This window comes from Paenibacillus sp. J22P277 (assembly GCF_059383675.1).
Genome location: NZ_JBXENS010000006.1, coordinates 692,059 through 749,729, shown reverse-complemented (window position 1 = coordinate 749,729; position 57,671 = coordinate 692,059). Strand labels below are relative to the sequence as shown.

41 protein-coding genes and 2 pseudogenes (2 of these 43 only partly in view) are annotated in these 57,671 nt (G+C 56.6%); 31 read left to right on the top strand and 12 right to left on the bottom strand.

Annotation, left to right across the window (positions count from 1 at the left end; all coding sequences use genetic code 11):
* From AC50YL_RS23935 to AC50YL_RS23915, 5 genes are all read left to right on the top strand, one after another.
* A protein-coding gene (locus tag AC50YL_RS23935) for a fumarate hydratase (protein ID WP_494835234.1) crosses the window boundary here: on the top strand, nt 1-461 show its 3' portion. 1,084 nt of this gene lie to the left of the window's left edge; 461 of the gene's 1,545 nt are visible here — the last part of the coding sequence; the start codon falls outside the window, past its left edge; it ends in the stop codon at nt 459-461.
* A gap of 128 nt (nt 462-589) precedes the next feature.
* On the top strand, nt 590-1,507 hold the full coding sequence (locus AC50YL_RS23930) for a bile acid:sodium symporter family protein (RefSeq protein ID WP_494835233.1): 918 nt from the start codon (nt 590-592) through the stop codon (nt 1,505-1,507).
* 52 nt (nt 1,508-1,559) lie between these two features.
* Entirely contained in the window at nt 1,560-3,371 is a 1,812-nt protein-coding gene (gene pnpS / locus AC50YL_RS23925; RefSeq protein WP_494835232.1) for a two-component system histidine kinase PnpS, read from the top strand.
* A 112-nt stretch (nt 3,372-3,483) separates the two neighbouring features.
* On the top strand, nt 3,484-4,203 hold the full coding sequence (locus tag AC50YL_RS23920) for a response regulator transcription factor (RefSeq protein WP_161745885.1): 720 nt from the start codon (nt 3,484-3,486) through the stop codon (nt 4,201-4,203).
* Nucleotides 4,204-4,328: 125 nt separating this feature from the next.
* Entirely contained in the window at nt 4,329-5,093 is a 765-nt protein-coding gene (locus tag AC50YL_RS23915; RefSeq protein ID WP_494835231.1) for a sugar phosphate isomerase/epimerase family protein, read from the top strand.
* A gap of 32 nt (nt 5,094-5,125) precedes the next feature.
* On the opposite strand, the gene AC50YL_RS23910 is transcribed toward AC50YL_RS23915, so the two are convergent.
* Nucleotides 5,126-5,995 (bottom strand): helix-turn-helix domain-containing protein, encoded by an 870-nt coding sequence (locus AC50YL_RS23910; protein WP_494835229.1) that lies wholly within the window; start codon nt 5,993-5,995, stop codon nt 5,126-5,128.
* Between the two features lie 176 nt (nt 5,996-6,171).
* Between AC50YL_RS23910 and AC50YL_RS23905 the strand changes: the two genes are divergently transcribed.
* Nucleotides 6,172-7,251, top strand: a complete 1,080-nt coding sequence (locus AC50YL_RS23905) for a Gfo/Idh/MocA family protein (RefSeq protein WP_494835227.1) — start codon at nt 6,172-6,174, stop codon at nt 7,249-7,251.
* Nucleotides 7,252-7,474: 223 nt separating this feature from the next.
* Here AC50YL_RS23905 and AC50YL_RS23900 read toward each other — a convergent pair whose 3' ends face one another.
* On the bottom strand, nt 7,475-8,014 hold the full coding sequence (locus AC50YL_RS23900; protein ID WP_494835225.1) for an NAD(P)H-dependent oxidoreductase: 540 nt from the start codon (nt 8,012-8,014) through the stop codon (nt 7,475-7,477).
* Between the two features lie 253 nt (nt 8,015-8,267).
* On the opposite strand from AC50YL_RS23900, the gene AC50YL_RS23895 reads away from it, so the two are divergent.
* Nucleotides 8,268-8,615 (top strand): winged helix-turn-helix transcriptional regulator, encoded by a 348-nt coding sequence (locus AC50YL_RS23895; protein ID WP_494835223.1) that lies wholly within the window; start codon nt 8,268-8,270, stop codon nt 8,613-8,615.
* A 155-nt stretch (nt 8,616-8,770) separates the two neighbouring features.
* Here AC50YL_RS23895 and AC50YL_RS23890 read toward each other — a convergent pair whose 3' ends face one another.
* From AC50YL_RS23890 to AC50YL_RS23865, 6 genes are all read right to left on the bottom strand, one after another.
* Entirely contained in the window at nt 8,771-8,923 is a 153-nt protein-coding gene (locus AC50YL_RS23890; RefSeq protein WP_494835221.1) for a DUF6254 family protein, read from the bottom strand.
* 146 nt (nt 8,924-9,069) lie between these two features.
* On the bottom strand, nt 9,070-9,177 hold the full coding sequence (cydS, locus tag AC50YL_RS23885) for a cytochrome bd oxidase small subunit CydS family protein (RefSeq protein ID WP_494835304.1): 108 nt from the start codon (nt 9,175-9,177) through the stop codon (nt 9,070-9,072).
* A gap of 23 nt (nt 9,178-9,200) precedes the next feature.
* Nucleotides 9,201-10,226 carry a cytochrome d ubiquinol oxidase subunit II gene (locus AC50YL_RS23880; protein WP_494835219.1) on the bottom strand — a complete coding sequence of 342 codons (1,026 nt, stop codon included), beginning with the start codon at nt 10,224-10,226 and terminating at the stop codon, nt 9,201-9,203.
* Nucleotides 10,223-11,578, bottom strand: coding sequence for a cytochrome ubiquinol oxidase subunit I (locus AC50YL_RS23875; RefSeq protein ID WP_494835217.1), 1,356 nt, complete (start codon nt 11,576-11,578; stop codon nt 10,223-10,225). The genes AC50YL_RS23880 and AC50YL_RS23875 overlap by 4 nt, the downstream gene beginning before the upstream one ends.
* Nucleotides 11,579-11,633: 55 nt before the next feature.
* Entirely contained in the window at nt 11,634-11,762 is a 129-nt protein-coding gene (locus AC50YL_RS23870) for a hypothetical protein (protein WP_494835215.1), read from the bottom strand.
* Between the two features lie 515 nt (nt 11,763-12,277).
* Nucleotides 12,278-12,766 carry a MerR family transcriptional regulator gene (locus AC50YL_RS23865; protein WP_494835213.1) on the bottom strand — a complete coding sequence of 163 codons (489 nt, stop codon included), beginning with the start codon at nt 12,764-12,766 and terminating at the stop codon, nt 12,278-12,280.
* An 18-nt stretch (nt 12,767-12,784) separates the two neighbouring features.
* Between AC50YL_RS23865 and AC50YL_RS23860 the strand changes: the two genes are divergently transcribed.
* Nucleotides 12,785-13,669, top strand: a complete 885-nt coding sequence (locus tag AC50YL_RS23860; RefSeq protein WP_494835303.1) for an SDR family oxidoreductase — start codon at nt 12,785-12,787, stop codon at nt 13,667-13,669.
* A gap of 281 nt (nt 13,670-13,950) precedes the next feature.
* Here the strand turns inward: AC50YL_RS23860 and AC50YL_RS23855 are convergent, their stop codons facing one another.
* The 3 genes and pseudogenes from AC50YL_RS23855 to AC50YL_RS23845 all read right to left on the bottom strand — a co-directional run.
* Nucleotides 13,951-14,988, bottom strand: coding sequence for an NADH:flavin oxidoreductase/NADH oxidase (locus AC50YL_RS23855; protein ID WP_494835211.1), 1,038 nt, complete (start codon nt 14,986-14,988; stop codon nt 13,951-13,953).
* A gap of 461 nt (nt 14,989-15,449) precedes the next feature.
* The gene (locus tag AC50YL_RS23850) at nt 15,450-16,190 is read right to left on the bottom strand and encodes an SDR family oxidoreductase (protein WP_494835209.1); all 741 of its coding nucleotides are present in this window, start codon (nt 16,188-16,190) and stop codon (nt 15,450-15,452) included.
* A 79-nt stretch (nt 16,191-16,269) separates the two neighbouring features.
* Nucleotides 16,270-16,629 (bottom strand): annotated as a pseudogene (locus AC50YL_RS23845) (DinB family protein); the annotation flags it as partial.
* A gap of 617 nt (nt 16,630-17,246) precedes the next feature.
* Here AC50YL_RS23845 and AC50YL_RS23840 point away from each other — a divergent pair.
* The 18 genes from AC50YL_RS23840 to AC50YL_RS23755 all read left to right on the top strand — a co-directional run bounded on the left by AC50YL_RS23840 (nt 17,247) and on the right by AC50YL_RS23755 (nt 51,648).
* Nucleotides 17,247-20,612, top strand: coding sequence for a S8 family serine peptidase (locus tag AC50YL_RS23840; protein ID WP_494835207.1), 3,366 nt, complete (start codon nt 17,247-17,249; stop codon nt 20,610-20,612).
* A gap of 43 nt (nt 20,613-20,655) precedes the next feature.
* Nucleotides 20,656-22,902, top strand: coding sequence for a S8 family serine peptidase (locus tag AC50YL_RS23835; RefSeq protein WP_494835205.1), 2,247 nt, complete (start codon nt 20,656-20,658; stop codon nt 22,900-22,902).
* The gene (locus AC50YL_RS23830) at nt 22,784-24,814 is read left to right on the top strand and encodes an S-layer homology domain-containing protein (protein WP_494835302.1); all 2,031 of its coding nucleotides are present in this window, start codon (nt 22,784-22,786) and stop codon (nt 24,812-24,814) included. Before AC50YL_RS23835 ends, AC50YL_RS23830 begins: the two co-directional genes overlap by 119 nt.
* Before the next feature lie 253 nt (nt 24,815-25,067).
* Nucleotides 25,068-25,607 carry a TetR/AcrR family transcriptional regulator gene (locus AC50YL_RS23825; protein WP_494835203.1) on the top strand — a complete coding sequence of 180 codons (540 nt, stop codon included), beginning with the start codon at nt 25,068-25,070 and terminating at the stop codon, nt 25,605-25,607.
* A gap of 304 nt (nt 25,608-25,911) precedes the next feature.
* Nucleotides 25,912-26,787 (top strand): LysR family transcriptional regulator, encoded by an 876-nt coding sequence (locus AC50YL_RS23820; RefSeq protein ID WP_494835202.1) that lies wholly within the window; start codon nt 25,912-25,914, stop codon nt 26,785-26,787.
* Between the two features lie 320 nt (nt 26,788-27,107).
* The gene (locus AC50YL_RS23815; RefSeq protein ID WP_494835200.1) at nt 27,108-33,335 is read left to right on the top strand and encodes an InlB B-repeat-containing protein; all 6,228 of its coding nucleotides are present in this window, start codon (nt 27,108-27,110) and stop codon (nt 33,333-33,335) included.
* Nucleotides 33,336-33,357: 22 nt separating this feature from the next.
* Nucleotides 33,358-34,548 (top strand): glycoside hydrolase family 88 protein, encoded by a 1,191-nt coding sequence (locus AC50YL_RS23810; protein ID WP_494835199.1) that lies wholly within the window; start codon nt 33,358-33,360, stop codon nt 34,546-34,548.
* 49 nt (nt 34,549-34,597) lie between these two features.
* A complete protein-coding gene (locus tag AC50YL_RS23805; RefSeq protein ID WP_494835198.1) occupies nt 34,598-35,764 on the top strand; it encodes a right-handed parallel beta-helix repeat-containing protein in 1,167 nt (388 codons plus the stop codon).
* A 33-nt stretch (nt 35,765-35,797) separates the two neighbouring features.
* Entirely contained in the window at nt 35,798-38,272 is a 2,475-nt protein-coding gene (locus AC50YL_RS23800) for a glycoside hydrolase family 2 TIM barrel-domain containing protein (protein WP_494835197.1), read from the top strand.
* Between the two features lie 466 nt (nt 38,273-38,738).
* Complete coding sequence (locus tag AC50YL_RS23795; protein ID WP_494835195.1) at nt 38,739-40,541, top strand: alpha-galactosidase; 1,803 nt, start codon at nt 38,739-38,741, stop codon at nt 40,539-40,541.
* Between the two features lie 256 nt (nt 40,542-40,797).
* On the top strand, nt 40,798-42,621 hold the full coding sequence (locus AC50YL_RS23790) for a sensor histidine kinase (RefSeq protein ID WP_494835194.1): 1,824 nt from the start codon (nt 40,798-40,800) through the stop codon (nt 42,619-42,621).
* Nucleotides 42,606-44,282 (top strand): response regulator, encoded by a 1,677-nt coding sequence (locus AC50YL_RS23785; protein ID WP_494835193.1) that lies wholly within the window; start codon nt 42,606-42,608, stop codon nt 44,280-44,282. Before AC50YL_RS23790 ends, AC50YL_RS23785 begins: the two co-directional genes overlap by 16 nt.
* A gap of 107 nt (nt 44,283-44,389) precedes the next feature.
* Entirely contained in the window at nt 44,390-46,132 is a 1,743-nt protein-coding gene (locus AC50YL_RS23780) for a type 2 periplasmic-binding domain-containing protein (RefSeq protein ID WP_494835192.1), read from the top strand.
* Nucleotides 46,133-46,246: 114 nt separating this feature from the next.
* Nucleotides 46,247-47,104 (top strand): ABC transporter permease, encoded by an 858-nt coding sequence (locus tag AC50YL_RS23775; RefSeq protein WP_494835301.1) that lies wholly within the window; start codon nt 46,247-46,249, stop codon nt 47,102-47,104.
* 21 nt (nt 47,105-47,125) lie between these two features.
* Entirely contained in the window at nt 47,126-48,013 is an 888-nt protein-coding gene (locus tag AC50YL_RS23770) for a carbohydrate ABC transporter permease (protein WP_494835191.1), read from the top strand.
* Between the two features lie 26 nt (nt 48,014-48,039).
* On the top strand, nt 48,040-49,932 hold the full coding sequence (locus AC50YL_RS23765; RefSeq protein WP_494835189.1) for a heparinase II/III domain-containing protein: 1,893 nt from the start codon (nt 48,040-48,042) through the stop codon (nt 49,930-49,932).
* 313 nt (nt 49,933-50,245) lie between these two features.
* Complete coding sequence (locus tag AC50YL_RS23760) at nt 50,246-51,076, top strand: hypothetical protein (RefSeq protein ID WP_494835188.1); 831 nt, start codon at nt 50,246-50,248, stop codon at nt 51,074-51,076.
* Nucleotides 51,077-51,162: 86 nt separating this feature from the next.
* Nucleotides 51,163-51,648, top strand: a complete 486-nt coding sequence (locus AC50YL_RS23755; RefSeq protein WP_494835186.1) for a hypothetical protein — start codon at nt 51,163-51,165, stop codon at nt 51,646-51,648.
* A 114-nt stretch (nt 51,649-51,762) separates the two neighbouring features.
* Here the strand turns inward: AC50YL_RS23755 and AC50YL_RS23750 are convergent, their stop codons facing one another.
* Nucleotides 51,763-52,623, bottom strand: coding sequence for a helix-turn-helix transcriptional regulator (locus AC50YL_RS23750; protein WP_494835184.1), 861 nt, complete (start codon nt 52,621-52,623; stop codon nt 51,763-51,765).
* Between the two features lie 140 nt (nt 52,624-52,763).
* Between AC50YL_RS23750 and AC50YL_RS23745 the strand changes: the two genes are divergently transcribed.
* The 5 genes and pseudogenes from AC50YL_RS23745 to AC50YL_RS23725 all read left to right on the top strand — a co-directional run.
* On the top strand, nt 52,764-53,717 hold the full coding sequence (locus tag AC50YL_RS23745; RefSeq protein ID WP_494835182.1) for an aldo/keto reductase: 954 nt from the start codon (nt 52,764-52,766) through the stop codon (nt 53,715-53,717).
* Entirely contained in the window at nt 53,714-54,730 is a 1,017-nt protein-coding gene (locus AC50YL_RS23740) for a zinc-binding alcohol dehydrogenase family protein (protein ID WP_494835181.1), read from the top strand. The genes AC50YL_RS23745 and AC50YL_RS23740 overlap by 4 nt, the downstream gene beginning before the upstream one ends.
* Before the next feature lie 21 nt (nt 54,731-54,751).
* On the top strand, nt 54,752-56,350 hold the full coding sequence (locus AC50YL_RS23735) for a glycoside hydrolase family 43 protein (RefSeq protein ID WP_494835179.1): 1,599 nt from the start codon (nt 54,752-54,754) through the stop codon (nt 56,348-56,350).
* Between the two features lie 202 nt (nt 56,351-56,552).
* Nucleotides 56,553-57,517 (top strand): annotated as a pseudogene (locus AC50YL_RS23730) (helveticin J family class III bacteriocin).
* Nucleotides 57,518-57,529: 12 nt separating this feature from the next.
* Nucleotides 57,530-57,671, top strand: partial view of an endonuclease/exonuclease/phosphatase family protein gene (locus tag AC50YL_RS23725; protein ID WP_494835177.1) — the 5' end (the start) only. 710 nt of this gene lie beyond the right edge of the window; the window shows 142 of its 852 coding nt (coding positions 1-142); the start codon lies at nt 57,530-57,532; its stop codon lies beyond the right edge, outside the window.

The following is a 57,671-nucleotide window of genomic DNA, read 5'->3' as shown; positions in this document are numbered from 1 at the left end:
TGATGGATCATGACGCGCCGATCGATCTGAACGGCTCCGTCCTCTACCACTGCGGCCCGGTCATGCTGAAGGACGAAGCGGGCTGGCACGTGAAAGCGGCCGGACCGACGACGAGCATCCGCGAGGAGCCTTACCAAGGCGACATCATCAAGAAGTTCGGCATTCGCGCCGTTATCGGCAAAGGCGGCATGGGACCGAAGACGCTGGCCGCGCTGCAGGACCATGGCGCCGTTTACCTCAATGCCATCGGCGGAGCCGCGCAGTACTACGCGGAATGCTTCAAGAACGTCAACGGCGTGGACTTCATGGAATTCGGCATTCCGGAAGCGATGTGGCATCTCAAGACGGAGGGCTTCGCGGCCGTCGTCACGATGGATGCCCACGGCAACAGCCTGCATGCGGAAGTGGACAAGGATTCCTTCGCGAAGCTGGAGCAATTCAAAGCGCCCGTGTTCAAATAAACCGGCCGGGATCGGCAGCAGCCAAGCCAGCGGCTGCAATCCGCGCCGGTTAGAATAGAGAAGAAGGGATGTCTCACGCTCTTATGCGCAGCTTCGGACTCGCCTTTAACGCAAGGTTTGAACGATGGATGTTCCTTATTATCCCCGGATCCCTTGTCCTGGGATTCTTTTTTTCTCCATGGCTGGAACGCTTCGTGCCCGCCGTGCCGTACCTATTCGCCTATGTCACGCTGACGATGGCGATCGGCTGCGGGTTCGGGCAGCTGCGCGCGGTCGTTCGCCGGCCCGGCGTCCTGGTGCTGACGTTTCTGATCGCGCACGTGGTGTCGCCGTTGATCGCATACGGCATCGGAACGCTGTTCTTCGGGGCGGATTCGCCGTACGTCGTGGGATTCGTCCTGTTCACGATCATCCCGCTCGGCGTGTCCACCGTGCTCTGGGTCGGGATGTCCGGCGGCAGCATTCCGCTGATGCTGGCGATGGTCGTGATCGATTCGGCGCTTAGTCCGTTCGTCGTGCCGGGCGGCATTCATCTGCTCTTCCATCAGGCGGTCAAGACGGATACGTGGCAGATGATCCGCGATCTGCTGCTGATCATCGTGATCCCGACGACCATCGGGGTGACGCTGTACGCGCTCTCCAAAGGCCGGATCCAGGAGGCCGTGAAGCCGGTCGCGGCCCCGGTCTCGAAGCTGTGCTTCGTCCTCGTCGTCCTGCTGAACGCGGCCGCCATCGCGCCTTACGCGGAGAAGCTCGGCGGCGACCTGCTGCGCCTCGTGCCGCTTTCCCTGGCGATGGTCGGCATCTGCTATGCGGTCGGCTACTTCGGCACGATGTTCTACCGCAACCGCGAGGTGCAGGTGACGGTGTCGTACGCGACGGGAATGCGGAACATCTCGCTCGGCATCGTGCTGGCCATGGGTTATTTCAGCCCGCTGACGGCCGTCCCGGTCGTGCTCTCCATTCTGATTCAGCAGCCGCTGGCCACGCTGCATCATTATGTTTTACAAAAGCTTCATAAAACTTCGGCTGGCGTTGAAGGCTAAGTGGAAGTACGATGGGGGATGTAGGAGACAGCCTTGGGAGTTGAGACGGAAAATGAACAGTTTTCGCGTGCGGCTGACGCTGATTCTGATCGCCATGATCGGACTCGCGGTACTGGCCGCAGGATTATTTATGGGCAAGACTTATCGGGATAACCATCTGGAAGCCCTTCAGGACAACATGATCCGCGAGATGAGACTCATCCTCGACGACATGGACTTGAAGCAGGGCGATCCGGACGATTTGTACGCATACTATACGAGTGCAGCGAAGCATCTGAAGGTGATCACGGATTCGAGGGTAACGTTCATCCGCGCCGACGGTCTCGTGCTCGGCGATTCCGATCACGATCCGAAGACGATGGACAACCACTCGACGCGGAAGGAAGTCATCGAAGCGAAGAAGGACGGCGTGGGCCATACGACGCGCTACAGCGACACGATCAAGGAGAATCTGCTGTACGTGGCGATGCTCGATCATCCGGAAGATCCGAATTCGGATATTATCCGCCTGTCGCTGAGCTTGAAGAAGGCGGACGAGAGCGTCCAGCGGATCTGGACGGCGCTTCTGGCCGGGCTGCTCATCCTGTTCGTCCTAGCGGCGTTGATCAGCTACCGGGTCGCCCGCGGTTTGACCCGTCCGCTCGAGCAGATTACGCGGGTATCGAAGCGGATCAAGAATCTCGATTACAAGGCCCGGGTGGACGTGAAGAACCACGACGAAATCGGCGAGCTCGGCATGGCGATCAACGCGATGGCGGACAGCTTGCAGGTGCAGATGACGCGCATCCACCAGAATGAGCGGCAGCTCGGAAGCGTGCTCGACAATATGATCAACGGCGTCGTCATGATCGACGCCAGCGGCACGATCGTGCTCCTGAACCGGATGGCGGAGGAAGTGCTTGGCTTCTCCGCGCTTGACCTGGTCGGCCATCACTATGCGTCCGCGAAGCAGCAATACGAGCTGTCGCAGATTATTCAGGAAGCGTTGGATTGCCGCGAGCATCTGCGCGACGAGGTGACGTTTTATTTTCCGGAGGAGCGGCTGCTTGATCTCAACCTGGTGCCGATCTTCGAGGATAACGATGAATTCGGCGGCGTGCTGCTCGTGCTGCAGGACGTTACGGCGATCAGAAGGCTCGAGCGGATGCGGAGCGAATTCGTCGCGAACGTGTCGCACGAGCTGAAGACGCCGGTGACCGCCGTGAAGGGCTTCGCCGAGACTTTGCTCGGCGGCGCGGTCGACGATCCCGAGACGGCCCGGTCCTTCCTGCAAATCATCTACGACGAGAGCGACAGGCTGAACCGCCTCATCGGCGATATCCTGGAATTGTCCAAAATCGAATCGCGCCGGGTGCCGCTGCAATTCTCGCCCGTCGAGCTGTCTTCCTTCGTCAACAAGACGATCGAGCTAATGAGCGCGGAGGCGGTCCGCAAGCAGATCCGCGTCTCTGCAACGGTCGAGGAAGGCCTCTACGTGGAGGCGGACGAAGACAGATTGCGTCAAATCGTCATGAATCTGCTGGCGAACGGCATCGCCTATACGACGGATGGCGGCAACGTCTCGATCGTCGTCGAGCCGGTGCATGATCCGAACCTGTCGCTGGACGAACACGGCCAGGAGAACTACGAGCATATCCGCATTCACATTACCGATACCGGCATGGGCATTCCGAAGAAGGATTTGCCGCGCATCTTCGAGCGGTTCTACCGCGTCGACAAAGCCAGGTCCCGCAGCTCCGGCGGAACGGGGCTTGGCCTGTCCATCGTCAAACATTTGGTTGAATTGCATAAAGGCACGATTACCGTCGATAGCAGAGTCGGCGTGGGTTCCACCTTCACGATCGAGCTTCCCGTACTCCAGTAACGGGGAGCCCGGACGCCGAGGGACTTACCCTTTGCTTGAAACAATGATATGATAGTGTAAAAGAACGTGAAAACCGTGTTGGATTAAGCAACATGGCAGCCGGGGGGTCAACATGACACAAAAAGTGTTGGTCATTGAGGACGAGCCGACATTAGCAAGATTGCTTTCGTACAACCTGTCTCAAGAAGGCTACGATACAACCGTGATCGATCATGGTGCGGAAGGCTTGCAAGTCGCGTTGCAGCGCTCGTTCGATCTTATTATTTTGGATATCATGCTGCCCGGAATGAACGGGTTTGAAATTTTATCCCGCTTGCGTCAGAACGGAAATCGTACGCCCGTTATCGTGCTCACGGCGCGCAATGCCGAAGAGGAAGTCGTGCAGGGCTTGAAGCGCGGCGCGGACGATTACATGACAAAGCCGTTCGGCGTCGCGGAGCTGCTGGCCCGCGTCTCCGCGGTCCTTCGCAGGACCAATCAGGACGACAGCAAACTAACGGAGTCGACGGATAAAGTCATTACGGCCGGCGATCTCTCGATTTATCCGGAGCGTTACGAGGTGATCCTGAACGGCGAGACGGTACCGCTTCGCCCGAAGGAATTCGAAGTGCTGCTGTATCTCGTACAGCGCCCGGGAATGGTCATCACCCGCGACGATCTGATGAACGTCGTGTGGGGCTTCGATTACATCGGCGGCCAGCGTACGGTCGACGTGCACGTCAGCTCGCTGCGCAAGAAGCTGGAGCTCGGCCAGCAATCGGTCGAGATCGAATCCATTCGCGGCGTCGGCTACAAGCTCGTAATGCCCAAAAAACTCGGATCATCGAATTGATGATGCGGGTTTTTTTTTATGCTTATTTGCCGGTATATAATGGAAGGGACGATTAAGGTAAGTGTTCATTCCGGCGCCAAAAAGTGGTACAGTCGATATGTACATACTCATGGAGGTGTTTGGACATGATTTCCTATGGATGGTGCAGAGGGATCGAAGATGCCGGATTGTTGGCAGGATTGAATTACGACTATATCGAATGCGCGGTCGTATCGCTCCAATTGGAGAACGCCGCGGCACATCGGGAAGCGCTGCAGGCGTATTTGGAAAGTCCGCTTCCTGTAAGCGTGTTCAACGTGTTTTTCCCGGGCGAGCTGAAGCTTGTCGGACCCGAGAGCGATAGTGACCGCACGAGACGGTACGTGCATTCGGCGGCGGAAGCGTTGCACCGGATCGGAGCCAAGACGGTCGTGCTGGGGAGCGGACGATCCAGGAGCTTGCCGGATGGCTGGGAGCGGGCAAGGGGCGAGGAGCAGCTGCTTCGCGCGCTGGAGTGGATCGCGGAGGACTTCAAGGGCGCTGGATTGACGCTCGCCATCGAGCCGCTGAACGCGAAGGAAAGCAACATCATTACCAGCGTGGACGAGGCGGTCTCGTATGCCAAGCAGATCAACCATCCGGCGATCCGGGTACTGGCGGACTTCTATCACATGGACGAGGAGAACGAAGCGCTGGATACGCTCTTGCGCAACAAGGAGTGGCTGGCGCATATCCATGTGGCGGATACGGGCCGCCTGTCGCCCGGAACGGGGGCTTATCCGTACGAGGAATTCGCCGCCCGGCTGAAGGCTGCCGGGTACGAGGGAACGATCTCGGCGGAATGCACGGTGCATGAACCGGAGCGCGAGCTGGAAGCGAGTCTTGCCTTCATGAAGCGGATGTTCGGATAAGGCTTGCCGGTCGGACTGCCGGCGGGGAGCGTTCAAGCCCGGTTCCACTCCAGCATTTTCTTCTGAAACTGCTTGGGGGAGCAATCGTTGTACTTCTTGAACATCTTGTAGAAATGCGCCATGTTCGGCATGCCGATGCGGTCGCCGACTTCCGAGATGCTGAGGTCCTTCGTGAGCAGGATGCGCTCCGCCCACTTGATCTTGCGGTAATTGACGTATTCGGTGAAGGAAAGCCCGATCGCCTTCTTGAAAAATTTCACGAAATAATAGTAGCTCATGTTCGCCATCTTGGATACGTCTTCCACTTGAATGCGGTCGGTCAGATGCTCTTCGACGTAGTCGAGCACGCCTCGCAAGCGGGCGCGGTCGAAGTCTTCATGATCCGCGAGCACGCGCCGGGAATCGTTGCGGATGAGCAGCAGCAGCAGCTTCTTGATCAGCATGCTGACCGCGAGCTCGTAGCCGTTTTGCTTGGAGGTGACCTCCTTGAGGATTTCGGTGATGCACGCCGCGGCATCGATCCGGGCCTCTTCGTTCTCCTGGAAGATGTAATTGGCCCGGCTGAGCGGATTTTTCGTTTCGGAGAAGAAGCGCATATAGGGCATGGAGCTTTGGTCGATAAACTGCTCCAGATCGAACTGCAGGACGATGTAATCGACCGGATTGCTGACGCTGCGGTCCCGGTGGAGCTGTCTCGAGCCGATCAGGGCGACGTCGCCGATTCCGAGGCGGACGGCTTCTTCCTCCATATTTACGTCAAGCTCGCCGCTTAGGACAAGCAGGAGCTCGATCTCGCGATGATAGTGCCAATTGATGAACAAGTCGTTGTTGCGCTGGGATTGAAACACTTTGATTGACAATAGAGGGTTTTCATAAACGACCTTCTCATTGTAAAATTCCACGGTACCATCCCTTCGACAGCAAAATCACATAAAAGCAGGCCATTAAAGCGCCTATATTTTTGAATGGGCCATGCACTATACTGTATCTAGCATGCGTCACTATGCATCCATTGCGGTGCCATGAGCGCGCGTACTACAAATTATATCATTTCCCGACTTATGGAGGTAGAAATTTAATGGCAAAGGCTCGCGTAGGTATTATCGGCTGCGGCGGTATCGCCAACGGCAAACATCTTCCTAGCTTGGCGCAAGTGAAAGAAGCCGAAATCGTGGCATTCTGCGATATCATCGTCGAGAAAGCGGAAGAAGCGAAAGCGAAATACGGCAATGAAGAATCGAAAGTATACGCTGACTATAAAGAACTGCTGAAAGACGCTTCCATCGACGTCATTCACGTATGTACGCCAAACGACTCCCATGCCGTCATCTCGATCGACGCGCTGGAAGCCGGCAAACACGTGCTTTGCGAGAAGCCGATGGCTAAAACGGCCGCCGACGCCCGCAAAATGCTCGAAGTCGCTAAACGCACCGGCAAAAAGCTCAGCATCGGCTACAACAACCGTTACCGTGCTGACAGCCGTTACCTGAAACAAGCCGTCGAAGCCGGCGAGCTGGGCGAAGTTTACTTCGCGAAAGCGCACGCGATCCGTCGTCGCGCCGTTCCGACATGGGGCGTATTCCTGGACGAAGAAAAACAAGGCGGCGGCCCGTTGATCGATATCGGCACGCATGCGCTTGACCTCGTTCTGTGGACGATGGACAACTACAAGCCGAAAGTCGTGCTTGGCCGCACTTACCACAAGCTGTCGCAAACGGAAAACGCCGCGAACGCATGGGGCCCATGGGATCCGGCGAAATTCACGGTCGAAGATTCCGCGTTCGCGATGATCACGATGGAAAACGGCGCGACCGTTATCCTCGAGTCCAGCTGGGCGCTGAACTCCCTTGACATCGACGAGGCGAAAGTATCCCTGAGCGGCACGAAAGCCGGCGCCGACATGAAAAACGGCCTTCGCATCAACGGCGAAGAAAACAGCCGTCTGTACGTCAAGAACGTCGAGCTGAACAGCGGCGGCGTTGCTTTCTACGAAGGCGCAAGCGAAACGGCCGAAGTGCTGGAAGCCGCATGGTGGATCGATGCCGTGCTGAACGACAAAGAAACGTTCGTGAAACCGGAGCAAGCGCTCGTCGTTTCCGAAATTCTTGAAGCGATCTACGAGTCTTCCCGTACGGGCAAAGCGGTTTACTTCGAATAAGATCGGTTAATGAAAGTATCGAAAGCCCAAGGCGTTTTGCGCCTTGGGCTTTTTTTGCGTGTATACAGCCGCGAAAATTGCCGCTGGCCGACGTCACACGGGACGATATAGCCGATTCGTTCGGGGGCTGCAACGTACGCGGCAAGACGATTCTCCGGCTTCGCTCGACGGGCTTGTCTATCTGTTCGGGGTAATATGCGCCGGTGCTGCTGTCCGCGATCGGTCAGTGGGCGAGTGCCGCCATGGGAAGCTGGATATGGGCCGCGTAACGCTTCGCTTCGCTCGCAAGCTCATTCTCCGAGCTCGCGGTCGCATTGTAGACCACGAAGCCCGGGAGGTAGGTGCCCCCGCATCGGACGAGGGTCTGCTCGATCGGTCGCAACAGCTCGCTGACCGTGAAGCGGTTCATGCCGCCCGGACGATACGCGTTCTCCGTGCCGCCCGCGGTCGCGGCGAGCATGAATTCCTTGCCTTGCAGGCGGTCGCCTCCGGGGCCGTAAGCCCAGCCGAACGTCAGCACGTCCTCGAACCATTTGTTCATCAGCGGCGGACAGCTATACCAATACAGGGGAAACTGGAACACGATGCGATCGTAGCGGAGCAGCGCGCGGCGTTCTTGCTCTCCGTCGATGTTCCAATCCGGGTACGCCTCGTAAAGGTCGCGGCAATCGATGTTCGCTTGGTTCGTCAATTCAAAGGAGAGGGCGCGGTTGGCCCGGGATTGCTCCGGACGGGGATGCGCCGAGATGACCAATAGGTTCATAATGGGACTTCCTTTCTCGGTTATCGGTAATCTCGCGAGTTACCACTCCATTATCGAGCACTTTCCCGCGGTTGCAAAGTACGCTCTTTATGCGTACTTAGTCTTGTTCGCCGTACTGAAGGCGTCGCTTGGCGGCGGAGGATAGTACGGAAAACCATACTAAGTATGCTGAAACGTCGTACTGTGAAAATTCCGGGTACTCTGGTAAAGTAGCGGTCAGGGAACTTTAATGGAATCGGGAGCGTGAAGGATCATGGAGGGTATTCGGGTACCGGGTTCGACGATGGGCGTCGTCGCGACGCTGCAATCGATCGGAGGCAAATGGAAGCCGCTGATCTTGTTCATCCTGCTGCGCGAAGGCACGAAACGGTTCGGCGAGCTGAGGCGTCAGCTTCCGAACGTTACGCAAGGCATGTTGACGAGTCAGCTTCGCGAGTTGGAGCGGGACGGGCTAATCGTGCGGCGGGTGTATCAGGAAGTTCCGCCCAAGGTCGAATATTCCCTGTCCGAACACGGCAGCACCTTGCAGACGGTATTGAGCGAGATGTGCGCATGGGGGTATGCGCATCTTGAATATATCGGGCATAAGCAAGCGGATTAGCTGCGGTGGATCAAGAGCAAGCATTTATCTGAACAGGAGCTTGCGACAACGACAAGAATAGCCTGCTCTCTCGTAAGGCAAAGAGGGCAGGCTATTCTTGTTGCGTTAAAGGCAAAATGAATGTGAGCGCAACACGCTAAACAGCCGAGGCTCGCTTAGTCGCCGTCCGTTCGGGCATTCACGTAGCCCGCGACGCCGGAGGACGATTCGTCCGATAGCTCGGCGAGCGACTTGACCTCGCCATGCGGTTTCCGGTTCTGCTTGCGGCTCTTCCACGCGTTCTCGCGGCGGTTCTGGGATGACGTCATTATCGCGCATGCTCCTTCGGGTGCTATAAGTCCGCGCAGCCCGCGGCGTAGTCGCTGCGGATATCCGCGGCGTGCTGCCGCGACTGTCCGCAAGATGACGCTGCGTTTTCAGCGGCTTGCCTTAGTGTGCGCAGCGTCGCGCTTTCTCATGACGGACGCTTCGTTCTCGGCTTGCGCGAGCCCCACCAGAACAGAATGCCGACCGACAGGACCAGAACCAGAAACGGCGCGACGAAAATCAGGAATTTCTCGATCATGGCAATCTCCTCCGAAATCGTTATTTTCCGCGTTTGCCCTGCACGTATTTCGTATCGAACAGGAACAGCCGCATCAGCAGGTAGAGCGACGGAATGAGCAGCAGCAGACCGAGAATGAACACCGAGATGAGCGCGATCGCCATCGGTTCGCTGGTGAAATTATCGTGAATCGTCAGGTAAGGGTAAAGCACGTACGGCATGTGGCCCGCGCCGTAGCCGAAGAAGGCGAATCCGAACTGCAGCACGACGAAAACGAAGGCGATGCCGAGCCGCTTGCGCGTCCAGACGCGGTACACCGCGACCAGGAAGCAGGCGAAGGACAGCACGAACAGCCAGGCGTAATGCTCCATCCGCTCGAAATGGACCGGGTTATGGTTGCGGATTGCGAAGAAGACGAGCAGGCTGCACAAAATCGTCGGGCCGCTCCAGGCGAGCGCGTATTTGCGTACGACCTCGAAGGCGCCGCGGTCCTGGGCGCGGTCGGCGTAGTAGCTCAGGAACATCGCCGAGATGTAGAGCACGCTGACGATCGCGAGCAGCACGACCGTCCAGGAATACGTCGAGGAAAACAGCTTGGCATACAGGAACGTGACTTTGCCGGTGCTGCTCTCTTGGATGTAGCCGCCCTCCGAGATCGTCATGACCGTGGAGAGCGAGGCCGGGATGAGCAGGCCGCTGGCGCCGTAGAGCAGCATGTAGAAGCGGTTGTTCTTGTTGGTGCCGTACGTATTGAACGCGTAATAGGAACCGCGGATCGCGAGCAGGACGATCGCCACGCTGCCCGGCACGAGCAGGGCGGTGCCGTAGTAATAAGCCGTATCCGGGAAGAAGCCGACGATCCCGACGAAGAAGAAGACGAGGAAGACGTTGGTGACCTCCCACACGGGCGACAGATAACGCTCGATGATGTTATTGATCAGATGACGCTTGCCGGTGACCGAGCTGTAGTAGCTGAAGAAACCGGCGCCGAAATCGACGGAAGCGACGATCAGATAGCCGAACAGAAATAGCCAAAGCACGGTAATGCCGAGTACTTCGTAGCTCATAGACCGTCGCCTCCTTTAAAGCCTTTTGCCGCGATCTCGTCTTCCGCCCGGTTGCTGCGGAACATGCGGATCAGCACGGTGACCGCCGAGACGCCGAGCACGAGGTAAAGCAGGGCGAAGACGACCAGCATCGTATCGACGTGCTCCGAGGCCGTCGCGCCCTCCGAGGTGCGCATGATGCCGCGCAGCAGCCAAGGCTGGCGGCCGATCTCCGAGAAGATCCAGCCGTGCTCGATCGTCGCCATGGCAAGCGGCGCCGCGAGAATGATGCCGCGGAGCATCCATTTGTTGCTGTATGCGGCGTCCCGCTTGCGGTACAGGAGCACCATGAATGCCCCGGCGACGAGTACCATAAGCGCTACGAAGCCCATTTTCAGATCGAAGAGATAATGAATGAAGAGCGGCGGGTGTTCATCCTCCGGAATGTCGTTCAAGCCCTTTACTTCCGCATTGGGCAGGCCATGGGCGAGAATACTAAGCGCAAACGGGATTTTGAGCCCGTATTTGATCTCGTTGTCGTCCGTCAGCACGCCGCCGAGCACAAGCGGAGCTTGCGTCGACGTATCAAAATGCCATTCCATCGCGGCGAGCTTCTCCGGTTGGTATTTGGCCAAATATTTGCCCGACAGGTCGCCGATGACGGCGCTGGCGATGATGAAGACGAACGCGGACATCATGGTCAGCTTGAGCGCTTTCTTGTAGTAGACGTGATTGCGGCCTTTCAATAACGACCAGGCGGCGATCGCCGCGAGCACGAAGGCGCAGGTCACGTAAGCGGTGACGAGCACATGCGAGACCTTCGTTGGCATGGCCGGGCTCAGCATCGCGCCGAACGGAGAGATATCGACGATCTTCCCGTCCTTCACCGACACGCCGGCCGGCGCGTTCATGAAGGCGTTGACGATGGTGATGAAGCAGGCCGAGGCGGACGAGCCGATGACGACCGGAATGAGCAGCAGGAGATGCGTCGTTTTTTTCTTGAACCGTTCCCAGGTGTATAGATAAATGCCGAGGAAGATCGCCTCGAAGAAGAAGGCGAACGTCTCCATGAACAGCGGCAGGGCGATCGACTGTCCCGCGACGCGCATGAAGGTCGGCCAGAGCAGGCTGAGCTGCAGGCCGATGGCCGTGCCCGTCACGACGCCGACGGCGACCGTGATGACGAAGCCGCGCGCCCAGCGGCGCGCCATGAGCAGATAATGATCGTCGTTGCGCTTGATGCCGATCCACTCCGCGAGCGCGATCATCAGTGGCACGCCGACGCCGATGGTGGCGAATATGATATGGAAAGCAAGCGTAAGTCCCGTGAGCATCCGGCTGTACATGACCGGATCGTAACCGCTTAGCAGCATCGTTGATTCCTCCCAAAACTTGGTATTCTATTAAACGTTTGCAGGACCTTGCTCCTCATTCGAACAAATAGCGGGACAAGGACAGCATCATGATGACGGCTACGATGATACATAACAAAATGAGACGTTTCTCCTGCTTGGCGACGCGATTGTTGTCCTTCCCGGAACGCTGTTCTCGGGCCATAAGCGGGTCCCTTCTTTCGGTTTGAAATTGGTGGTTACTGGTAACGTTAACCTGTATAGGGTTATTATAAACGATCGTTGTGATTATTTTCACAATATTTGTGACGGTGATTTGAATTTTGTGATTATTTTCACAAAGGTGTCAAAATCGTTGACAATGCGTAGTGGATTCTAATTAAGTCAGTACTGCTAATGCGCAATCGTGACATATATCGCATGTAGAGCTTTAGCGGTTATTGTTCGAGGAAGGCACATCCGTGACTGGTATCATTTAGGTGGGAATGCTGCGATAATCAGCGTGTTGGCGTACCAAACTTTGTCGTCTGCATTCGAATAATAGTCGGCTGCGCGCGGCTCTTTAATAAAGGAATCATGTCGAGGTTCAGGTCAAGCGCGTTCACGATCAACGGGATGCCTTGGGCCGCAAGATAGACTAATAGAACAAATGACAAAGGAGCTGTCGCTGCAGCTCCTTTGTCATTTGTTTGGACTTGCTCCTTAGACGTATCGACTTGCTCAGATGTCCTTCATTGGGTTCTTTTGCAGCTTATCCGATTCCTCTAGATTTTTGAAAAAAACGATTTTGTCATCGACTTTCTCCAGCGTTTTTTCAAGTTCCTTCATTTGATCGATAACCTTAATGCGATACGTTTCCATGAATTCTCGTCGAGTTGTTATCGGGGAGACTTGACTATCGTTCAAGGCGAAAAATTCCTGCATCTCCCGAATGGGCATCCCCATCGCTCGAAAGTAACTTAACACCTGAAACCATACGATATCGGATTGCGAATACTTACGGTATCCATTTTCGTCCCGTTCTATACCCTCGATTAATCCGATTTGCTCATAGTATCGTAAGGTATGGATGCTTAGTCCCGTCTTTTCAGACACCTGTTTGCTTGAGAAATTGTTTTCCATAATCTTTATAATACCATCGATTCGAACGGTATTGCTATCGAGTGCACGCGATACTTTATCCTTACGCCTGTAAGCAATCATATTCATTTTTAGGAGGACTTCATGATGCGAATTTTTGTTACAGGAGCTACGGGCTTCATCGGTTCCGCCGTCGTCCGCGAACTTATCGATGCAGGGCATCGGGTTGTAGGTCTTGCCCGCTCAGACAAGTCTGCTGCAGCATTGACAGCGGCGGGAGCGGACCTGCATCGCGGCACCCTTGACGATCTCGACAGTCTGCGCAGCGGCGCAGCTACAGCGGACGGCGTCATTCACCTCGCCTTCATTCACGACTTCTCGGACTTTGCGGCTGCCGCCGAGACCGACAGGCTGGCGATCGAGGCGATCGGAGAAGCGCTTGAGGGTTCCGGCAAACCATTCGTGGTCACCTCCGGGACGCTTACGCTCGCACCGGGACGCCTTGGTACGGAAGAGGACGCGGCGATGCCGACTGCGCACCGGCGCTCCGAAGAGGCGGCGATGGTATTGGTTAAGCGCGGGGTGCGAGCATCAATCGTCCGTCTCTCGCCATCCGTGCACGGACCGAGCGATTACGGCTTCATCCCGACCTTGATCGACATCGCTCGCGCCAAAGGCGTCTCCGCCTACATCGGCGACGGATCCAACCGGTGGCCGGCCGTGCATCGCCTCGATGCGGCGCGCCTCTTCCGTATGGCGGTGGAAGGCGCGCCTGCCGGCTCACGGCTGCACGCGGTCGGCGATGAGGGTGTGCCGCTCCGTGATATCGCTGACGTCATCGGTCGCCACCTGAACCTGCCGGTGGTCAGTATTTCCCATGAAGCAGCAGCCGATCACTTCGGCCGGATTTCCTTCGCCGCATCTGTCGACAATCCGACTTCAAGCGCGCTGACTCAGGAACGCTTGGGCTGGCGGCCTGAGCACGCTTCACTGATCTCGGACCTTGAACAGGGTCACTATTTCAAAGACTGAACGCCTGCGATTGATGGACTTGTTCGCGCACATTTACGACCGGCCCTGTCCTTTAAATCAAAGGGCCTGCGATTCTTTCGTCATTCTGTCCGACTAGTTCATTGAGATAACTGAGCACATTTGTTCAATAAAACAGCAGCAGACTCGGACATTTTTTCTCGTCCACGGCTGCTGCTGTTTCGGTTTTTTGAGGCAGTCTAATACGTATTGTTCGCAAATGTTTAGTTACGCGTCAGATCCTACAAATAATGTTGCGGCAATCGGTATTTGGAAAACAATCGTTACCGATCCAAGTCTTTAAAGCCGATGCCGTATACGCCCGGGATGGTTGTTTCCTTGCCAAGCTTGGCAGCCGCCTCGAGCGTCCAGTACGGATTGCGCAGCATGCCTCTGCCGATGGCCGCGAGATCGGCATCCTCGTTGCCGATGACGGCATTCGCGAGCGAAGGATCATCCAGCCTTCCGACGGCGATGACGGGCATATTCAAGGCGTTCTTCACTGCTCTAGCCATCGGTACCTGGTAGGCCACGTGCGTGCCGGGTTTTCCGTGTGCCAGAATCGGGCCTTCGCCTCCGGAACTTACGTGGAACATGTCCACGCCGGCATCCCGATAGGCTTTGGAGAACGCGATACTATCTTCGATGCCGTAACCGCCTTCCACGTATTCTTGAGCCGTAATGCGCATAATAAGAGGCATGGTTTCCGGCATGACGCTTTTCACGGCGCCAATCACTTCTCGGCCGAACAAAGCAAGATCTGTGCCGTACGCGTCCGTTCGCTTATTTGTATAGGGCGATTGGAACTCGTGAATCAAGTAACCGTGAGCGGCGTGGAGCTCGATGGTGTCCACGCCGGCTTTGACGGCGCGTTCTGCGGCCATGCGGAATTTCTCTACCATGGCTTTCGTTTCGTCGAACGTAAGCGCCTGCGGTACTTTGGATTTCTCATCGTACGGAATCGAAGAAGGGGCGACTGGAATCTCCGCGTCTTCGGCTTTGCGGCCCGCATGCGCGATTTGAATCCCGACTTTGGCGCCGTATTGATGGCAGGCATCGACGATGCGCTTCAGCGGAGCAATGTGTTCGTCGGACCACAAACCTAAATCGAAGTCCGTGATACGGCCATCCGGTTCAATATCCGTCATCTCGATGATGATGAGTCCCGCCCCGCCAATCGCGCGACTCACATAGTGCATATAATGCCACTCGTTAGCGATGCCGTCTTTAGCCGTGACGGCGTATTGGCACATCGGCGGCATGACGACTCGATTTTTAAGTTCCAATCCTTTCATCCTAAATTCATTAAACAAATTGTACATGCGAATTCTTGGCTCCTTTTTTAATTGTTTTCTATGCTCAATTTCCGTAAAGACAAAACTATCTTTACTATTAATCTCTGCGGATTTATTCGACCCGAATAGGTCAAGTCGTACAGGCAAGACCAATGACAGTTGACCTAAACGGCCAATGACTTGCTCGGCGGCAACATGTCGTTTCTTCCGTAGCCATACTGTAGCACTACGCGTCCATGGATTGTACTAGCGTTATGTTTGGTGGGGCATAACCCGTCGTTATGAGGGATGAAGAGGTGGGGAGAGGGATTTAGGATTTTCGGCAAACTTTAATAACCGGTAATTCAAAACCCGCCAGTTGATTCATTGGCGGGTTTCGAATTCTTCGAATTTATTGCACTATTTTCGGCCTCCGTTGGGTGCGTATGACCTGATCTTTAACGAAAGCGTTCGAATTGCAATCCATACTGCGCGTGCGCTTGGGGGGATCAGAATTCCTGCGCGGTAGGACGCAGAACGATCTCGTTGATATCGACCTCCGCCGGCTGTTCGATAGCATAGGCGATGGCCCGCGCCACCGAGCCGGCCGGAATGGCTTGTTTGTAAAAATCCAACACGGTGGACTGCGCGGTACCCGTGGTGTTGAACTTCAGGTCGCTTTCCACGGCACCGGGTTCGATGGACGTCACCCGGACCTTGTCGCCGACTTCATGACGCAAGCCTTCGGAAATCGCGCGTACCGCGAATTTCGTCCCCGAATAGACGGTGCCGCCCGGCGAGAAGACCTTGATCCCGGCAACCGAGCTGACGTTGATGAAGTGACCGCTTTTCCGATCAAGGAAATAAGGCAGGGCAGAGGCGATGCCGTACAGTACCCCCTTGATGTTGATGTCGATCATCGCGTCCCACTCGTCGGTGTTCACTTCGGCCATGGGACGGATCGGCATAAGGCCTGCGTTGTTGACGAGCACGTCCAGCTTGCCGAAATCGGCAATGACCGCATCGACGACAGACTTGAACTGCACCTTGTCGACCACATCGAGCGGATAGGCGCCGGCCTTGCCGCCAGCCTTCGTGATCTGCGCAACCACTTCGTCGAGCTTGTCCTTCCGGCGCGCGGCCACCGCCACGATCGCTCCCTTGGATGCGAGCAGGCGGGCGGTCTCCGCTCCGAGACCGGTGCCGCCACCCGTGATCAGCACGACCTTGTTTTCAATACCTTCGCTCATGATACATCTCCTCTATGAATGTTTGGAGGCAGTGCCTCATCGAAGCTTTAGGAGCTGCGTCGACTATTTTTGCGATTTGTTATTTTACATTCAAGTCAACGTAGAACGGCACATCGGTAACGCCAAGCTCGCGAGCATAGACGAAAAGCTGTCCTTTGTGATGGGCCTCGTGGGCGACTAGGCGATGGTACATTTCTTCGATCGGCTCCGTGACATCAACGCCGTTAATGTTGATCGTGGCCACTTTTTGAAGGTCGGAATCGGTGCAGGACGCCAGTTTTTGCTCCGTGACCCCAGTCAGGCGCTTTACGAGCTCGCGCGCCTCCGGAATGGTTGACGGAACGGGCGGGATGTTCATGTCACGCTTTTCGATCTGGGCGAAAAAGAATTCGGGCGTCCAGGCCAGATGATGTATTAGCTTCAGCGTGGTCCAACCACCTTCCCAGGGACGTCAATCGCCGCTCGAATCAGGCAGCTGAGCCACGAGATCGATTAGACTGTTGTGGTGCATTTTCCATCCTTTCATTATTTTCTGGGATGCCGTAAGTGGTTGGGATGCCAAAAGTCGTGTTGTCATTCAAACGCCGCCTATTTTTCAATCCTAATTCTCTTTGAACGCGCGACGCGAAAAGCAGTACCCCTCGAAACGGCTGTTCGTGGTTTAGGATGACAACAAGAGCAACGTATTCGAATACCTCGGTCAAGCACGTAAATATTGTTTGCTTGGATATCCGGCATCATTCATCATTAAAATTATTCAAATCATTAATTTATTTATCAATAAGCCAGCATCGAGAGAAGTTCAGGCGATTTCATAAAATGATTATGTATGGCCTCCCAGCATGTTGCCGCTTACACGAGTCTTCACTGCGCCTTATTCCTCATTTGGATTCACGTAATGATAAGCGAAACCATATAAAAAAGAGAATAATATCTATAAGTTCAGTAGGTCCCGATTAGAAGCACTTCGATCGTAAACTTCTTTTCGAAAATATCTCAAATTCAAGGTAATTTCGCTATGAATTTAACTTCATCCAACGAAGGAGATGACGAGGCTTGACCAGGAAAAGCAAGCAAGCAACCGTTGCAATTTTATCCGCGATGCTGGCATTCGGACTCGTAACGCCAGCCTTAGCGATGCAGCCCCAGCACCGAGACCAGCTTCGAAAAAGTCAATGGAGCACCGGGGACGCGCTTCAACGACCGGCTTCCGTAGACTCGCCGCCGTCCGCAGCCGTGCAGTCTACCGCCGTGCAGCCTCCGTTCGCAAGCATGCTTCCCGAGACGTCCGAATATGCCGCCGACCGCGTCATCGTGAAGTATCGGTCGACCGGCGCCAGCGTCCGGGCTGAGTCGCTGTCCGCGCAAATTACCGGCGCCAGTCCGCTGCCGGTTCCGGATGCGGAGCTGCTGAAGCTCGCGGACGGGGCCGACGTACATAGCGTCATTGAAGAGCTGTTGAAGGATCCGAACGTCCTGTACGCGGAGCCCGATTATAAAGTATCTTCCGCGGTGAATCCGCAGCTGTTCCGTCCGGCGGAAGACCCCGCGTCCGCAGCGACCGATGTCTCCGCCTCTGAAGCGGCAGACCCCGCGGCGGTCGCGAAAGCAAGCGACTCCCCGGCATTGCCGAACGATCCGCTGTTCGGCGAGCAGTGGGGGCTGAACAACACCGGACAAGCCCTCAATGAAGGCACGGTCCCAGGCGGCACCCCTGATAGCGATATGGATTTGCCGGAAGCCTGGGAGATTACCCAAGGCAGCAGGGATGTCACCATCGCGGTCATCGGCAACGGCACCAATACCGAAGTTCCCGATCTGGTCGGTCAAATTTGGACCAACGACAAGGAAACTCCGGGTAATGGCATCGACGACGACGGCAACGGATATATCGACGACGTGAACGGCTGGGACTTCGCGCACGACGATAATACGGTATTCGATACGAGCGACGGCTTGAGCGACACCTATGGCACGACGGTCGCCGGCGAAATCGCCGCGGCCATGAACAACGACGAGGGCATCGCCGGCATAGCGCCGAACGTGAACGTCATGCCGCTCAAGGTCGTTGCGCCTGACGGGGGCTACTTCACGGATATCGTGGACGCCATTCATTATGCCGAGGCGCACGGGGTGAAGATCGCCACGCTCGGCATCGTGTACGCCTACAAGAGCAAGCTGATCGAAGACGCGATCAATGCCTCCCGTATGTTGTTCGTGGCTCCGGCCGGCGACGGCACCGGCAGACAGATCTTGAATACGGATGTGAATCCCCTGTATCCGGCTTCCTATCCGAGCCCGAACATGCTGTCGGTAACCGGCGTCAATGTTCAGGGCAATCAGTCCGTGCTTGCCGCGATCGGCCAAACCTCCGTCGATGTTTCCGCGCCGTCCGAATTGATCATCTCGACGACGGCAGGCGTCGATGCCGGCTATGCGGCCCAAATCGACAACGGCACCTATAAAGCCTATTACAACGGCATCGGGTTCGAAGAAATCCCGGCCGATGACCCGCAATATGTCGGTCAACGCCAGGATATGTTCGATCGCGCGATGGACTATCTCAAGCCGGAAGGCGCCGAGGCGCCGAAAATCCTGCTCGTGAACGACAGCAAACGCGGCGGCGACGATGGCGGTATCGGCATCGGCTCCTTCGATTGGGGGAACGATCCTTCGACCGTCTATCCGGAACTGCTGCAGCAAGCAGGCTATGCGTACGATACGTTCACGACGCAGGACGAGACCGCAGACGGTCCGCCGCTCGAACAGCTGCAGCAGTATGACGTCGTCATCTGGTCCACCGGAATAGCGGCCATATCCGAAACGGCCCCCTTGATTACCGCTCGCGATCAAGCCGACTTGACCGACTATCTGAACGGCGGCGGACATCTCATGCTGACCGGACAGGACGCCATCGATCAAATCGCGAAATCCCCGTTCGTGCAGGACGTGTTAGGCTTGACGCTTGCCGCGGAAGGCGGATGGATGTTCAAGTCCTGGGGCGTTCCCGGCACGATCTATGACGGAAAAATTTATAAAGTGATGGATTTCTCGCTGTTTGCCGATCTCGTCATCAGCAACAAGCCGGGGATGACCACCGTCAACCTGAAGAACAACAATGGCAAATATTCGTACGTGCAGGGCACGCTGTACGCTGCCGCTTACGCTGCGGGGGTAGCGGGTCTCGTGCAAAGCCAGTATCCGGACATGAGCGCCGCGGATATGAAGCAACGAATCGTGACGAGCGGCAAAACGCTTAACGGCGGCGACAAAACGAATACGGCGAGCGGCAAGCTCATCAGCGCGTATCGCGCGCTGTGGAACAAGGATATCCCGGGCATGACGCTGATCGATCCGTCCATCGGCGGCAAGCTTGATCATGCGAACGATCCGAACCATGTCTATTCCGTCGAACTAAGCGCCGGCGAGGAAGCGACCTTCTCGCTGACGGGCGATGCGGGCACGGATTTCGATCTTATCCTGTACGATGCTTCCGCGACGACGGTCGCGAGCAATGAGGGAGCGGTCGCGTATTCCGAGAAACCGGGCACGTCCGCGGAATCGATCACGTACCGCGCGCCCAAGAAGGGCACGTATTACATCAATATTTATGCCGTCAACGGCGCCGGCAACTATACGCTGAACGTCGACTACGGCAATGCGTCTACCTTGCTGGAGGACGACGATCCGTCGCTGACCTACGAGGGCGATTGGAAGACGGTAACGGATGCCTCTTATTCGGGCGGCACCATGAAGCAGCTAACCGGAAAAGGTTCCGTCAAATTCGGCTTCCGCGGCAATCTGTTCGAATGGATCGGTACGATGAACGACATGCAAAGCGGCTCCGAGATTTGGATCGACGGCTTGCAGGCGGGCACTCCCAATCTGGAGAGCGAGACGTCGCAGACGAAGCAGTCCTTATTCAAAATGGTGCTTCAGAACGGACATCATGACGTTGAAATTCGTTCCGCAAGCCGGAATGGTGTGGATAACCCGGTTCTGGCAATCAACGTGGACGCCTTCGTCTTCTCCGGCTTGATTTCGCCGACAGCGACATCCGCGAATTATACGGGTCCGTGGGCAATCAAATACGGCAAGCAATATCCGGACGGCTCCGAGACCTATACTACGACGCAAGGCAGCGCCGCCGAATTCGGCTTCACGGGCACGAAGGTCACGCTCTGGTCGACGACGAGCAGCAACCGCGGCATGGTGAATATCTATATCGACGGCCGTTCCGTAACGCCGACGCCGGTCGATCTATACAGCGACACCCTTCGCTATCAGGTGCCGGTCTTCACGTCGGGCGAGCTCGCCGCCGGCTTGCACAAGATCAAGATCGTGCATGCGGGCCAAGCGAATCCGAAGTCGAAAGGCGGCATCGTCACCATCGACGGTTTGGATGTCCTGAATTTGAGCTAACCGCGCGAGGCTATTAATCTGATCCGAAATGGGGAACCCGAACGTGAATCGAACACTTCTCAAAAAATCATTGTCGCTCGCGACGGTCTCGCTGCTGGCAGGGAGTCTCGCCATTCCGAGCCTGCCTGCCGCGCATGCCGCTCCGATGGATAAAACCTTCGTTACCAAGGAAAGCCTGCGGGCGGCAACCCGCCTGCTGCAAGCGGCCGGACCGGAAGCCGCGATCGGCGCGGCTCCGGGCGAAGCGTACGTGGCCGAAGACATCAACACCAGATCCGGCAGCGAGATCAAGGTTATCGTCCAGTTCAGCGGCCAGCCCGCAGCGGTAGGCCGGTACGCGGGCAAGCTTGGCTTCAAGAAGCTGGCAGCGGAATCGACCGAGGCGGCCGTGAAGTCCGAGCAGGATGCCTTCGTCCGCAGCGCGCAGACGAGCAGCGTTCCCTTTAAGATCGAGCGCCGCTTCGACACCGTCCTGAACGGGATGGAGATCACGGTCCGCGCGGACCAGATTCCGCAGCTCGCCAAGCTGCCGGGCGTGAAGTCCATCCATAAGAACATCCGCTACTATCCGGCCGACCTGCCGGACAGCTATCATGCCGCAGCGGCGGGCTCGCCTTCCATCGACACGGTACCGCTTGAGCAGATCGGCGTCACGAAAGCTTGGGAACGGGGGATCACGGGTAAAGGCTTGAAGGTCGGCGTCATCGATACGGGCATCGACTACCTGCACCCCGATCTCGCCGGCAATTACGAAGAAGGCGGCTACGATGCCGTCAACCAGGACGATGACCCGTACGAGGATCTGCCGACGAAAGGCTACGAAGGGTCTCATCACGGCACGCATGTATCGGGCACGATCGCCGGGACGGCTTCGAACGCGACGGCCGGGCATATGCAGAAGGGCGTCGCTTACGACGCGCAGCTGTACGCCTACAAGGTGCTCGGGCCGGAAGGCGGCACGTCCGCGGAAGTCATCGACGGGATCGAGCATGCCGTCGAAGATAAGATGGACGTCATCAATCTGTCCCTCGGCAGCGACCTGGAGAAGGATCCTGATTCGCCCGACGCCATCGCGGTGAACAACGCCGTGCTGGCAGGCGTCGTTGCCGTTGTCGCGAACGGCAACGCCGGCACGGGCAATCAATATTATTATTCCATGGGTTCGCCGGCAGCGGCGCAGCTGGCCATATCCGTCGGCGCGGCCACGAGCGACAGCATCCGCGTAGGGGGAGGCGTGCGCAGCGAGGCCGGCTCCTTGGCGAACGAAGCGCATTTGGATTTGATGAGCTGGACGACGGACAAGGAGGACTTCAACGAGATGTTCGGCGACGGTCCGATCGAAGGCGTCTATGTCGGTCTCGGGTCGAATGACGAGTACAAGGACTTGGGACTCGACTCGGCGGACCTGTCGGACAAGATCGTCTTCATCTCCCGAGGCATTCTTACGTTCGACGAGAAAGTGAGAAATGCCGCCAAGCATGGCGCGAAGGCTGCCGTCATCTTCAACGGCGACTCCGTTGACCCGCAGATCGCTATACCCGACCTGTCGGAGGACATTCCGTCCCGTAACGGACCGATCGGTCCGATCGCATTCCTTGGCGACAGTTACGACTATATCCCGACGTTCGACATGGCGGGGACGACCGGGCGCGCGCTGGCCCGCGAGCTGAAGGCGCACCCGAACGAAACGCTGCAGTACACGATGAAGAACGACTTCGAGCAGGCAGCCTTGGCGGGCGACCGCATGGCGGATTTCAGCTCGAGAGGCCCGAACTCGGATGGCAACTACGGCATCAAGCCGGATCTCGGCGCGCCCGGCGTGCAGATTTTCTCCACGGTGCCGGCCTACGGAATCGCTGATCCGAACGCGAGCTACGACAAGGCTTACGCCAAGATGAGCGGCACGAGCATGGCGACGCCGCATGTGGCGGGTCTCGCCTTGCTGATCAAGCAGGCGCATCCGACATGGACGCCGACCGATATCCGCGCGGCGCTGGCGAATACCGCGCAAGAGCTCGTCGACGAGGACGGCACGCCGTACGACGTTTATTCGCAAGGCGCGGGGCGCGTTGACGTCATGAACGCGATCGACACGCGCGCCATTATCGAATCGCTGGACGAAATTACGATTTACGACGACAAAATGAGCGAGCAGCGTCAGCTTCGGCATGCTGAAGCCGGGCGCCGAAGCGGAAAGCAAGCCGCTGCGCGTCAAGAATCTGTCGAACGCGTCCGTCGCTTACGACGCCAAGGTGGTCATGCATCCGTCGGTGACGTCCGACCCTCATGATCCGATTTCGACGCCGGACGCCGGTGCGATCACGGCGAAGCTGAACGGCCTTGCAGGCAATCGAATCTCGGTTGGCGCGAATGGCATCGTCGAATTCAACTTGTCTGCGTCCGTCGGCGCACAGGCGAAGGACGGCGTGTACGAGGGCGAAGTGCTGCTCGAGAGCAATGGGGTTCCTTCGCTGCACCTGCCGTTCGTCATTCACGTCGGCAAATCGTCCGAAGACAACGACTTCCCGATCCAGAACGTGGCGCTCAGCAGCACGACCGTGTCCAAGGATGCGCCGATCGACATTACGGCGTCGCTCCCGACGGGCAAAATCAACCACATGTATGCCGCAATCTACGATATGAACGACGAGCCGATCGGCGTCTTGGCCGAAGATTTCGACCTCGACGAAGAGACCGAGGAGCTGAAGCCGCTCCCGTCCGAATTCGTCGTACCGGAATTCGACGGTTCGTATAATGTCGGCGTCTTCACGGGCAACGGCAATCTTTATAACGAGCAGTTGCCGGAAGGGCGTTATAAGATCGTCCTCATCGGCTCGGAATATGATGCGAACTACGAGCTCGTCGACCAAAGCGCGGCATTCAGAACGTTCTACGTGAGCGGAGAAACGGGCAGCACGCCGCCGCCGCCGACGGACCCGGGTTCTTACCCGAGCTTCCCGATCACGCCGAACGACTCGGCGTACAATAAAGATGTCGCGGTATCCGTAATCGACAAAGGTCAAACCGGCATCGCCATCGAGGCGCAATCGAGCCTGGAAGGCACGCAATTGTCCGTGTCCGTCAAGGACGCCGACCTTCAGGCCGCGCTTAAAGAAGCGAAGTCATTCGTTGCGCTGACAATCGGAGCGGCTTCCAAGGATGCTTCTTCCGCGAAGCTGACGATCACGGCCGCGCAGGCGAAGCAGCTGAAGGAAGCGGCGCTTACGGGCACGATCGTCTTCGCGTGGAACGACGCTTCCGTCTCCCTGCCGCTCTCGGCTTTGAGCTCGGTAGCCGAAGGCGCGGACGTTGTCATCGCGATCAAGAAGGATGACGACAGCAAATCGGCATTTACGAAGCAGGTGAAAGACGCCTCCATTCTCGGAACGCCTTACGTCTTCGAGGTAAGCAGCGTTAACGGCGACGCTTCCGAGCCGCTTGCGCTGAAAGCCGGCGAAGCTGCAGCGAGATCGTTCCTGATCGACAAGGACGTCGATACGAGCGGAGCGGGCGCGCTCTATCTCGAAGGCGGCAAGGTTTATCCGGTGCCGGCCGCTATCGCCAAAACCAGCGACGGCGCATCCATCTTGACCGTTCGCAGACCCGGCTTCTCGACGTACGCGGCGGCGTCGCGTCATGTCGCGTTCGCCGATATCGACAAGTCCTGGGCACGCGAGGAGATCCAATCGCTCGCGGATAAGTTCCTGCTGAACGGCACGTCCGAGCATGCCTTCTCTCCGAAGGCGAACGTGAGCCGCGCGCAATTCGCGTCCATGCTCGTTCGTACGCTGGGCTTGCCGGCGCAAACAGCGGCTGCGCCGTTCGGCGACGTGAAGAGCGGCGATTGGTTCGCTTCCGACGTCGCGACGGCGTACGCGGCCGGACTCGTCACGGGCTCGGAGGGCCGGTTCATGCCGAACGCCGCCATTACCCGTCAAGACCTGACGGTCATGCTGGCCAGAGCGGTCAAGCTCGTCGATCTCGAGCAGCCGAATACGAGCGGACCGCGCATCTATGCCGATGCCGCAACGTTCAGCGGCTACGCAAAAGACAGCATTCGGCTCGTCACCGACGCGGGATTGATGAAGGGCGTCGAATTGAAAGGCGGCAGCTACTTCCAGCCGGCCGAAGCGACGACTCGCGAAGCCGCAGCCAAAGTGCTGCACGGCCTGATTCTTTCTGCGGGTCGCATGCACGAGTGAAGCTCCGCACGCCGGAGATGCTGTCGGGCACATGGACTTAGCCCCGTAAGCAGATAACGATAAAAGCGTTCTAAGCTGCGACTGCTTCCCGGTATTCTGCCGGGGAGCGGTCGTTTAGTTTTTATTGAGACCCGACTTATTAATATATTTATGGCCGGATGCTATTTTCGCGATTTGTTTAATGGGATGCTGCGGTTTACAATAACCTCGTGGTTAAACGCGAATGAACGCTATTAATGGGATGGAAAACAACATGAAATCCGAAATTATTCACTATACAGAGGAACTCATTAGACAAAAGGGCTATGCATCGTTTAGTTATGACGAGCTTGCCAAGCGTTTTGGCGTAACGAAAACAAACATCCATTACTATTTCGCGAAAAAAGAGGATTTGGGACTTGCCGTGCTGCAGCGGATTTACCAAAGACTCGTTGAGTTCTCTTCGAGAATGATGCATTCGCGGATTACGGTAGAGGAAAAGCTGGCCAAATTTGCTATGCTGCATTCAGAGCGGTTCGCGGAAAACGAGGTTTGCCCGATATTGTCCTTACAGGGAGATTTCGTGGTATTGCCGGAACAAATGCGACTCAAAATGCAAGAGATTTGTCTGCTGGAGCTGGAGATCGTAAAGAAAGTGATCGCCGAAGAGACGTGCCACGAAACGAACACGCTCGCAATTGCGTCGACGGTATTGGCGGCCATCAAAGGCTCGCAGCATTACCGGCGAGTCAGCGCCAACAATAACCTGCCCGAAATTTTGAACGGCATCTGCCGCGTATTACCAAATCGATAAATGGCGTTTCGCCGCAAGAGGAAAAGACTGCCTGAGGCAGTCTTTTCCTCTTTTGTTCAACTTCGTTTCATCATAATTGAGCGTCGGATGGCGGGATGTCGGTAACGGGGATCATATGACAACCACGCATATAACTAGGATTGAGCTAAGTGCTTTAATGGATAATTTTATAAAATATTTTATGCGTTGCTTCATATTTTGTAATTTGTTGTATAGATGCAAAAAAATTTACAATGAAAATGCTTGTATACCAATCACGTAATCCATAGAAATGGGTTCATTACCAAAGACGGAAGGAGTAATTATGGTGGATTTTGAATGGTATAGAAGCTTTATCGCCATTTTTAAACATAACTCGGTTTCGGAGGCCGCTAAGACTCGGATGATGACGCAGCCGGCGATGAGCCAGCACCTCGCTTCGCTTGAAGCCGAAGTCGGGGAACTGTTGTTCACTCGTACAACGCGAAAGCTGTCTCCTACCGAACGAGGCAAGCAACTTTATTCGTATTTGTCGCCGCATATTGAGTACTTGGAAGAAAAGACGATGGAATTGAATTTACGTTCTTCTCCTGCAATCAAGACGATCAAGATTGGTACGACACCGGAGCTGTTCATTGAAAATATTATGGCTCATATGTCAAGGATGGAATTGAATACCATAACGTACTTCGACGATGCTGACCAATTGCCGGATCTTCTGAAAGCAGATCGGGTAGATATTATTATAACGTGCAAGAAGTTTTCGACACCTGGCATTGAATATGTCCGGCTAATGGAAGGTCACTTCGTTATCGTTGCGCCGTTCGATTTACAGGTGCCAAACTTCTCGAATGTAAAGGACATAGAACGATGGCTATTGCATCAGCAATGGATTAGCTACGGTCTTGAACTCCCGATAATAGGCGGGTATTGGAAAGAGTTCTTTAAGACTAGCCCGCAAATTGTTCCAGTCCATGTCATACCGAATATGCATTTAATCTTAAGCGCGATTGCAGCAGGCTTGGGAGTGAGTCTTCTTCCGACTTACATGCTGAGGCATGATAAAGCGACAGAACCAAAATGGAGGACGGTGCTCGAACATATGGGCATTCGTAACGAGATATTAATTGGATTTCAATCCAAACATAAGCACGTGTCTGTCGTCAATGAATTTATTAAGAATATCTGCGAACCAAACTAGCGCATAGAGCCAAATAAATTAACGCGCAAAAATCGATTCAGGTTCATCGGCACGAATTAGCGAGCGCATGAGAAGTCGGTAAACGCCGGCTTCTTTTTTTATAAAATCAGACCGCGGATGGTTATGGTTTATTTCCGTAAAGCTATCAAAAGTAAACGAAAGGCAATTAAATGCAATATATACCGCCGATAGAATGTGTTACTTTATACGCATCGGCCGTCATCGAAAGTAAGCGCCGCCGGCTTTTCGGAATCGGTGTTTGGAACAAGTACGCTGTTTTCAAGCTTGGGACCGCCATTTTGATAAGGGGGGCATTAATAATGAAACGAAGGCTATTGGCAATTATGATTACTGTAATCATGATGTTGTCGGCGAGCATCCCGATTCCGGCTTTTGCGGGCACCGCGGCGGGGATCGACGTGTCCGTGACTGCGGATAAAACTTCCGTGGAACCGGGCGAGACGGTAACCTATACGGTCATCGTATCCAATAACGGCAGCAAGGGTACCTACAACAATATCAGCATTGTCGCGGGAGAGCACGCCTGGGACATCAAACAGATCAAAAAAGGCAAGTCTCAAATCTTTACCTTTACGGCTGCCTATAACGAGCCGGGAGCATACGCGCTTATCGGCAAAGCGCAGGACAAAAAAGGCGGCCTGATCTCCCAGTCCGGCCTGCTGACCGTTCAGGTGACGAGCCCTGCCGCCGACGACGGATGGGTCACCATCGGCGACAGGGAGGTCGTCGACGTGGACAGATCCTGGCTGGGCGCAAAAGGCGAGGATACGACCCCCGGCAACCCGTATCTGCTGTTCCGCGGATACGAGACCTATAAGGACTACACGACGTTCGATCAGATCAGCGCAGCCAGTCCGTCCGGCTACTGGCCCGTACTTAGCCAAGCCGACAAGCTGATCCCGAACGGCAATACCGACAAGGTCTGGAGATCGGGAGCCGGAGGAGCATGGGACACGAACAGAGTCCTCGAGATCGAGCTTAAACAGCGGCATGATCTGGAGGAGATCTGGTTCTTTGACGGCGGAGCGTACCGCCCCTCGGCTTATTGGAACTTTACGGATCCGAATAACCCCGTTCCCGACGTCCCGAACGATCCTGAAGGCGTAGGCAGCAAGTGGGAAGTCATCGGCGGATCTATCAATGTGTACGGCTATCTGGAAGACGCGCAGAGGTACGAGCTGCTGTTCTCCTATGATATGAACAACGATGACAGCTGGGTGCAGGCAGACCTCAGCGATCTCAGCCATTTCGCCAATCATACCAACCTCACCTACGAGGAAATCAAGCGAGTCTCGAAAATCAAAATCGAAAAGGTGAGCGAGGATAAATACAACTGGTGGGAAGGCGCAGACGTCTACCGAAACTTCGACACCGACGTCAACCTTTCGAGCTTTGTCATGGTCGGCAAGCCCATCACCCGCAGCAAGGTGGCGGCGGTGCAGCGCTCTTGGCTGGGCAACGACGGCAAGGCCGAGGGCGACGGATCGCCTTACCTGCTGTTCGACGGATACGAAAACTACAAGGACTTCACGACGTTCGAGCAGATCAGCGCAGCGGCCCCGAACGGCTACAGGCCCGTACTCAGCGACGAAGAGAAAGCGCTTCCGACGAACGACAGCGTATGGAGAACGGGCGAGGGCGGCAGCAACACGCTGGAGATCGCACTCCATCAGAAGCATACGCTTCAGGAGATGTGGTTCTTTGACGGCGCGGCTTACGGCGCCACATCAGATGCCATACCGGACCAGACCAGCCAATGGCAGGTCGCCGGCGGTTCCGTCAAGGTGTCCGCCTACGTGGATGACCATTACGTGGAGCTGTTCACCTATGCGATGAACAACGACGACAGCTGGGCGCGCATGGACCTCGCCAACCCCGCCAGCTTCGGCGGCGGCTACAGCTACGACGAGATCAAGAACGCCTCGAAAATCAAAATCGAAAAGCTGAGCGGCGGTACGTACAAATATAAGAATTTCGCGGACGATATCATTACGGTCGACCGCGACGTTAACCTTTCCGAGTTCGTTATGCTCGGCCTGCCGCTTGAACCGCTGATCGCGGATACCGGCAAAAGGGAAATCGTGCCTATAGACTGGAACAAAGAACCACAGACTGTACCCGACTTCGACATTGACTTCGGCAAGTCTGTCGGGACCAACAGCTTCTTTAATGACCCCGATCTGGGTGGCAACGTCGTCCCGGTCAGCGGAACGACTAGAGAATATCACACTTGGGCCTGGACGGAATATATGGCCGGAAACGACGCGGGCGCAGGCGACAACGATCCTCGCATGATCGACGATCCCGATAAGCCGCTGGTGGCGTTCGCCAACACCTGGGGCGGTTTTGACGCTTTCTACCGAAACATGAAGGCCGCTGGCGCAATCGTATACCTGTGCCTTCAGAATCTGCATGTCGGGGACACCGAGAGAACGGATCCCGCGTACAACATGCCCAATTACCAGGGCGATGGGGACAAAGAAAACCCCGATTCCTATCTGGGTCACGCCATGAGCTTATGGCAGCATGTCGCTAGGTACGGAAGCGCCAAGAGCACGGAGGAGGGCGGTACCATCGATCCGGATCTGGTGCACGTCGCCCCCGGCACCTCCAAGGAAATCGGGTTGAACCTGATCGAGACGTATGAAAACGGCAACGAATTGAACCTCAAGGGCGTGAGCGGCTACGAGTTCGCGGCCATGACCAGCGCGGACTACGACGGCCACATGAACGCCATGAAGTCTTGGATACACGATACGGACATCGACGTGAACGCGCGGAACGGGAGTTACATCTACACCGAGAAAGCCACCGGCAAGCCTTACTCCGGCGTGGGCATCAAGAATGCCGACCCGAGCGCCAAGCTGTCCATAGCGGGCGTGGGCGGCCTCGACCTCAAGTTCCTGGAAGAGATGACGGAGTGGTTCCTGACCTACAGAACACCGGAAGATTACCTGGATATCAACTATTTCTTAGACGGCGGTTCGTATTACAGGAAACACGATACCGAGAAGCTGGAGCCCTACACCAGAGAGGAAGCGCTGCTCGGAGAAGAACATCCCGAGGATCCGGGAAACTTCCTGTACCGGTTCGAGCAGTTCCCGGTAGACGTGCTGAACGTGCATCATTACGCCCCGGACTCCAAAGACGTCGCGAACGGCAGGGCGATCGGCGGCGTGGCGCCCGAGGAAGACCAGTGGACCAACCAGACGTGGAACCAGGACGTTCCCCTCGAGTACGGCATGAAGTGGGTCATGAATCTTCGCGCGCTCTATTATCCGGGCGCCGAGGTATGGCTTTCCGAGCTGGGCTGGGACAGCGCCCAAGGCACGGCGACCACCGCCAAAGCGAATCAGGATTATTATCCCGGCGTCAACGCCGAGCTCGAATTGAATCCGGATCTTTATCCAAGTTTCCCCGGCAAGGACAATCCGGCAACCTTGCAAAACGTAGTCGGCGGCTTTGAGATGCAAGGCCGCTGGATGGTGAGGGAATTCCTGCTCCTGTCGTCCTGGGGCGTGGATCGTGCCCAGCAGTTCATGCTGCGCGGTTCCGGAACGGGTACCGCCGGTAAATTCAATACCAGCGGGTATCTGGATACCCAAGACGTGCTGGGAGAAGGTCCGAACGCCAAGAAACCCGCATGGTACTATGTCGCGGCCATGCGCAACTGGCTGGGCGATATGCGCTTCGAGAAGGAAGTGGAGACGCCTGCCTATACCAAAAAAGTAGAGCCGTGGGATCCATCGGGCAACGCCTTCACCAATAACAATACCGCGCCCGAAAACGCGCTGAACGTTCTTCAATTCGGCTTCGAAGACGAGAACGCCGGGAAAGACGAGCAAGACAAGAACAACGGCAAGGGCTACGCGCTCTGGCTGGGGACCTCCAAGGGCGATGTGGACGGCAACGATGTCGATTACGAGCTTGATCTGTCCGATATCCCTCAAGCGGATATCGAGGACGTGACGCTGGTCGAGCTGGTGCGCAATAGCGAGACCGGTTCGTCGACATCCATAAAGTCTCAGCTATCTAACGGAAAGGTGACCGTAAGAGTCACGGAGAAACCGGTGTTCGTCATGGTGAACACGGGTGATGATCCGGAGCCTGCGGCGCACAACGTGACGATCGGCCAGACGGCGAACGGAAGCGTGACATCTAATAAAGCTCAGGCGACAGAGGGCGAGCTGATTACGCTCACCGTTGCTCCGAACCCCGATTACAACATGCAGCCTGGCTCGCTCAAGATCAACGGCAGCGCCGCCGGCCTGACCAGCCTTGGCGATAACAAGTACCTGTTCGCTATGCCGGACGAAGACGCCGCCGTGACGGTTTCGTTCGTCGCGATAGAGGCAGGCGACGAGTACGCCGTCCTGTACGACGAGAACTTCGACGCCGGCGACAGCGTAGGCGGAGGAGCATGGGCCGGCGACAGAGCAGCGATCGTCGACCATCCACAAGGTGACGAGGGCGACAAGGCGGTTGAAATTACGCAGGGCGCCGGCAACAACCTGTATCAATTACCGGGGATATCCTTTAAATCGGGCGTCGACTATACCCTTGAATATGACTTTAGGGGCGACAGCGGCATCGACGGAACCAGCTTTTATTTTAACGACGGCCAACGGCTTTTCGACGGCGACGCCCCGGTGGACGGCATGATGAATGTGCGTTCGGCCAGCACCTGGAGCGCGAAGGCGTATACCCAAAACCAATGGCACCATTTCAAATTGCAGTTCAGGCACGACGGCGTGAAATGGTCGTTTACGCTCTACATCGACAACGTCCTGATGGCCGGCGGCCCCGTCGCTAACGCTACCGCTACCGGGAGCCTGACGGTGAAGCTGAAGAACGGCTACCTTAGCGATGAAGGCGGCAAAGCGTATTATGACAATTTCCTCCTCTATCGGGGTCAGCAGGGGGGCGTGCAGACGCCTCACGGCATCGCGGTACCCGGCGAGGTCGCCGGAGGTTCGGTCACCGCGGACAAGGCAACGGCCGCCGAAGGAGAAAACGTCACGCTGACCATAGCCCCGGACGACGGCTATAAGCTGTCATGGCTCAAGATTAACGGCGTAGAACAGACGATAGCCGGCGGCAGCCACGTATTCCTCATGCCGGGCGAGGACGTCGTGGTAACCGCTGCGTTCGAGGAGCTTGACGTTCCATACGCAGTCCTGTATGAAGAAAACTACGACTCGCGCAGCGCTCCGGGCGAGGTTATCGGCTGGGCCGGAACCGGCAGCGCGATTGTCGCCGCTCCGGGCGGAGCGGGCGGCAAGGCGCTTGAGATCACGCAAACCGACGGCAATAGCTTGTATCAATTCCCCGTCATCGCGTTCGAGCCGGGAATCGACTACACCTTGGAATACGACTTTATGGGCAGCGGCACGAGCACCGGCAACGCGCTCTATAACGGGTGGAGCGAGAGGTTTTACGACAGCGGCAGCGATGCGAGCAAGCTGCATCTGCGCATGTGGCAGAGCTGGGTCGCGAAGTCGTATACGAAAGACGCTTGGCACCATTTCAAAGCGGAGTTCAAGCACAACGGCGCGAAGTGGCGGGTAAAACTCTTCCTGGATGGCGTGCTCGTCGACGAAAACGATGTAAACGGCGCGGTTTCCCTCAATCAGCAGCTGATGTTGAAGGTCGGCGGAGCCGGCGGTAAAAACTACTTCGACAATGTCGAGCTCTACCAAGGCGAAAAGTCGGGCGTCGCGTACGCGGTCACGCTGCCCGGCGGGATCGCCGGAGGCTCGGTCATTGCGGACAAGGAATCCGCGGCCGCAGGCGAGAACGTCACGCTGACGTTAGCCCCGGAGGACGGCTATCGACTTCAATCGCTCGCAGTCAAGCTCTACGGTTATGGCACGGAAATCGCGTTGACGCCTGCCGGCAGCAACACATTCACATTTATCATGCCAGCGGGCGATGTCGCCGTAACGGCTGCGTTTGAGGATGCCTACACGGTCCTGCTTGAGGAGAATTTTGACTCGCGCAGCGCTCCGGGCGAGGTGATCGGCTGGGCCGGCACCGGCAGCGCGATTGTCGCCGCTCCGGGCGGAGCGGCCGGCAAAGCGCTAGAGATCACGCAGACGGACGCCAATAGCATGTATCAATTCCCGGCGATGACGCTGGCGCCGAACGTCGGCTACACCCTCGAATATGACTTTATGGGCAGCGGCGTAACCACCGGAAACGCACTCTATCTCGGGTGGAGCGCGAGATTTTACGACAGCGACGGCCCGGCGCAGGGCAGCGATTTGAATCTGCGTCCTTGGAACACTTGGGGCAATGCGTATTATGCCAAGGACGCGTGGCATCATTTCAAAGTGGATTTTACCCACGACGGCACGAAATGGAACTTCACGCTCTATCTGGACAACGTCTCTGTTGCTGCCGGTCCTTGCGACGCGAATGTTACCGGCAGCGTACAGCTGATGTTAAAGGTCGGCGCGACTGCCGCCGGCGGCAAAGGGTACTTTGACAACATCGTCTTCTACCAAGGCGAAAATCCGGTGGTGTAGGAGCTAGGGGAGAGGTGGAAGCATGACGGAGCATAAGATGCACCGCGGCTTGGAACGGGATTTAGGCTGGGCGGATGAGGCTTGGAGCCGGGCGGAAGCAAAAATCGGCCGGAGCGCCAGGTCGATTGGAGCCGCATTTCCGAACGGGACGAAAAACGGACGATACGTCAGAGGGCCGGCGCACGATTGGGTCGCCGGCTTCTGGCCGGGGCTGCTGTGGCTGGCGTACCGGGAGAACGGCGACGAGGAGCTGCGGCGCGTCGCCGAAGCGTGCGAGCGGCAGCTCGCGGAGACGCTGCAGACTTACGACCTGCTGCATCACGACGTCGGCTTCATGTTCAGCTTGAGCAGCGTTGCCCAGCATCGTCTGGCTGAAGCGTCCGGGCGCGGGGGAGATGCGGACGCCAAGCGGCATGCGCTCATCGCGGCCAACCTCCTTGCCGGACGGTACAATCCGCAGGGCGAGTTCATCCGCGCCTGGCCGAATTGGGACGAAGAGGATCATACCGGCTGGGCGATCATCGACTGCCTGATGAATTTGCCGCTGCTGCATTGGGCCGGACGCGAGATCAAGGATCCGCGCTACAAGCACATCGCGATCCGGCACGCCGACTCCGTCCTGCGCGATTTTCTTCGTCCGGACGGCTCGGTCTGCCATATTGTCCGCTACGATCCGGACACCGGGGCGCCGATCGAGTCGCTGGCCGGGCAAGGCCGCGCGGCGGATTCCGCTTGGGCGCGCGGAGCTTCATGGGCGCTGTACGGCTTCGCGCTCAGCTATCGGTACACCGGCGAGGCGCGGTATCGCGAAGCCGCGCTGCGGGTCGCTCGGTTCTTCGTCTCGCAGTTGCCGGAGGACGCCGTCCCTTATTGGGACTTCTTCCTGCCGGAAGCCGGCAAGGCGTCAATGCCGAGAGATTCGTCAGCGGCGGCGATCGCGGCGTCCGGTCTGCTGGAGCTGGCCGAGCTGCACCAAGCGGTGGGAGGGGCGGGAATCGAGGACGCCGCTTGGTGCCGGGCATCGGCCGAGCGGATCGTCCAGTCGCTGTGCGGCCGCTATGCGGAATGGGGCGACGAGCATGAAGGTCTCCTGCGGCATGCAACCGGCTATTATTCGCGCGGCGTGTATGCAGATGAATCGCTGATCTATGGCGATTATTTCTTCGTTGAAGCGCTCGCGAAGCTGCGCGGACGCAAGGAGCTATTCTGGTAAGCGACGATATCGGAGATGGTGCAACGGGGAAGACGGGAGGATGGGCAGGATGAGCGAGATGGGACCGAGAGATCCGATGCTGCGCAATCGCACGATCGAAGTGACGGCGGGAGGTCCGCAAAGCGATTATCCGGGCTTCACGTCGATGGCCGTTCAGTCGGCGGTAGATGAAGCGACCCGGCACGGCGGCGGCATCGTCCGGCTGGATAAAGGCGTTTATAACGTGTTCGGACCGATTCGGCTGACGGATCGGGTCACGCTGGCCGGCGCCGGACCGGAGACGGTTCTGCGTAAGACGGACGGGTTCAAGAGCCCTTTTATCGTCGACGCCGACTACGGCGAGCTGCGCGTGGAGGTGGCGGACGCCGGCGGCTTCCGAGTCGGAATGGGATTACAAATTTTTGACGAGTCGCAAAAATGGGGATGGGACGAAAGCACGGCGGTCATTACGGCGGTGGACGGCAATGTGCTGCGCTTCGACCGGCACCTTGAGCGCGATTACCGCGCGGACGACGGCGGCATGGCAACGAACGCCTGCCCGATCATCGAGGCGGTGGACGCCCAGCAGGTCCGCGTGCGCGACCTTGCGATCGACGGCAACAAGGCGGCCAACGAGCCGATCGGCGGCTGCCGAGCGGGCGGGATCTATCTGAAGAAGGCGCGCGATTGCATGATCGAGCGCGTCTTCGCGCGCGACTTCAACGGCGATGGCATCAGTTGGCAGATTACCGAGAATATCTCCGTGCTTCACTGCGAGGTTCGCGGCTGCACAGGATCGGGGCTGCATCCCGGTGCCGGCTCGCATTCCTCGCGCGTCAAGGATAATACTTGCGTCGACAACGGCACGGCGGGGCTGTTCATCTGCTGGCGCGTCCAGTTCGGCGAGTTCGAGCGCAACGCGCTGGAACATAACGCAGGGCCCGGCATCTCTATCGGACATAAGGACTCCGATAACCGGTTCGCCGACAACGTCATTCGCGGCAACGGGAATGGCGGCGTCTATTTTCGTCCGGAGAACGCGTTCAACGGGGCGAACCGCAACAAGTGGCTCCGCAACGTGATCGAGGACAACGACGGATTCGGATTCTTCGTCAATGCCGGGTCCATCGACAATGAGTTGAAGGATAATCTTATCCGCGATTCGGGAGCGGGCCGGCAGACGGGGGACGTCTGGCTGGCGGATGGCGCAGATCGCTTCCTGACGTATCGGGAGTAGGCGTAAGAGAGCAGACGAAGGAGTCTTTGGAACATGACAAATAGAAGAATTGAATCTACCGTCTCGTATGTGGAGCGGATGCTTGAAGGCACCGATTACCGGAGCATAGCATCCTTGGAGGAAAATTGGCGCTTCCATGCGGGAGACGCTCCGGGCGCGCAAGCGGCCGGCTATGACGACTCGGCTTGGCGGATCGTGCAGCTTCCGCACGACGATTCGGCGGAATCGGATTTCGACGCCGCTTACCCGGCGAACGGCTATGTTCGCTCGGGCGTCTTGTGGTACCGATTGCCGTTCGCTTCTCCGCATCGGCATGCCGGCGGCAAACGTTACCTGATGTTCGACGGAGCCGCGATGAACGCCGAGGTATGGGTGAACGGTCGCTGCCTCGGGACGCATCCCTACGCATTTACGCCATTCTGGCATGATCTTACGCCTCATCTTCGCCCCGCCGGAGAGGAAAATGTCCTTGCGGTCAAAGTGGATGCTTCTCTGCAGCCGTTCGGCAGATCCTATCAAGGAAACGGGCTGTTCCGCCGCGTGCAGGTGATCGTCACCGCCCCCTTGCACATTGACGTATGGGGCGTGGTCGCTAGAACGGAGTCCATCGACGCAGAGGGCGCCTCGATCTCTGTCGCGACGAACATCTCCGTAGGGCGTTATCCCGAGACGAAGTGGAACGCTTTCGTCTGGCAAGGGAAGGGAATGACGGACAATAACGAAATCAGCAAAAACTGCCGACTGAGAACGACGATCCTTGATCCGGAAGGCCGCGAGGTGGCCGTGGCCGAGGCGGAGACGATCGTGCCGCAGTTCGGCAAACATCGGTTCGAGCAGCGGCTGCGCGTGTTGGAACCCGATCTTTGGAGTCCGGACCAGCCGCACCTGTACCGGGTCCGCTCCGTGCTGTTCGTCGAGGACGAGCCGGCGGACGACGTGCTGACCCCGCACGGCATTCGCACGTTATCGTTTTCCGCCGAGGGCTTCGAACTGAACGGAATCGAGACGATAATCAAAGGCGTCTGCTTGCACCAGGACGCAGCGATTTTCGGCGGTGCGGTTCAGACGCGCACTTGGGCGAGCAGGCTGGCCATGCTGAAGGAAGCCGGGTGCAACGCAGTCCGCACGTCGCATCATCCGTTCCCGACGGAATTTTATCATGCGTGCGATTTCCTCGGAATGATGGTCATGGACGAAGCGTTCGACGAATGGCGTTTAGGCTGGGACCGCGGCTATTCGGACTCGCCGTACGGCAAGAACACCTACGGCTATTCGCTGTACTTCGACCAATGGTACGAGACCGACCTTCGGGCGATGGTTCGGCGAGACCGCAATCATCCGAGCGTCATCATGTGGAGCGTGGGCAACGAGATTCCGGATCTCTACTTCGACGAGGGAATCCCCATCTTGCGCAGATTGGTCGAGATCTGCAAGGAGGAGGACGATACCCGGCCCGCAACCGTATGCGCGGAAGGCAATCACCTGCTGAGCTTGCGAGAAGGCATCATGGATTTGGTGGACGTGCCGGGATATAACTATGTCGCCAGCCGGGAAGGCGACGCGTATTACGAACGCATTCACGCCGAGCGTCCGGACCTTGCGCTGCTCGGTTCGGAGACTGAATTCGAGCCGGAGCACTGGAAGCGCATTATGCAGCATCGTTACGTCATCGGACAGTTCCTGTGGGTCGGCATCGATTATTCGGGAGAAGGCGCCGACGTGCTCGGCGAAGACTCCGCTTTGGGCAATACGTTCGATATCTCCGCACTCGCAGGAGGTCGCCGCAGCTGGGCGTTCGGGCTCATCGATGCGGTCGGCACGGCGCGAGGAGAGTATCACTACCGCCGAAGCATCTGGAGCGAAGAGCCGTTCGTTCGGCTTGCCGTCAAGCAACTCGTTCCCGCTGCCAGCGAAGCGTATGCCTACATGAATTCGCACTTTCATTGGAACTGGAACGAAGGCGATCGCAAGACGGTATACGTCTTCACCAACTGCGACGAAGCGGAACTGTTCCTGAACGGGCGCTCGCTCGGGGTATTGGCGAAGGATTCGGAAGGTTACCGCGCGATTGAACTGGACGTCGATTATGTTCCCGGAACGCTCGTTGCAGTCGGCCTGAGCGAAGGGCAGCGCGTATGCGAGGACCAGCTGGTCACCGCAGGTGGCGCGGTACGGCTGGAACTGAGCTGCGACGCCGAACGGTTGTCCGCGGACGGAAGGGACTTCGCGGAGCTGCGTATCCTTGTCGTCGACAAGGATGGCCGCCTTGTGCCTGACGCCGCGCATTCGATTTCCGTCACGGTACAAGGCAGCGGCAGCCTGCTCGGCATTTACTCGGCGGACGCGACGAGCAGCGAGAGCTACCGTTCCGCGAGCTGCCGCGCCTATCGCGGAATCGCCGCCGCCGTCGTGCGGGCGGGGCGGGCTCCGGGAGCGATTGCCATTGAGGCAACGGCTCCGGGGCTGGCTGCCGCGAGCTGGACGTTGCCTTGCGTCAAGCCGGATTAGGCTGCGTGCATTCCGCGAACCGCATTCCTGCATGTATAGACGATATCCATGGCCTGAGCCACCATTCCATATAGAAGGATGGATATACGTAAGCGATATGAAATGGGAGGATAAGGTGAACCGATTTCCGGAACTCAAGATCGCTGCGCAACAGATGTCGTTTTGTTGGAAAACGGATAAGGACCAGGCCATGCTTGAACGGGACGGTCGCATCGTGTGGCAAGGAAGTCTGCTGCCTTCTTTTGAGTTGGCGGATGACAACGGACTGACTTCCTATACGGATGGAATTGCCTTGAATGTGTCGGCGCTTTCGGATTCTCGCTATCATATCGCGCTTGCATTCGGCGAATTTGGCAGAGGCTCTCTTCAGGCGATCACCGAAGCATGGGGAATCCGATTCGCCGGTCTGGAAGTGGTATGGCATCAGCCGGCCCGTATCGTAGCGCTCTATTTTGGAACTAAGCGAATGACGGACTTGCAACGCAGGGCCGCGCCATCGCTTGCCAAGCCTTTCTGGCCGAACTGGAAGGCGGAAGGATACTGCCTGCCGTGCGCAGGCACGAATCCGACGCGCAGCTTTTGGCGTTTTTTTGATATGGGCGATGCCCTGCTGCCTCTCGGCAGCTTCGGCGATGCGATGGGTACGTCTTATGCGGCTGCTTATCCGAGGCCGCTGTATGCCGCGGCGATGGGAGGCGGTGACGGATGGCTGTCGTTCGGACCCGGAGCGATCCCGGATGCGGCGCTATCGTTGCAGTTAAAGTCCGCCACCGCTTGCATGCAGTATTTATACAGGGAGGATTTGTGGGAAGCGCCCGACCTTCTGAATCGAAGATGGAGCGAACCGCTCAGACTTGCCTGGGGGAGTAATGGATTCGATGCCTACGACCGGCTCTATCAAACCTTTTCGGTAAGCGGTCCTAAATCGTCCATTCAAGCGAAATCGTTCGTATGCACATGGGGCGATTTCAAGGAAGGGCAGTTTAATCTGAGGGCCATTACGGAACGGGTGTCGCGATCGGCTCCTGCCGATATGATCGTGCTCGACGAATATTGGGAGACTTGCGACAGCAGCGGAATTCCGGACTATAACCGGTTTCCGGAGTTTGACCGAGACATTGCGCATATGCGGGCAAAAGGCTTCGAAATTGCAGTATGGCAGTCTATCGGCTGGATTGAGCAGCCTGAGGCGTTCGGCTTGACCGATAGGGATCTGTTGTGCGGAGCGGACGGGAAGCCGAGGCTCTGGCACTGGTCGGGCGATCCGATCTACGGCAATTCCTATCATTACTGCTTGGATCCCAGCTCGGAGCGGACCAGGTCGTTTCTAACGGAACGTACCGGATCCATCGTCAACCGGTTGAATCCCGCGGCGCTGAAGTTGGATTTCGGCTATGGCTTGCCCGGGCCGGACGTAAGCGCGCCGCGTCGTCCGGAATTGCGGGGAGAACGGCTTTGCTCGGAACTGCTCAAGATCATTACGGGAGCGGCAAAGGAGGCTAAGCCGGATATCGCGATTATCTATTATGGGCTGCATCCGCTGCTTCACGACCATTTCGACGTGATCAATATCGATGATCTAGGCGACGCGGGAGACAGTGCGGCGTACGAGGCTTTTGGGCACAATCAGCGCTGCATGTGGTCGGCACTCGCGGCGCGCCGCGGCATGTTGATCAATACGTCGACAGGCTATTACTGGGACGCGTTGGAGCGGATTTTGCTCAATACGGCCGTTGTCGGTACCAATGGCTTGACACTCGGAGCTGCCGATCGTGCCGGTAAGTCGATAACCGCCTCGCAGCGGCTCCGCTGGCTTGCGCTCGACAACTGGCGCAGGCCCGGCAGCAGCTGGGCTCCGTTATGGCTTGACGCCGATTTCGGAGATGTGAGCCGCGAGCCGGTCATCAGGTCATGGGGACGGGTGGAATCGCATAAGGGCCGTGACAGGATAACCGCCCTCGCATTACGACATACGTCAGGCGACGAGATGACTTTTCCGCAAGTGTCCGGTATCCGTTTCACGGGGGACTGGGCGCTTATCGCGCAAGACAATGAGGACATCTTACAATGCTCCAAGCTGGCCTGTATCCCGTTTGCGCCCGGTGCCCTTACAATTGAGGGAAACTTCGAAGCTGTTATTGAATTCCGCCATACCGAAGAGAGCGAAACGAAAAAGGTTTCGACTTCCGATCATACCGGAAACGCGACATTGTGCATAAGCGGTAATGACCTTCATGAGATCGTCGGATTTATGTTAGTACGAAAATAAATGCCGAAATCGGCAGGGGCTGACCAGGCGGCAGCCCCTTCGTCATGTAAATGACCCGCATTTCGTTGATTTTTTTCGGAAGTCTCGAAAACTCGGATTTGGGATTATGTGGATCGTATTCCAACTGAAAGCGCTTTATAATGGGGTAATACGAGCAGTTAGCGATAAACCATTGCTCGATTTCGGAGGGGGAGGCGAGCTGCAAGCGCGATTGATCGTTGTTCTCATGCCGAATTCACGCAAGGGGCGGCTCGAAATGAATATTTTTCGGAAACAACAATGGAGAATGACGATATTTCCGAAGCTGATCATCGCGTTCCTGCTTGTGGTCGCTCCGATCTACGGCATCGGTCTCATGATGAATCAGCTGGGTGAAAAGAGCGTCAGCGAGGAACTGTCGAAGTCGCTCAATTCGCGTGTCGACTTTTACCTCAACTCGCTTGAGGTAGAAAATGATCGGATGACGGGGCTGCTTCAGCAGTACATCGTCGACAAAGACATCCAGCACGCCGCCTTCGTCAGCAATACGATGACGATCGGAGAATGGACGGAGACGGTGCAGCGCGTCCAGGACAAGCTTCAGCTGATCAAGAACTCGAGCCTTTACATCAAGAGCATAAGCGCGCATATTCTAACGCTGAAGCGAACGATATCGAGCGACGCAACGATCAGCGACAAGCTCGGTTCCGACTATGAGGCTGTCGCCTCCGTATCCAAACTCCGCGGCGTCGGCAAGTACTACTGGAATAACCGGCTGTTCCTGGCGATTGCTTACCCGGGCTCCGATCTGCCGAATATGAAGGAAACGTACGTGCTCTCGATCGAGATCAACGAGGAGATGATGAAGCAGTCGCTGCAGAACTTCTCCGACTACAAGAACGCGGGAGCGATGCTCGTCAATTCGGAGAACGGCTGGACATTGGGCAACCAAGCCGACGAAGGGCTTACGAAAGAGCTTTCGGATTACTTGAGGAACCGTCCCGAGGACAGCGCTGGCAAAGGCTACGCGCAGATCTCCGCGGGAAACCGCTCCTATTTTGTCGCCGATAAGCGTTCGCCTACGTTCGGCTATGATTTGATCGCTTACGTGCCGTCGGCCGAAATGCTCGGTCCGATCGACAAATACCGGATGCTGCTATGGGTGCTGTCGTTCGTCTCGCTCGTCTTTATCGTCTCGTACTCTTACTGGCTGTATCAGCTCATCCGCAAGCCGCTGCATCGGATGATCACCGGATTCCGCAAGGTGGAGGCGGGAAAGATGGAGCCGATACCGCTGCCAAAGGCGCGCGACGAATTCCAATACTTGTTCCAACGGTTCAACATGATGACGAACAATCTGAAGGTGCTGATCCAGGAAGTGTACGAGCAGAAGCTGCGCGCCCAGACGTCGGAGCTGAAGCAGCTGCAGTCGCAGATCAATCCGCACTTTCTGTATAATTCCTTTTTTATCCTCTACCGCTTGGCGAAGATGCAGGATCACGACAGCGTCATCCGGTTCAGCCAGCACCTTGGCGAATACTTCCAATATATTACCCGCAACGGCTCCGAAGAAGTGCCGCTCGACGCGGAGGTGAAACACTCCCGCTCGTATGTGGAAATTCAGAACATCCGCTTCGCCAAGAGCCGCATTACCGTTGATTTCAGCGAACTGCCCGAAGGTTGCGGCGACATGCGGGTACCGCGGCTCATCCTGCAGCCGTTCATCGAGAACGCATACCAATACGGACTCGAGACGAAGCGCAGGGACGGCAGAATCGCCGTGACGATGAACGAGCAGAATGGACAATTGCTCATTTCGGTCGAGGATAACGGCGAACGGCTGACGAACGCCGACCTTCAGCGGATCGAAGCGAATTTAGAGAAACAGGGCGCGGATATGGAATATACCGGCATGCTGAACGTTCACCGCCGGCTGCAAATCCGCTTCGGCGCCGCGTATGGCGTGTCCGTAACCCGCGGCGAAATGGGCGGCATGAAAGCGACGCTGAGGCTGCCGATGCCCCAGTCCCGCGGCAAATCCGCGGAACCAACAGACACGCAAGACGCGAAGGAGAGTGAAAAGCCATGTACCGGCTGTTGATCGTCGACGATGAGCCGATCATCGTCGAAGGCTTAAGCGAGCTATTCTCGCAGTCCGGCCATCCATTGGAGGTCTATCAAGCGTTTGACGGACCGGAAGCGCTGGCGATCGCGCGGAAGCTGCGCATCGACATTCTGCTGACGGATATCGAGATGCCGGAGATGAACGGCATCGAGCTGCAGAAGGAGGTGCTGCGCCTCTGGCCGCGCTGCAAGTCGATTTTCCTGACCGGCTATAACGAGTTCGACTATATCCAGTCGTCCATCCGCGGAGGAGCGATCGATTACGTGCTGAAGACGGAAGGAGACGATTCGATCGTCGCCTCGGTCGAGAAGGCGATTCGCGTCATTGCCGAGGAAGTGACCTACGAAGGACTGATCGCAAACGCTCGCTCGTCCCTTAAGCTGGCGCGGCCGGCTTTGCGCAAGGAGTATTTGACCGGGCTGCTGGAAGGGGAAGCCTCGTCGTCCGCCGCGCGGAGAGAGCGGTTCGCGCAGTTTGAAGTGCCGCTCGATCCCGACTTGCCGGTCGTCATGGCCGTCGGCCGGATCGACCGTTGGCGCGAAGATGCGACGGGAGGCGATAAGTTGTTGTTCGCTTATTCGATCAACAACATCTTCGAAGAATTCGTAGCGCTGGAATTCGACCTGACGCACTTCAGAGGCGGTCACGAGCGGCTGATCTGGCTGCTGCAGCCGAAGACGGGATCGGGGTATCGTCATGCGATCGTCGGCAAGGCGCCGCTGCACGCAGGTGCAGGCGCGGAAGCCGATCCGGAAACCGACCTGCACGCTTATTTGCTAGGGATGCTCGAATCCGTGCAAGACGCTTGCAGCCGATACTTGAAGCTCGCGTGCTCGTTCGTCGTCTCCAGCGAGCCGTTCGAGTGGGACGCGCTCTCGTCCAAATACGAACGGCTGTCGCAGCTGTTCGGCCGCGGGCTCGGACTCGGCAGCCAGATGCTGCTGTCGGACGACCGGGCGAAGGAAAGAGGGGACGAGAAGGCGCGAAGCAAGGTCAAGCGCATCCGGCTGCTCGATCAATACTTGATGCAGAAGGAACGGGAGAAATTCAAGCAGCTGTTCGACGAGATTTCGGAAGCCGTCGGGGAGCCGGCGACGCTTGCGGCAGGCTTGCCGCTCGAGGTGTTCTACGAGCTGTCCGCGATCTTCATTCCGCATCTGAATCGGTTCGAAGCGCTCGGCGGCGCCGGCGCTAACGACATCTCGAGCAAGCTGTTCTCGATCCGCGAGCATCGTTCGTGGAGGGAGGCTTCCGACCTATTCCGCGAGCTGGCGGATGTGCTGTTCGAACGCATGGAAGGCGGCAACGAGCAGGAGACGAGCGAAGTCGTCGAGCAGATTCATCGGTACGTGGAGGAGAATATCGAAGGGGATCTGTCGCTGAACCGCCTGGCCGAGCACGTCTATTTGACGCCATTTTATCTGTCCAGACTGTACAAGCAGAAGACGGGCCATACCATCAGCGACTATATCACGAGGACGAGAATCGAAAGAGCGAAGCGGCTGCTCGGCGAGAGCACGCTTAAGATTCACGAGGTCGGCATGCGGATCGGGTACGATTCGGCGTCCTATTTCACCCGTTTTTTCAAAAAAACGACCTTGTTGACGCCTCAGGAATACCGCGATTCGCTCAAGTAGATATAAAAGGATAAGGAAGGTAAACGTTTTATTATAGTCGCCGCGTCGTATGAACCTCATAATGAAAGCGTACCACAATTCATGCAGGGTACAGGGGAGGCAAGCAGATGGTGTTGAAAAAAGCGAACGCGAAAAGATCGGCAATGCTCTCGTTTCTGCTTATCATGACAACTGTAACAGCTTGCAGTAACAGCAATAACGGCAATAGCAACAACGGCGACAGCCCGCCAAGCGCATCGACAAGCGAAAGCGAAAGCCCGACGGCTTCGCCGGCAGCATCCGGTCCGAGCGGCCCCGAAGGCAAATACGACCCTCCGATCGAAGTGACGACCGTGCGCTCCGTCAGTGCGGCCGCCGAACTTGCGCCCGGCGAAACGTTCGACGAGAACATTTGGACCAAAACGTTCGAAAGCGATCTCGGCATCAAGGTGAAGAACCTCTGGAAAGTAAACGCAGAGCAGTACCAGAACAAGATCGCCGTCACGATGGCTTCGGGCGACATGCCCGACTTCATGAATGTCGACGCCCAGCAGTTCCGGATCCTCGTAGAAGCCGGCACGATCGCGGATCTGACCGGCGTCTACGATAAGTACGCTTCCGATCTGACGAAGAGCTCGTTCGAAGGAAGCAACGACCTGCGTCTCAAAGCGGCGACGGTAGACGGCAAACTCATGGGGATTCCGGCGGACGGCGGAGAATCCGCCGATACCCATCTCATCTATATTCGCAAAGACTGGCTTGACAACGTGGGGCTTCAGCCGCCGAAGACGATGGACGATGTCATCAATATCGCTTTGGCGTTCACGAAGAACGACCCGGACAAGAACGGCAAGAACGATACGTACGGATTAAGCCTCGACTACAATTTGTTCAACGGCTGGTCCGGTCTTGACGGCTTCTTCAACGGCTACCACGCGTATCCGTTCAATCCGACCAAGGGTACCGGCACGAACCTGAACTTCATCAAAGGCGCGGACGGCAAGGTTCAGTGGGCCGACGTTCAGCCGGAAGTGAAAACCGCGCTCGGCAAGCTGGCCGACTTGTTCAAGCAAGGCGCGCTCTATCCGGAATTCAGCGTCATCGACGGCATAAAGTCCGGGGAACTCGCTACGTCCGGTAAAGTCGGAATGACGTTCGGTTCATTCTTCGTGCCGACATGGCCGATCAACAACATGTACAAAGACGTTCCGGGTTCGGATTGGGGCATCTACCCGCTCGTATCGTCCGACGATCAGCCGGCGCTCGCGCAAAGCACGACGGGATTGCCTTCGCACTATTTTGTCGTAAGCAAGAAGTCCGAACATCCGGAGGCTCCGTTCTTGCTGCTCAACACGTATATGGAGAAACTCTACGGACACTTCGATAAGAATTACCATACGGTCACCGTGGATGGCAAGGACTACGGCGAATTCGGACTTGCGCCGATCAACGGAGGCTTGCCCGGCAACAATCCGAGGGCGGCCGTCGCGATTCAAGCGGCGAAAAAATCCGGCGATACGTCGGCGCTGAACGATGAACAGAAGCAATACTTCGATCAGGTGGCAAAATTCGAGGCCGGCGACGCGACGATGTGGGCCGCGAACAAACTGTGGGCGGAAGGCGGCGTATTCAGCCTCCAGGGCCAATATATAGACAACCACCAAATTTTCGCATCGGCGTACGTGGGCAGCCCGACTCCGACGATGGTCGCGAAAGGTCCGTCGCTTCGCGACGAAGAAGTCAAGATGATCACTTCGATCATCATGGGTTCCAAGCCGCTCGACAGCTTCGACGAGTGGGCAGCGAATTGGCTTGCATCCGGCGGTCAGGATATTCTGGACGAAGTCAACGCCAGCGGCATGGTTCAATAAGACGGAACAGGGGGATAGGGACTAGCTGCTAGCCGCTATCCCCTCTTTGCAACCAGGCAGGAGGGAAATCGATTGAGCCGCAGAAATTGGAGACTGGAATTGCCGCTGCACCTTATGCTGGTGCCGGGTATAATCGTGGTGCTGCTGTTCAGCTACGGCCCGATGGTCGGCATCGTCATCGCCTTTCAGAATTTTATCCCGGTTAAAGGGATGTTTCGCTCCGAGTGGGTCGGATTGGAGCATTTCCGGTATATCTATCACTTGTCCGAGACAAGGGAAGTGCTGCGGAATACGGTATTTATCGCTTTTTTGAAAATTATCGGCGGACTCATCGCGCCGCTTGTCACCGCGCTTCTGCTGAACGAGATCATGAAGAAGTACTACAAGCGCACCATCCAAACGATCATCTATATGCCGCACTTCATGTCCTGGGTCATCATGGCCGGCATCTTGCTTGACGTGCTCTCTCCGACATCCGGAATCGTGAATCAATTCATCGCGTGGCTCGGATTTGAAAAGGTGTTCTTCCTCGGCAATGATAAATGGTTCCCTTACGTGCTGGTGGTGACCGACGTATTGAAGGAATTCGGTTTCGGAACGGTTGTCTATCTGGCTGCCATTACGGCCGTAAATCCATCTTTGTACGAAGCAGCCGTCCTGGACGGCGCGAACCGCTGGAAACAAACGCTTAACGTGACGCTTCCCGCGATCATTCCGATCACGATATTGCTTACGACGCTCGCGCTCGGCAACGTGCTGAACGCCGGCTTCGAACAAGTCTTTAACCTGTATAACCCATCCGTCTATTCGACCGGCGACATTCTCGATACTTACGTCTACCGGATCGGCCTGGCCAGCGCTCAATATGGCGTGGCGACCGCCGTCGGACTGTTCAAGTCGGTGATCTCGCTCGTCCTTATTTCGTTGTCTTATTTCATGGCCTATCGTTTCGCGAATTATCGCATTTTCTGACATGCTGCAAGGAGGATTGTCATGGTCCAACACTACTCGCGGAGTCGCAAGCTGTTCGTTGTTTTCAACTATACCTTCCTTGCGGTTTTGTCTCTGATAAGCATTCTGCCCTTAATAAATGTCTTCTCTGTCTCCTTGAGCTCTGCCGCCGCGATAGAAGCGGGCAAAGTTACGCTATGGCCGGTCGACTTCTCATGGAAGGCTTACGAGTTCGTAGCGAAGAAGCATGAGTTCCTGGTCTCGATGGGCATCTCATTAGAGCGCGTGTTGCTAGGCGTCAGCATCAACATGCTGTTAACGGTGCTTACGGCCTACCCGCTGTCCAAGGAAGCGGCGAATCTGAAGTTCCGGACGGGATATGCCTGGTTCTTCGTCTTCACGATGCTGTTCTCCGGCGGATTGATTCCGACCTATATGATCGTGCGAAATTTTCACCTGCTCGACAGCATCTGGGCGCTTGTGCTGCCGGGAGCGCTGCCGATCTTTAACGTCATCTTGATGCTCAACTTCTTCAGGGGCTTGCCGAAGGAACTGTCGGAGTCGGCTTTCATCGACGGCGCGGGACATTGGCAGACGCTCTGGCGGATCATCATCCCGCTCTCGATGCCCTCGATTGCTACCGTTACGTTGTTCGCGATCGTCTCGCACTGGAACGAATGGTTCAATGGACTGATCTATATGAACGATCCGATCCATTATCCGCTTGCCAGCTACTTGCAGACGATCGTCGTCCGCATGGATATGTCCTCGATCAGCGACCCGGCGATGCTGCTCTTGTTGTCGAAGCTGAACGATCGGTCGGTGCGCGCGGCGCAAATTTTCCTCGGCATGGTGCCGGTGCTGTGCGTATATCCGTTCCTGCAGCGTTACTTCATGAGCGGCATGACGCTCGGAAGCGTCAAGGAATAAGGCGTTGATTGGGAGGAAATCGAACGATGTTATATGAACGTTACGGCGAGGCGCGGCTTGAGGAGCTTGCCTTCGGCGACGGCCTTTACGCGCCGTTTCCGAAGGCGGAAGACCGCGAAGCCTGGAGATCGCTCTCATCGGAGAAAAGAAAGAATTGGCTGCGGCTTGCGGACCGTTATGCGGATTACGGCTGGCCGGCGCTTAGGGTATCGGACTATCGCGCCTATTGGACGAGCGGCGACTTGTCGCGACTCAGTCTCGCCTACTTCGAACGGAGAAGCGTGCTCGGCATTCTGGTCATCGCCGAATGCATGGAAGGCGAAGGCAAATACATGGATCAAATTTTAAACGGGATTTTCGCCGTCTGCGAGGAGACGACCTGGGTGTCCCCGGGCCATCGCAGCCACTGGAAGGAATTCGATAAACAAGAGAGCATCCCTAGCAGTACGGAATACGGAGTCGAGCTGGCCTCTGCGGAAACGGCGCGGCTGCTGCTATGGACCCGCTATTTGCTCGGAAGCAAGTTTGACGCCATCAGCCCGCGAATCAACGAACGCATCGTTCGGGAGACGAAGGATCGGATGCTGAAGCCTTACCTCGAGCACGACGATTACTGGTGGCAAGGCTTCACGCCAGGCGAGCGGGTCAACAACTGGAATCCGTGGTGCAACGGCCCGGTGCTGGCGGGATTCCTGCTTATCGAGGAGGACCCGGACGTCAGAAGAGCGGGAATTGCCAAGGTGATGCGAAGCCTCGACGCGTTCATCGCGACTTATCCGGCCGACGGCTGCTGCGACGAAGGACCGTCTTATTGGAGCGCGGCGGCGGGCGGCTTGTATGAATGCCTGGAGATGCTGTCGCTGGCGTCGCAAGGACGTTTCGACATTTTCGGGGAGCAGATCGTGAAGGATATTGGCGCTTATATGCCCGAAGTACACATTCATGGCGATTATTACGTCGCTTTCGCCGATTGCGATGCAAAGGCGAGTCCGGGAGGCGGTGGCGTGTATCGCTACGGTCTTAGCACGGGGGATGAGTCGCTCGTCCGTCTCGGCGCCAGCTTGCCGCCAAGCGGCGATCCGAGCACGCGCATCTGGTTTAACTTGTACGCCTATACGCGGGATTTGTTCATCGAGAAGGAACGGCTCGCGCAGAGAGCGAGTGCACCGTATATGCGCGATGCCTGGTTCCGCGTTACCGAAGTGATTACCGCAAGGGAACGGGAAGGCACCGAGCAAGGCTTGTACGTCGCGGCCAAAGGCGGCAACAACGGGGAGGCGCATAACCATAATGACGTCGGGAGCTTCCTCGTGTTCGCCGACGGCTATCCGCTGCTCGTCGATTTAGGCACGGAGGAATACAAGGCGCAGACGTTCAGCTCGCGGCGCTATGAGCTGTGGTATTTGCAATCGCAGTACCATAACCTGCCGACGGTGCGTGGGGCGCTGCAGCAGAGCGGCGGTCGGTACAAGGCACGCTGTGCGGAATACGCGAAGCAAGGCGGCCGCTCCGAGCTGCGAATGGATATCGCGGGCGCGTATCCGGAGGAAGCCGGCATCGCGGCGTGGGAGCGCACGGTTCGGCTGGATCGGGACGGCGTCCCCGCCGTGACGGTGGACGACGTATTTACCATGAAGGACGGCGCTCCGGCGGAAATGTTCCATTCGTTGATTACGCCCTGCGAGCCAATAATCGAGGGCGAGGGCAGCGGCGAGATCCTGCTGACTTACGCGCCCGGCAAGCAGGCGTTCATCCGCTACGACGCCGAGCATCTTGCAGCGCGAATCGAGAAGATCGAATACATGGAAAGCCGACTGAGAAGAAACTGGGGCGACCGCATGTATCGCATCGTGCTGGAGGAACGGCAGCCGGTCGCTGCAGGCAAGAGAACGATCGCCGTAACGCTCGATCGCGGCTGATCCGCTCGCGCTTGGGGATTAGAGTAGTCAGAGTTCCAAACTGCTGGCGTGATTCAATATATAAGAAATGAAGCTGCCGGCATTTTTTTCGGCAGCTTTATTTCGTTCCAAAAGGAGAGAAAGAAATCCGACCGCCATTTCGGGTTGACCGTACCTTGTCTATTAGCTCCGCAGGCTGCCGATCGCGGGCAGTCTTGTTGTTGTACTATCAAAGCTTAAGATTTGTTGTATTCCTCGGTCGCCGTTAAATGCAACCATCGATTTGTTTATTGCGTTTAGAATGTATGCTATAAAAATGAAGGGAGGTCTTAGTATGAAGCTCGTAAAAACTTTCCTTGCAATCATAATGTTTGCTGCCGCGTGTGCATGTGCAACTAATTCGAGCAACGCTCCCGTTGCCGCAAACGGCTTAGATACAAAAATAAAACTAAATTATGATGTAGCCAGCGTAGAAGATGCCATGGAAGTCAAAGGAATAAAATTCTTATCCCAACCTTCCCGGCAAAATTGGGTCCTGGCAGGCGTGAAGCCGCATGGATATGCGGTTGGCAGCACGCGCGAGCAAAGCGATCCTGAGGAAGAGGCTTCGATTTATATTTTCGATTCCGAGCAGCACCGCGAAGAAGGAATAGCGGACTTCCGCAAACAGATTGAAAAATATGACATGATTTACCCGCGAATTTATGAAAAGCGTAATGTTCTGATTTTATATTGGGGCTCGGGTTACATTAAAAAGCCTGAAAAGTTGGAAGAGAAATTTAAAAATGCCATGAACAGCCTTCGTATTATTACGGCGTTCAACGGCGCCTCGTCAGGCGACAAAGAAGTTCCCTATACAATACTAATTGGTGGAGGGCGTTACGGTGGAATAGCTTTTGAGAAAGGTACGGCAATTGGATCTATCGATACACATAGGAACGGCAAGGTGCATACCATTCAAATCCGCGGCTGGAGGCTGCCCTCAGCGATTACGCTCGCGTATAAAGGTAACGATGTGGAGGTGCATTATTTAGAAAGTTCTTCATCGCAAACAGAAAATGTGTCGGTCAGCTTCCGTGATGATGCTTTGGAGCCGACTCATATCAAAGTATTTTTAAACGGGCGAAAACAACGTGTTGTCGGTATTGAACAAGGAATCGAATGACGGTATGTAATCTATCTTTCGCTCTCCAAGATAAATCAATAGAGGCCGGCCGTGATAGGAAAAAACGCGCAAAGGAGCAGGTTCCGGTGAAACGATTAACGATGCTGCTCGTGGCTGCATGCGCTGCCGGTTTGCTAGGTGCATGCGAGGATCAAGACCGGCAAGCTTCGCCATTGCTTTCTTCGCAGCAGCAAGCGGCAGAGATTCATACGACGGTACAGGAACAAGTTGTCGTTGGACAATCGCGGTCTTGCCAAGAACCGCCGGAGACCTTAACGGTGGCGGATACCTTCTATACCTTCGTGGAGCTCGGCACGGTCGAGGAGCCGGTCATGAATCTTGGCTATATCGCCTGCGAGCAAGGCCGATTCACGACGGGGGATGGAGGACCCGGAACGCTGATCATATACGGCACCGCCCCGTCTGAAGGCAGGCGGAAAGCGGTCGTAGTCATAGGGGCTTGGGGACGGGCGTTGTATGAAAACGTACGGGCGTCGCTTTGCCTACATGACGAATATGAATGGAAGTTCGGCACGACCGCTTTCGGCATGGCCGTTCGCATCTCAGATTGAACCTCCGGACGCCGGCGCCAAACTCAGAAATCGTCTAACCTCCATTAGGTTGTCCTTGCGGGCAACCTTTTTTGTGCTTGCCTGCAAAAGATGCTGCTGGCCCGGCATCGCCGGCTAGAGCTTGACGCTCTGTCTGAATGCAGCCGGAGTCGCGCCCGCGATTTGTTTGAACAAGCGGTGAAAATGGGGGAGGCTGTCGAAGCCGCAATCGGCGGCGATCGCCGCGACATTGTCATCCGACTGCAGCAGAAGTCCACGGGCACGGATAATGCGTTTGGCCGAGATGAACCGGGTAACGTTCATGCCGGTCGATTGTTTGAATACCCGGCTGAAATGAGCGGGACTGACGGAGGCGAGCGCGCAGAGCTTGCTTAGACCGATGTTTTCGCAGTAGTGACGATCGATGTACAGCAGGATATCCCGCATCCAAGCCGGCCCGGCAAAGGGCATCGCGACGCGCGGTTCGCCGGCGATCTCGCGATTGACGGCGAGCAGCAGGTGCTGCAGGTTCAGAACGACGGCATGACGACAGCCTGGCCGTGCGGTTCGAAGCTCGCTATCGATCACGTCAAGATGCCGGTCGAAAGCTTGCATGAGCGGCGCCGAGCATGCAAGTTTGTAGCCCTGATTCGCTGCGGCGTGTTCAAATCCCTGCAAGTACGTGAACGCTTCGCCGAGCGTGGCTTGTCCCAGCAGCATCGGACTGAAAAACAGCGCCGTGGACGTTACGGGATCCTCTTTGTCAGGGAAGGCGCGGTGAATGGTATTGCCCGGAATGAGGAAGAGATCGCCTTCGCGCATCTCGTAGATCGTCCGATCGATGAAGAACGCTCCCTTGCCGCGATGCACGTAGACGAGTTCATACCAATCATGCAAATGATCGGGCAGTTCCAGCTGCGGCGTCTTCGTATCTTTATAGTTGAACGAAAAGGGAAAAGCCGCCTGCGCATCAAAGTTTTTGCGTATCGCTTTCATCGGCGATGTCCCCTTGGAATAAGTTTGTTCAATAATATCAAAAACGAGCATAAAACTGCAATCATTCGCTATTTATATTATTTTATATGCTGTTAAACTCGGAAAAGGATGGTCAATAACAGAGGACGGGGTGATTGTTAGTGAAGTATCGCAAATTGGGCAAGACCGGACTCGATGTGTCCGTGCTCGGCTTCGGAGCATCTTCGCTCGGTTCCGTATTCCGGGACACGAATGAAGACGAAGCGATTCGAACCGTGCATGAAGCCATCGACGCCGGGATCAATTATATGGACGTGTCGCCCTATTATGGCTTGACCAAGGCCGAGACGGTGCTGGGCAAGGCGATTCGGGAAGTTCCGCGGGACCGATTCCTGCTGTCTACCAAAACGGGACGCTACGGCATGGAAGACTTCGATTTCTCGCGAGCGCGCATCGTCGCCGGCTTAGAGGAGAGTCTTCGGCGGCTCCATACGGATTACGTAGATATCTTGTTCTTGCATGATATCGAATTCGTGCCGGCGGACATTATCCTGGAAGAGGCTTTTCCGACGCTGTTGCAGCTGAAGGCGGAAGGAAAGATTCGGAATGCCGGCATCTGCGGCCTGCCGATCCAACTGTTCGAGTCGCTGCTTCCGCAAGTCGAATTGGACGCGATTATTTCCTACTGCCATTATTCGCTCAACGATACGTCGCTGCTCGATCTGCTGCCGCTTCTTGAGAAGCAGGACGTCGGTCTGGTGAATGCCTCGCCGCTCGCGATGGGGTTGCTCGGCACGCGCGGGACGCCGAACTGGCATCCCGCCGGGGATCGCCTCAAAACCGTCTGCCTGGAAGCGGCGAATTACTGCGCGGAGCAGGGTACGGAGATCGCGAAGTTGGCCATTCAATTCTCGACGAGCCATGAACGCGTGCCGACAACGCTCGTCAGTACGGCGAACCCGGCCAACATTCGCAAGAACGCGGCATGGACGGATGAGCCGATGGACGAAGCGCTGCTTGCCGAAGTGCTGGAGATCTTGAAGCCGGTCAGGAACGAGACTTGGATTAGCGGCCGTCCGGAATACAACGAGAAGATTGGGGTCGATCGTCAATGAGAGGAATCGTTTGCGCGGAAATCAACCGTTTCGAGTTGGTCGAGGATTTGCCGGAGCCGGCGGTAGAACCCGGGCATGCCGTCGTACAAATCAAACGAGTCGGCATCTGCGGCACGGATCTGCATGCATACAAGGGCAATCAGCCTTTCTTTACGTATCCCCGCATTCTCGGGCATGAGCTGGCCGGCATCATCGCGGAGATTGGAGACAACGAGCAAGGGTATCGTGCCGGCGATCAGGTAAGCGTCATCCCCTATCTGCATTGCGGGACGTGCATCGCCTGCCGCGGCGGCAAGACGAACTGTTGCATGGACATGAGGGTGCTCGGCGTACATGTCGACGGCGGAATGCGAGAGCGCATCTCCGTGCCGATCCGTTGTTTGATCGCAACGAACGGGCTGACATTGGAGCAGACGGCCGTTTTGGAGCCGCTTGCGATCGGTGCGCATGCCTTTCGCAGGTCGGGACTGCGCGCAGGGGAAACGGCACTCGTCATCGGCGGCGGCCCGATCGGGCTTGGCGTCATGGCGATCGCCAAGCATGCCGGTGCGAAGGTCATTGCGATGGACGTGATGGACGAGCGATTGGCCTTCTGTTCGAAGTGGGCGAATGCAGATGCTGTCGTCAGCGCGCTGCAAAACCCGCTTGAAAGCATCTTGGATGCCAATGAAGGCGAGCTTCCGACGGCGGTGTTCGATGCGACGGGAAATGCGAAATCCATGGCCGATTCGTTCCGGTATGTCTCCCATGGCGGGAGGCTCGTGTTCGTCGGCCTCGTGAAGGCGGACATCGCCTTCCACGATCCGGAGTTCCATAAGCGGGAATTGACGCTTATGGCCAGCCGCAACGCAACGAAGGAAGACTTCGACACCGTCGGAGCTGCCTTGGCGAGCGGAACGATCGACGTGGACGCCTATGTGACGCATCGGGTTCCGTTTGCGGAGATGATCGATCAATTCGAGCGCTGGTTGATGCCGGAAACGAAGGTCATTAAAGCGATGGTCGAGCTTTAACCGGATCGAGGGGGTCTTATTATGCAAGCTGCGTTAGCAGAAGAAACGATGAGACAGCTATCGGCACGGGGGTTTTGGGGGGAACAAGCGAACAAGACGTACATAAACCCCGTCCTGGCGGGAGATTACAGCGATCCGGACGTCATACGCGTAGACGAAGAGTATTACGCCATATCCTCCACGTTCCAATATTCGCCCGGCATGGCCGTGCTTCACTCGAACGACTTGGTGAATTGGAATATCGTCGGCCATGTTGTCGAGGATCTGACCAGGATTTCCCCGGAGTTGAACCATGATCGCATGAACCGTTACGGCCGCGGGATATGGGCGGGGGCGATCCGTTATCAGGCCCATAAATTTCGCGTTTATTTCTGTACGCCGGACGAAGGCTTCTTTATGAGCGAGGCCGATCATCCCGCGGGTCCTTGGGAACCGGTGCATGGACTGTGGAAGACTGAGGGATGGGATGATTGCTGTCCCTTCTGGGATGATGACGGCCAAGCGTATTTGGTGGCGACGAATTACGCCGACGATTATAAGATCCATTTGTTCAAAATGAGCGCCGACGGCAGACAACTGGATATAGACAGCGCGGTCGTCATTCACCGCTTCAAAGGAAGCGAAGCGAATAAGCTGTATAAAATCGACGGCCTGTACTACTTCTTCCACAGCGAGGTATACGACCGGGCGGGCGAAGAGAACGTACGGGTTGTCATGATGCTCCGTTCCGCGAATTTGTACGGCCCCTATGAAGAAAAGGAGCTCATTCATACGCACGGAACCCGGATAGACCGAGAACCGAATCAAGGCGGCTTGCTCCAGACGCCGTCCGGAGCGTGGTATTTCCTGACGCATCAAGGGACGGGCGGTTATTTCGAGGGGAGGACGCTGCATCTTTTGCCGGTGGAGTGGATCGACGGCTGGCCGATCATGGGCAAGGACATCGATGGAGATGGCATCGGCGAGATGGTATGGGGAGGCGCTATGCCCGTTCATGATAAGGTCAGTGCTCCGACGCCATCGGATGAGTGCGATGATTTCGATACGCCGACATTGCTTCCCAGATGGGAATGGAATTATCAGCCGCGTGCGGACAAGTGGTCGTTAGCGGAGCGGAGGGGCTTTCTCAGACTGCATGCCTGCATCCCCCTGGAACGCGGACAGCTCTGGAAAGCCTGCAACACGATTACGCAGCGCGCGCATCGCAGCGCAAGCAACGAAGTCGTCGCGAAGATCGGCCTTGCGGGAATGGCCGACGGACTAGAAGCCGGGTTATGCCATTTTGGCTCGGATTATTCGACCATCGGTCTGGTTCAAGAAGGCGAATTCAGGAGATTAACGTACAGCGAGGCGGGGACAACGACGTACGGGCCGGAATTCGCGGGTGAATGGATATGGTTGAAATCAACGTGGGATGCGGGAGGCAACCATCGTTACTCCTATAGCTTGGATGGCGAGCGCTATGAGGCATTCGGCGAACCATACGCGTTGAATTGGGGGCATTACCGGGGGGATCGCATCGGAATTTACTGCTACAACAACAAAGCCGAAGCCGGCTACGTGGACATCGATTGGTTCCGTTCGCGCTGCATTCGCACAGCGACAAGCTTGCAATTGTAAATCTGCTGGTAAGGCGGAGTCGTTGGCGGACCGGCGTCCGGCTCATGTTCAGTTCTGTCGCAAGCTCGTTTTCAGACAGCTGGTTCGATCGATTTGTACAACATTAACATGATATGGTCCTTGCAGACTATTCTAAGCGATCTCCTAATAATCGATAATCATTCTGTACAAAAAAGTCGTATTATTCAATCGAGGTATTTGCATGAATCGGATCGAGGCGCTTAGACGTACGAACAAGCCATTACGATTACTCGCTTCCTTTGGACTCGCGCTGCTGATGTTCGGCATGACGGTTTTGTCGGCCTTTGCGGCGACGCCCGGGAAGACGGTGAGCGCTTCGGACTTCATCACAACCTGGCCGTGCAGAAAGCTTACATCGCATCCACGTATCTCTACGTCACGCAGCGGTCCGGCGGAACGGTGTACCTGTCGAGGCTGCTGATGAACGGAACGAACGCGACCTATGTGGACGAGATGACCGTTACCAACGCAGGTCATGGCCAAACCTTGGACATGTATACGTACAAGGACATCAATTACTTTTATTTCAGCTCCAAGGCCGATCCTTCGACAACGTACGACTGGTCGCTTCAGGTAGCGAGACTTCAATACGCGGCCGGCGCGACGTACGATTATACGGATCTTCATCGGTTTACCTTCATGAATTACGCCAATGAGACCGGCGCGAGATTGGGCGAGACGTACCGCGTCGACGGCGGGGGCAACAGCGCCTATACGATTTTCCGCATTCAAACCGCCGAAGGAACGGTAACTTGGTCCGTGTACGACACGGTAGCTTTGAACAAGCTGCTGGACGGCAACGAACAGGTCGGAATGGACAGCGCGGAGGCGGTAAACGCGAGCGTCTCCAGCGTTACCCAGGCGGACGGCGCGATCGTCAGGCCGAACGGATCCTTCCAAGGCTTCGACATGCTCTCCGGTACGGATATCTATACGTCGGGCGGAGCGGAAGGCGAGACGCCGCAGATTGCGATGATGTCGAACGCAGGCGCGTACAAGACGCTGGTGAAAATAACGAACGTGGGCACCCATGAGATCGAAGGCGTGCAAACCAAAGACGGCAACGTGTATTTTACCATCGTGACGGATACGGTGAATAAGCAAGATACGCAGAAAATTTACTATGTCCCGGACAGCCTTTTTTAACGGGAAGACCGGGTGCAGACCGCAAACGAGCGGATGAGGAAAGGGGAAGAGATCGGGATGGACATGACGGTCATGACCTTTAATTTGCGGACAAGCACGGCAAGCGACGGCGATCACGCCTGGGTCTACCGCCGCGACAAGGCGGCCCGGATGA

Bases quoted from the DNA above. Each gene is read 5' to 3' on its own strand.
- AC50YL_RS23740 (WP_494835181.1), top strand. From the start codon at position 53,714: ATGAGAGGAATCGTTTGCGCGGAAATCAACCGTTTCGAGTTGGTCGAG.
- AC50YL_RS23860 (WP_494835303.1), top strand. From the start codon at position 12,785: ATGCGAATTTTTGTTACAGGAGCTACGGGCTTCATCGGTTCCGCCGTC.
- AC50YL_RS23770 (WP_494835191.1), top strand. From the start codon at position 47,126: ATGGTCCAACACTACTCGCGGAGTCGCAAGCTGTTCGTTGTTTTCAAC.
- AC50YL_RS23915 (WP_494835231.1), top strand. From the start codon at position 4,329: ATGATTTCCTATGGATGGTGCAGAGGGATCGAAGATGCCGGATTGTTG.
- AC50YL_RS23820 (WP_494835202.1), top strand. From the start codon at position 25,912: ATGGTGGATTTTGAATGGTATAGAAGCTTTATCGCCATTTTTAAACAT.
- AC50YL_RS23930 (WP_494835233.1), top strand. From the start codon at position 590: ATGTTCCTTATTATCCCCGGATCCCTTGTCCTGGGATTCTTTTTTTCT.
- AC50YL_RS23870 (WP_494835215.1), bottom strand. From the start codon at position 11,762: ATGGCCCGAGAACAGCGTTCCGGGAAGGACAACAATCGCGTCGCCAAG.
- AC50YL_RS23800 (WP_494835197.1), top strand. From the start codon at position 35,798: ATGACAAATAGAAGAATTGAATCTACCGTCTCGTATGTGGAGCGGATG.
- AC50YL_RS23880 (WP_494835219.1), bottom strand. From the start codon at position 10,226: ATGAGCTACGAAGTACTCGGCATTACCGTGCTTTGGCTATTTCTGTTC.
- AC50YL_RS23890 (WP_494835221.1), bottom strand. From the start codon at position 8,923: ATGACGTCATCCCAGAACCGCCGCGAGAACGCGTGGAAGAGCCGCAAG.
- AC50YL_RS23790 (WP_494835194.1), top strand. From the start codon at position 40,798: ATGAATATTTTTCGGAAACAACAATGGAGAATGACGATATTTCCGAAG.
- AC50YL_RS23780 (WP_494835192.1), top strand. From the start codon at position 44,390: ATGGTGTTGAAAAAAGCGAACGCGAAAAGATCGGCAATGCTCTCGTTT.
- AC50YL_RS23895 (WP_494835223.1), top strand. From the start codon at position 8,268: ATGGAGGGTATTCGGGTACCGGGTTCGACGATGGGCGTCGTCGCGACG.
- AC50YL_RS23750 (WP_494835184.1), bottom strand. From the start codon at position 52,623: ATGAAAGCGATACGCAAAAACTTTGATGCGCAGGCGGCTTTTCCCTTT.
- AC50YL_RS23920 (WP_161745885.1), top strand. From the start codon at position 3,484: ATGACACAAAAAGTGTTGGTCATTGAGGACGAGCCGACATTAGCAAGA.
- AC50YL_RS23775 (WP_494835301.1), top strand. From the start codon at position 46,247: ATGCTGGTGCCGGGTATAATCGTGGTGCTGCTGTTCAGCTACGGCCCG.
- pnpS (WP_494835232.1), top strand. From the start codon at position 1,560: ATGAACAGTTTTCGCGTGCGGCTGACGCTGATTCTGATCGCCATGATC.
- AC50YL_RS23875 (WP_494835217.1), bottom strand. From the start codon at position 11,578: ATGCTGCTAAGCGGTTACGATCCGGTCATGTACAGCCGGATGCTCACG.
- AC50YL_RS23900 (WP_494835225.1), bottom strand. From the start codon at position 8,014: ATGAACCTATTGGTCATCTCGGCGCATCCCCGTCCGGAGCAATCCCGG.
- AC50YL_RS23810 (WP_494835199.1), top strand. From the start codon at position 33,358: ATGACGGAGCATAAGATGCACCGCGGCTTGGAACGGGATTTAGGCTGG.
- AC50YL_RS23905 (WP_494835227.1), top strand. From the start codon at position 6,172: ATGGCAAAGGCTCGCGTAGGTATTATCGGCTGCGGCGGTATCGCCAAC.
- AC50YL_RS23795 (WP_494835195.1), top strand. From the start codon at position 38,739: ATGACGGACTTGCAACGCAGGGCCGCGCCATCGCTTGCCAAGCCTTTC.
- AC50YL_RS23785 (WP_494835193.1), top strand. From the start codon at position 42,606: ATGTACCGGCTGTTGATCGTCGACGATGAGCCGATCATCGTCGAAGGC.
- AC50YL_RS23865 (WP_494835213.1), bottom strand. From the start codon at position 12,766: ATGAATATGATTGCTTACAGGCGTAAGGATAAAGTATCGCGTGCACTC.
- AC50YL_RS23815 (WP_494835200.1), top strand. From the start codon at position 27,108: ATGAAACGAAGGCTATTGGCAATTATGATTACTGTAATCATGATGTTG.
- AC50YL_RS23760 (WP_494835188.1), top strand. From the start codon at position 50,246: ATGAAGCTCGTAAAAACTTTCCTTGCAATCATAATGTTTGCTGCCGCG.
- AC50YL_RS23825 (WP_494835203.1), top strand. From the start codon at position 25,068: ATGAAATCCGAAATTATTCACTATACAGAGGAACTCATTAGACAAAAG.
- AC50YL_RS23850 (WP_494835209.1), bottom strand. From the start codon at position 16,190: ATGAGCGAAGGTATTGAAAACAAGGTCGTGCTGATCACGGGTGGCGGC.
- AC50YL_RS23855 (WP_494835211.1), bottom strand. From the start codon at position 14,988: ATGTACAATTTGTTTAATGAATTTAGGATGAAAGGATTGGAACTTAAA.
- AC50YL_RS23735 (WP_494835179.1), top strand. From the start codon at position 54,752: ATGCAAGCTGCGTTAGCAGAAGAAACGATGAGACAGCTATCGGCACGG.
- AC50YL_RS23805 (WP_494835198.1), top strand. From the start codon at position 34,598: ATGAGCGAGATGGGACCGAGAGATCCGATGCTGCGCAATCGCACGATC.
- AC50YL_RS23765 (WP_494835189.1), top strand. From the start codon at position 48,040: ATGTTATATGAACGTTACGGCGAGGCGCGGCTTGAGGAGCTTGCCTTC.